Annotated in this window: 44 protein-coding genes; 35 read left to right on the top strand and 9 right to left on the bottom strand. The window is 71.9% G+C overall.

Going from position 1 to position 51,065, the window contains the following annotated elements; all coding sequences use genetic code 11:
• Positions 1-195 precede the first annotated feature (195 nt).
• The 7 genes from VLK66_RS23215 to secG all read left to right on the top strand — a co-directional run bounded on the left by VLK66_RS23215 (position 196) and on the right by secG (position 7,860).
• A complete protein-coding gene (locus tag VLK66_RS23215; protein ID WP_325311877.1) occupies positions 196-2,037 on the top strand; it encodes a DUF2207 domain-containing protein in 1,842 nt (613 codons plus the stop codon).
• Between the two features lie 413 nt (positions 2,038-2,450).
• A complete protein-coding gene (locus tag VLK66_RS23210) occupies positions 2,451-3,284 on the top strand; it encodes a ComF family protein (protein ID WP_325311876.1) in 834 nt (277 codons plus the stop codon).
• A 45-nt stretch (positions 3,285-3,329) separates the two neighbouring features.
• Positions 3,330-4,346, top strand: coding sequence for a type I glyceraldehyde-3-phosphate dehydrogenase (gene gap, locus VLK66_RS23205; RefSeq protein ID WP_325311875.1), 1,017 nt, complete (start codon positions 3,330-3,332; stop codon positions 4,344-4,346).
• 456 nt (positions 4,347-4,802) lie between these two features.
• On the top strand, positions 4,803-6,020 hold the full coding sequence (locus tag VLK66_RS23200; RefSeq protein ID WP_325311874.1) for a phosphoglycerate kinase: 1,218 nt from the start codon (positions 4,803-4,805) through the stop codon (positions 6,018-6,020).
• On the top strand, positions 6,017-6,787 hold the full coding sequence (gene tpiA, locus VLK66_RS23195) for a triose-phosphate isomerase (protein WP_325311873.1): 771 nt from the start codon (positions 6,017-6,019) through the stop codon (positions 6,785-6,787). The genes VLK66_RS23200 and tpiA overlap by 4 nt, the downstream gene beginning before the upstream one ends.
• A gap of 175 nt (positions 6,788-6,962) precedes the next feature.
• Positions 6,963-7,238, top strand: a complete 276-nt coding sequence (locus VLK66_RS23190) for a hypothetical protein (protein WP_325311872.1) — start codon at positions 6,963-6,965, stop codon at positions 7,236-7,238.
• Between the two features lie 130 nt (positions 7,239-7,368).
• Positions 7,369-7,860, top strand: a complete 492-nt coding sequence (secG, locus tag VLK66_RS23185) for a preprotein translocase subunit SecG (RefSeq protein WP_325311871.1) — start codon at positions 7,369-7,371, stop codon at positions 7,858-7,860.
• A 227-nt stretch (positions 7,861-8,087) separates the two neighbouring features.
• On the opposite strand, the gene aroB is transcribed toward secG, so the two are convergent.
• The 4 genes from aroB to VLK66_RS23165 form a co-directional block, all read right to left on the bottom strand.
• A complete protein-coding gene (aroB, locus tag VLK66_RS23180; RefSeq protein ID WP_325311870.1) occupies positions 8,088-9,215 on the bottom strand; it encodes a 3-dehydroquinate synthase in 1,128 nt (375 codons plus the stop codon).
• Positions 9,212-10,369 carry a carboxylate-amine ligase gene (locus VLK66_RS23175; protein ID WP_325311869.1) on the bottom strand — a complete coding sequence of 386 codons (1,158 nt, stop codon included), beginning with the start codon at positions 10,367-10,369 and terminating at the stop codon, positions 9,212-9,214. Before VLK66_RS23175 ends, aroB begins: the two co-directional genes overlap by 4 nt.
• Before the next feature lie 217 nt (positions 10,370-10,586).
• On the bottom strand, positions 10,587-11,081 hold the full coding sequence (gene folK / locus VLK66_RS23170) for a 2-amino-4-hydroxy-6-hydroxymethyldihydropteridine diphosphokinase (protein WP_325311868.1): 495 nt from the start codon (positions 11,079-11,081) through the stop codon (positions 10,587-10,589).
• A 148-nt stretch (positions 11,082-11,229) separates the two neighbouring features.
• Positions 11,230-11,439 (bottom strand): hypothetical protein, encoded by a 210-nt coding sequence (locus VLK66_RS23165; protein WP_325311867.1) that lies wholly within the window; start codon positions 11,437-11,439, stop codon positions 11,230-11,232.
• Positions 11,440-11,848: 409 nt separating this feature from the next.
• On the opposite strand from VLK66_RS23165, the gene VLK66_RS23160 reads away from it, so the two are divergent.
• From VLK66_RS23160 to VLK66_RS23140, 5 genes are all read left to right on the top strand, one after another.
• The gene (locus VLK66_RS23160) at positions 11,849-12,907 is read left to right on the top strand and encodes a cation diffusion facilitator family transporter (RefSeq protein ID WP_325311866.1); all 1,059 of its coding nucleotides are present in this window, start codon (positions 11,849-11,851) and stop codon (positions 12,905-12,907) included.
• A gap of 498 nt (positions 12,908-13,405) precedes the next feature.
• Positions 13,406-14,530 (top strand): sensor histidine kinase, encoded by a 1,125-nt coding sequence (locus VLK66_RS23155; RefSeq protein ID WP_325311865.1) that lies wholly within the window; start codon positions 13,406-13,408, stop codon positions 14,528-14,530.
• A 47-nt stretch (positions 14,531-14,577) separates the two neighbouring features.
• A complete protein-coding gene (locus VLK66_RS23150; RefSeq protein WP_325311864.1) occupies positions 14,578-15,033 on the top strand; it encodes a hypothetical protein in 456 nt (151 codons plus the stop codon).
• A gap of 237 nt (positions 15,034-15,270) precedes the next feature.
• Positions 15,271-15,768, top strand: coding sequence for a DUF4149 domain-containing protein (locus VLK66_RS23145; RefSeq protein ID WP_325311863.1), 498 nt, complete (start codon positions 15,271-15,273; stop codon positions 15,766-15,768).
• 139 nt (positions 15,769-15,907) lie between these two features.
• The gene (locus VLK66_RS23140; RefSeq protein WP_325311862.1) at positions 15,908-18,169 is read left to right on the top strand and encodes a Tex family protein; all 2,262 of its coding nucleotides are present in this window, start codon (positions 15,908-15,910) and stop codon (positions 18,167-18,169) included.
• 452 nt (positions 18,170-18,621) lie between these two features.
• Here the strand turns inward: VLK66_RS23140 and VLK66_RS23135 are convergent, their stop codons facing one another.
• Positions 18,622-18,837, bottom strand: coding sequence for a hypothetical protein (locus tag VLK66_RS23135; protein ID WP_325311861.1), 216 nt, complete (start codon positions 18,835-18,837; stop codon positions 18,622-18,624).
• A gap of 250 nt (positions 18,838-19,087) precedes the next feature.
• Between VLK66_RS23135 and VLK66_RS23130 the strand changes: the two genes are divergently transcribed.
• Entirely contained in the window at positions 19,088-19,651 is a 564-nt protein-coding gene (locus VLK66_RS23130) for a YceI family protein (RefSeq protein ID WP_325311860.1), read from the top strand.
• An 88-nt stretch (positions 19,652-19,739) separates the two neighbouring features.
• On the opposite strand, the gene VLK66_RS23125 is transcribed toward VLK66_RS23130, so the two are convergent.
• Together VLK66_RS23125 and VLK66_RS23120 are read right to left on the bottom strand one after the other, a co-directional pair.
• Positions 19,740-20,780 (bottom strand): DUF4349 domain-containing protein, encoded by a 1,041-nt coding sequence (locus tag VLK66_RS23125; protein WP_325311859.1) that lies wholly within the window; start codon positions 20,778-20,780, stop codon positions 19,740-19,742.
• Positions 20,781-20,835: 55 nt separating this feature from the next.
• Complete coding sequence (locus tag VLK66_RS23120; protein WP_325311858.1) at positions 20,836-22,269, bottom strand: pyridoxal phosphate-dependent decarboxylase family protein; 1,434 nt, start codon at positions 22,267-22,269, stop codon at positions 20,836-20,838.
• A gap of 417 nt (positions 22,270-22,686) precedes the next feature.
• On the opposite strand from VLK66_RS23120, the gene VLK66_RS23115 reads away from it, so the two are divergent.
• From VLK66_RS23115 to VLK66_RS23095, 5 genes are all read left to right on the top strand, one after another.
• A complete protein-coding gene (locus VLK66_RS23115) occupies positions 22,687-24,498 on the top strand; it encodes a glycoside hydrolase family 3 protein (RefSeq protein ID WP_325311857.1) in 1,812 nt (603 codons plus the stop codon).
• 159 nt (positions 24,499-24,657) lie between these two features.
• Positions 24,658-25,215 carry a sugar O-acetyltransferase gene (locus VLK66_RS23110; RefSeq protein ID WP_325311856.1) on the top strand — a complete coding sequence of 186 codons (558 nt, stop codon included), beginning with the start codon at positions 24,658-24,660 and terminating at the stop codon, positions 25,213-25,215.
• A gap of 208 nt (positions 25,216-25,423) precedes the next feature.
• Positions 25,424-26,695: a serine hydrolase domain-containing protein gene (locus VLK66_RS23105; protein WP_325311855.1), complete on the top strand. Its 1,272-nt coding sequence runs from the start codon at positions 25,424-25,426 to the stop codon at positions 26,693-26,695.
• 158 nt (positions 26,696-26,853) lie between these two features.
• Positions 26,854-27,234, top strand: coding sequence for a response regulator (locus VLK66_RS23100; RefSeq protein WP_325311854.1), 381 nt, complete (start codon positions 26,854-26,856; stop codon positions 27,232-27,234).
• A 61-nt stretch (positions 27,235-27,295) separates the two neighbouring features.
• Complete coding sequence (locus VLK66_RS23095) at positions 27,296-27,688, top strand: hypothetical protein (RefSeq protein WP_325311853.1); 393 nt, start codon at positions 27,296-27,298, stop codon at positions 27,686-27,688.
• A gap of 96 nt (positions 27,689-27,784) precedes the next feature.
• Here VLK66_RS23095 and VLK66_RS23090 read toward each other — a convergent pair whose 3' ends face one another.
• The gene (locus tag VLK66_RS23090; protein WP_325311852.1) at positions 27,785-28,966 is read right to left on the bottom strand and encodes a hypothetical protein; all 1,182 of its coding nucleotides are present in this window, start codon (positions 28,964-28,966) and stop codon (positions 27,785-27,787) included.
• 389 nt (positions 28,967-29,355) lie between these two features.
• On the opposite strand from VLK66_RS23090, the gene nagB reads away from it, so the two are divergent.
• The 14 genes from nagB (at position 29,356) to VLK66_RS23020 (ending at position 46,764) form a co-directional block, all read left to right on the top strand.
• A complete protein-coding gene (nagB, locus tag VLK66_RS23085) occupies positions 29,356-31,329 on the top strand; it encodes a glucosamine-6-phosphate deaminase (protein WP_325311851.1) in 1,974 nt (657 codons plus the stop codon).
• Positions 31,326-32,258, top strand: a complete 933-nt coding sequence (locus VLK66_RS23080) for an N-acetylglucosamine kinase (RefSeq protein ID WP_325311850.1) — start codon at positions 31,326-31,328, stop codon at positions 32,256-32,258. The genes nagB and VLK66_RS23080 overlap by 4 nt, the downstream gene beginning before the upstream one ends.
• Positions 32,259-32,681: 423 nt before the next feature.
• Positions 32,682-32,864 (top strand): hypothetical protein, encoded by a 183-nt coding sequence (locus VLK66_RS23075; RefSeq protein WP_325311849.1) that lies wholly within the window; start codon positions 32,682-32,684, stop codon positions 32,862-32,864.
• A 341-nt stretch (positions 32,865-33,205) separates the two neighbouring features.
• Entirely contained in the window at positions 33,206-34,375 is a 1,170-nt protein-coding gene (locus tag VLK66_RS23070; RefSeq protein WP_325311848.1) for a TerC family protein, read from the top strand.
• A gap of 199 nt (positions 34,376-34,574) precedes the next feature.
• Positions 34,575-35,426 (top strand): zinc metalloprotease HtpX, encoded by an 852-nt coding sequence (locus VLK66_RS23065; protein WP_325311847.1) that lies wholly within the window; start codon positions 34,575-34,577, stop codon positions 35,424-35,426.
• 359 nt (positions 35,427-35,785) lie between these two features.
• Complete coding sequence (msrP, locus tag VLK66_RS23060) at positions 35,786-36,712, top strand: protein-methionine-sulfoxide reductase catalytic subunit MsrP (protein ID WP_325311846.1); 927 nt, start codon at positions 35,786-35,788, stop codon at positions 36,710-36,712.
• A 17-nt stretch (positions 36,713-36,729) separates the two neighbouring features.
• The gene (locus VLK66_RS23055) at positions 36,730-37,365 is read left to right on the top strand and encodes a protein-methionine-sulfoxide reductase heme-binding subunit MsrQ (RefSeq protein ID WP_325311845.1); all 636 of its coding nucleotides are present in this window, start codon (positions 36,730-36,732) and stop codon (positions 37,363-37,365) included.
• A gap of 158 nt (positions 37,366-37,523) precedes the next feature.
• Positions 37,524-37,832: a hypothetical protein gene (locus VLK66_RS23050; protein ID WP_325311844.1), complete on the top strand. Its 309-nt coding sequence runs from the start codon at positions 37,524-37,526 to the stop codon at positions 37,830-37,832.
• Positions 37,833-38,091: 259 nt separating this feature from the next.
• On the top strand, positions 38,092-39,582 hold the full coding sequence (locus tag VLK66_RS23045; RefSeq protein WP_325311843.1) for an MATE family efflux transporter: 1,491 nt from the start codon (positions 38,092-38,094) through the stop codon (positions 39,580-39,582).
• A gap of 822 nt (positions 39,583-40,404) precedes the next feature.
• On the top strand, positions 40,405-40,950 hold the full coding sequence (locus VLK66_RS23040) for an RNA polymerase sigma factor (RefSeq protein ID WP_325311842.1): 546 nt from the start codon (positions 40,405-40,407) through the stop codon (positions 40,948-40,950).
• Positions 40,947-41,747 (top strand): anti-sigma factor family protein, encoded by an 801-nt coding sequence (locus VLK66_RS23035; protein ID WP_325311841.1) that lies wholly within the window; start codon positions 40,947-40,949, stop codon positions 41,745-41,747. Before VLK66_RS23040 ends, VLK66_RS23035 begins: the two co-directional genes overlap by 4 nt.
• 44 nt (positions 41,748-41,791) lie before the next feature.
• Complete coding sequence (locus VLK66_RS23030) at positions 41,792-42,790, top strand: DUF4097 family beta strand repeat-containing protein (protein ID WP_325311840.1); 999 nt, start codon at positions 41,792-41,794, stop codon at positions 42,788-42,790.
• 66 nt (positions 42,791-42,856) lie between these two features.
• On the top strand, positions 42,857-45,433 hold the full coding sequence (locus VLK66_RS23025; protein ID WP_325311839.1) for a DUF5916 domain-containing protein: 2,577 nt from the start codon (positions 42,857-42,859) through the stop codon (positions 45,431-45,433).
• 272 nt (positions 45,434-45,705) lie between these two features.
• On the top strand, positions 45,706-46,764 hold the full coding sequence (locus VLK66_RS23020) for a DUF4097 family beta strand repeat-containing protein (RefSeq protein WP_325311838.1): 1,059 nt from the start codon (positions 45,706-45,708) through the stop codon (positions 46,762-46,764).
• Between the two features lie 51 nt (positions 46,765-46,815).
• On the opposite strand, the gene VLK66_RS23015 is transcribed toward VLK66_RS23020, so the two are convergent.
• Positions 46,816-47,394: a four helix bundle protein gene (locus VLK66_RS23015; RefSeq protein ID WP_325311837.1), complete on the bottom strand. Its 579-nt coding sequence runs from the start codon at positions 47,392-47,394 to the stop codon at positions 46,816-46,818.
• 52 nt (positions 47,395-47,446) lie between these two features.
• Here VLK66_RS23015 and VLK66_RS23010 point away from each other — a divergent pair, with 52 nt between their 5' ends.
• The 3 genes from VLK66_RS23010 (at position 47,447) to VLK66_RS23000 (ending at position 50,509) form a co-directional block, all read left to right on the top strand.
• Positions 47,447-48,988, top strand: coding sequence for an FAD-dependent oxidoreductase (locus VLK66_RS23010; protein ID WP_325311836.1), 1,542 nt, complete (start codon positions 47,447-47,449; stop codon positions 48,986-48,988).
• Positions 48,985-49,656 (top strand): HAD family hydrolase, encoded by a 672-nt coding sequence (locus VLK66_RS23005; protein ID WP_325311835.1) that lies wholly within the window; start codon positions 48,985-48,987, stop codon positions 49,654-49,656. Before VLK66_RS23010 ends, VLK66_RS23005 begins: the two co-directional genes overlap by 4 nt.
• Positions 49,657-49,903: 247 nt before the next feature.
• Entirely contained in the window at positions 49,904-50,509 is a 606-nt protein-coding gene (locus VLK66_RS23000; protein ID WP_325311834.1) for a hypothetical protein, read from the top strand.
• The last annotated feature ends 556 nt before the right edge of the window (positions 50,510-51,065 follow it).

Below are 51,065 nucleotides of genomic sequence, written 5' to 3'. Positions count from 1 at the left end.
GCTTCCGCGCACCGATTCCGGTGCGAAACAGGACGAAACGGCACGCCCGGAGCTCCCCTGGACGCTGGGCCTGCTGACGACCCCCGGTTTGAGGAGTCGGGCGAAGCCCAAGCACTGTTTTTTAGCATCCTGTTAGGACTTAGGACTTAGGACTCAGGACTTCGCCCTTTCCTCTCCCCTCCTCCGCCATTGCCCATGCGACGAGCCCTGCTCCTTCTGCTCGCGCTGTTTGCTTCTCTCGCCGCCCCGGCGCGGGCGTGGGCGCGCGACATCACCATCCGCGACTACCGCATCGACGCGGTGGTGAACCGCGACGGCACGACCGACGTCACCGAGACGCTGCGCGTCTACTTCACCGGCACGTGGAACGGCATCTTCCGCGACATCTCCCTGCAGCACATGACGGCGCAGGGGGTCAAGGCCAAGCTCGACATCGACGTCCTCGCCGTCACTGACGGAGCGGGGCAGGACCTGCGGTTCTGGCGCGAGAAGCCCGACGGGTGGACGCGCCGCGTGCGCATCGCCGTGCCCGGCGCGAGCGACGCCGAGCGCACGGTGGTCATCCGGTACCGGGTGAGCAACGCCGTGCGCTACGCCTTCGCGGCCGACAGCGGCGGCGCGCACGACGAGCTGTACTGGAACGCCACGGGGAACAGCTGGGCGTTCCCCATCGAGCACGTCCTGGCGCGCATCGTCCTTCCCGCCGGCGTGGACCCCACCGACGTGTCGGCGTACACCGGGTACTCGGGATCGAAGAGCAACGACGCCGCGGTGAGCGTCCGCGGCAACGTGGTCACCGCCGAGGTCACGCGCACGCTGGCGTCCAGCGAGGGGCTCACCGTCTCCGTCAGCTGGCCGCCGGGAATCCTGCCGCGCCCCAGCGAGGCCGAGCTGCGCACGCGGCGCTATCTCGCCCTCTGGCCGCTCTTCCTTCCCCTGCTCGCCTTCTTCGGCATGCTGCGGAGGTGGTCGAAGCACGGCCGCGACCCGCGCGAGCAGCCCGTGGCCGTGGGCTACGCGCCGCCGGACGGGATGACGCCCGCCGAGCTGGGCACGCTGGTGGACAACAAGGCCGACCTGCGCGACATCACCTCCACGCTGGTGGACCTGGCCGTGCGCGGGTTCGTGGGGATCGAGGAGGTGCAGGAGAAGCACCTCTTCGGCCTTCTCTCCAGCCAGGACTGGCGCTTCCACCAGCTGACGGACAGCACCACCGGGCTGCAGACGCACGAGCGCCGCTTCCTGGACGCGCTGTTCACCGGCGCCAGCGACGGCCCCGCGTGGGGCGTGGTGAAGGAGGGCGCCGCGCGCGCCGCGGCCGGCGGCGGCGGCGGCGTGAGCGCGAGCGAGTTCGTGGACGCGGCGCCCGCCACGCAGCCCTGCATCCGCCTGTCGGAGCTGAAGAACAAGTTCTACGCGTCGCTGCCGGGGATCCGGACCGCCATCTTCGAGCGCCTGATCGAGCGCGGCTACTACCTGAAGCGGCCGGACACGGTAAAGGGCGCGTGGGTGGCGGGCGGCATCGTGCTCTGCTTCCTCAGCGTGATCGGGGCGGTCACGCTGGCCGACTCGGGGTGGGCGTGGTTCAACCCCGTGGCCGTGGCCGTGGGCGGGCTCACCAGCGGGCTCGTCGTCCTCCTCTTCGGGCTGGCGATGGCGGCGCGCACGGAGAAGGGGGCGCGGGCACGCGAGGCGGCGCTGGGCTTCCGCGAGTTCCTGTCGAAGGTGGAGAGCGACCGCTACCGGCGGATGATCACCGGGCCGCAGATGTTCGAGCGGTACCTGCCGCACGCCATGGCCTTCGGCGTGGAGGGCCGCTGGGCGAGCGCCTTCGAGAACCTGTACCGCGAGCCGCCGGACTGGTACGCCGGGAGCGGCGGCTACAACAGCTTCAGCGCCAGCCACTTCAGCTCGCAGATGAGCGGCCTGGGGAGCAGCGCCGCCAGCACCATGTCCAGCAGCCCCAGCAGCAGCGGCAGCGGGGGCGGCGGCTCCAGCGGCGGCGGCTCCGGCGGGGGCGGGGGCGGCGGCTGGTGATGCTTCTGGAAGATCGAAAAGATCGAACCGCGGGTTTGGGCGTGTTTGGCGCTTAGGCGCCAAACCGGGCTGCGCGCGCCGTAGGCAACGATACAGCTGTTGCCAACGGCGCCGGGCCACCGCCGCGCCGGGCATGCGTGCGATTCCTCGGCATCGATGCGCGCGCGGCGGCGTCCCGGCCCTTCGGGCGCGCATCCCTCACGCAGGTGCGCGCCCCGCGCAATCCCCGCGGAGATGCATCGCACCTGCAGAGGTGCGGAGGACGGGAGTCCGCGAAGGCGGACTTTGGGCCGTTGTTGCCGCGAATTCATTCGCCGGGGGAGGCTCGGGGCGAGCACCGCACCCGATCTCCGCGCGAAACTATCGACCGCCATCGCCATCACAATCCAATCACCCTTCATCCCCCGATCCCCATGCCCCTGCGGAGCCCGCCGAAACCATCGACCCCGCCCCTCCCGCCGCTGCCGGCGCTCGCGCGCGACCTGCTGGCCGGCGCGCTGGACCTGGTGTTCGCGCCGGTGTGCGTGGCGTGCCGCCAGCCCATCGACACCGCCGACAGCGAGCGCGTGATCTGCCGCCTCTGCTGGCTGCGGTGCCGGCCCCTGCCGTCGCCGCGCTGCCCGCGCTGCTGGAGCCCGGTGCCGTGGGGGCGCGAGCCGGCGCCCACCTGCCGCACCTGCGCCGAATGGCCGGCCGCCATCCGCGCCATTCGCTCCGCCTTCGCCATCGGCCAGGCGCCGCGCCGCATGGTGCACGCGCTGAAGTACCGCGGCTGGGAGGCGGCCGCCGAGCCCATGGCCGCGCGGATGGCCGCGCTGGAGCTTCCCGCCGACGTGCAGGCCGAGGCCGAGATCGTCGTTCCCATCCCCACCAGCGCGGCGCGGCTGCGGGAGCGCGGCTACAACCAGGCCGGGCTGCTGGCGCGCGGGCTGGCCCGCCGCACGGGGCGCGTGCTGCGCACCGACCTGCTCCTTCGCACGCACTCCGCGGGGAGCCAAACGGCCTTGCATCCCGCCGAGCGGCGGGCTAACGTTGCGCGCGCTTTCGCCGTGCCGCCGGGCGCGGCCGGCGAGCTGCGCGGCGAGCACGTGATCGTGGTGGACGACGTATGGACCACCGGCGCCACCGCCCTCGCCTGCGTGGACGCGCTCCTGGCGGCCGGCGCCCGCGTGGCGAGCGTGGTCACCTTCGCCCGCGTGGTTCCGGAGCTGGAGCGGCAGGGCGCTCCGGCTCCGCGCTCGTCTTGACCGCTTTTCGCATTGGACTTTTTTCGCATCCAGTAAGGGGAGGCCATGGCTATTCGCGTCGCCATCAACGGCTTCGGCCGCATCGGGCGCAACGTGCTGCGCGCCGCCAAGCAGATGGGCGCCACCGATCTGGACTTCGTGGCGGTGAACGACCTGACCGACACGAAGACGCTGGGTCACCTGCTGAAGCACGACTCGGTGCACCGCGCCTATCCTGGCACCGTGGAGGTGAAGGAGAACGCGCTGATCGTCGATGGCGACGAGGTGCGCGTGCTGGCCGAGAAGGACCCGTCGGCGCTTCCCTGGCGCGACCTGGGCGTGGACGTGGTGATCGAGAGCACCGGCCGCTTCACCAGGCGCGAGGACGCCGCCAAGCACCTGGAGGCCGGCGCCCGCAAGGTCATCATCTCCGCCCCCGCCAAGAACGAGGACATCACCATCGTCCTGGGCGTGAACGAGGAGAAGTACGACGGCGCGAACCACCACGTCATCTCCAACGCCAGCTGCACCACCAACTGCCTGGCGCCGGTGGTGAAGGTGCTGCTCGACGAGTTCGGGTTCCGCCGCGGCGTGATGACCACGGTGCACGCGTACACCAACGACCAGCAGATCCTCGACCTGCCGCACAAGGACCTGCGCCGCGCCCGCGCCGCGGGGATGTCCATCATCCCCACCACCACGGGCGCCGCCAAGGCCACCGCGCTGGTGATTCCCGAGGTGAAGGGGAAGATCGACGGCATCGCCATGCGCGTGCCCACGCCCGACGTGTCCATCGTGGACCTCGTCGCCGAGCTGGAGCGGGAGGTCACGGCGCAGCAGGTGAACGACGCGCTGCGCGCCGCCAGCGAGGGGCGGCTGAAGGGGATCCTGGGGTACGAGGAAGAGGAGCTGGTGTCGGTCGACTACACCGGCAACCCGCACTCGTCCATCATCGACGCGCCCAGCACCAACGTCATCCAGGGGCTGGTGAAGGTGATGAGCTGGTACGACAACGAGTGGGGCTATTCCTGCCGCTGCGTGGACCTGGCCCGCTACGTCGGCGAGCGCCTGCAGAACAGCTGAGGCTGGACCACGACGAAGGGCATCGGCACGCGCGCGCCGGTGCCCTTCGTGTTTGCGGGAAGGAGGGAAGGCGGAGAGATGGTGCGGGATGGTGCGGGATGGATGTCGTCTCGATTCCGCCGCCTCGCGCCCTCTCCGGCCGGCTCAGGCCGTCCACCTCTCCCGTACCGGGAGAGGTAGCTGGACAGGATCGGCGCTGAACGGGGCGCATCCTGCCCGCCTGGCTGGCCCCAACTCAGCGCGAAGCCGGGCATCCGTCGCACTGCAATTGTCGGTGCGAGAAGAGGTTGCAGGTCGCGCGGATGCTGGATCGCCCCCCTCGCCCGGTACGGGAGAGGGCGAGCGCTCTCAGGCGCGGGGAGAGGGCGCGAGGCTGTCGGACGTGCACGGAAAGCCCGGGATCGACCGCGATCCCCATCACCTGAATCGCCGTTCCTCCACCCACGGCACCGAACGATGAACAAGCTCACGCTCAACGACCTGCCGAAGAGCGCCCTCACCGGCAGGCGCGTGCTCGTCCGCGTGGACTACAACGTCCCGCTCGACGCCGACGGCCGGATCACCGACGACACGCGCATCAGCGCCACCGTGCTCACGCTCCGGTACCTGATCGAAAACGGCGCGCGCATCGTCCTCCTCTCCCACTTCGGCCGCCCCAGGGGGAAGCCGGTGCCGGAGATGTCGCTTCGCCCCGCCGCCGCGCGGCTCGGCGAGCTGCTGGGCCGCGACGTCGCCTTCGTGGGCGAGACGGTCGGCCCGGAAGCCGTCGAAGCCACGCGGAAGCTGGGGGATGGAGACGTGCTGCTGCTGGAGAACACGCGCTTCATCGCGGGCGAGGAGAAGAACGATAGGGAGCTCGCCCGGCAGATGGCCGGGCTGGGCGACGTGTACGTGAACGACGCGTTCGGCGCCGCGCACCGGGCCCACTCGTCCACCGCCGGTGTCGCGGAGGTGATGAAGGGGGAAGGGAAGCCCGCCGTCGCCGGGTTCCTGATGGCGAAGGAGCTGGAATACCTCGGCGGCGCGCTGGAGCACCCGAAGCGCCCGTTCGTCGCCATCCTGGGCGGCGCCAAGATCAGCGGGAAGATCGACGTCATCACCGCGCTCCTTCCCAAGGTCGACCGCCTGCTGATCGGCGGGGCGATGGCGAACACCTTCTTCCGCGCGATGGGCCTGCAGACCGGCACCTCGCTGGTGGAGGACGACCGCGTGGAGATGGCGCGCGGCCTGGTGCAGGGCTCGGGCGACCGCCTGGTCCTCCCCGTCGACTGCATCGTCACCGACCGGCTGGAGGCCGGCGCGGAGAAGCAGGTGGTGTCGCGCGAGGCGATCCCCGCGGACCGGATGGTGGCGGACATCGGCCCGCGGTCCGTGGACCTCTACCGCCGCGAGCTGGAGGGCGCGGGAACGGTGCTCTGGAACGGGCCGATGGGCGTGTTCGAGGTCCCCGAGTTCGCGGACGGCACCCGCGGCGTGGCCGAGGCGGTGGCCGCGGCGACGGACGCCGGCGCGACCACCATCATCGGCGGCGGCGACTCGGCGGCGGCGGTGAGCGAGATGGGGCTGGAGGCGCGGATGTCGCACGTGTCCACCGGCGGCGGGGCGTCGCTGGAGTTCCTGGAAGGGAAGGAGCTTCCCGGCGTGGCCGCGCTCTCGGACCGGGACGCTTCGTGAGCGCGCCGCTGAAGCCGGTGCTGGCCGGCAACTGGAAGATGAACCTGGGCCCGTCCGACGCCGCGCGCTTCTTCGACGAGTTCCTGGCCGTCTGGCAGCCGCGCGACGACCGCAGCGTGGTCGTCTTCCCCCCCGCCATCTCGCTCTCCGCCGCGCGCGAGGCCGTGCAGGCGCACCGCCGCCCCGACGTGCTGCTGGGCGCGCAGAAGGTGCACTGGGAGCCGAACGGCGCCTACACCGGCGAGATCAGCGCGCGGATGGCGGCCGACGCCGGGGCGTCGCTGGTGCTGGTGGGCCACAGCGAGTGCCGCTGGGTGTTCGGCGAGACCACCGACGAAACGGTGAAGAAGGTGCGCGCCGTGGTCGACGCCGGGCTGGTGCCCGTCCTCTGCGTGGGCGAGAAGATCGAGGAGCGCCGCGCCGGCCGCGCCGAGGACGTGGTGGAGTCGCAGCTGGCGCCCGTCCTGGGCACCGTGTCGTCCGACGAGGCGCGCTCGCTGGTGGTGGCCTACGAGCCGGTGTGGGCCATCGGCACCGGCGTGAACGCCACCCCGGACGACGCGGCGGCGATGCACGGCTACATCCGCCGCGAGCTGGCGGCCGCCTACGGCCACGAGATCTCCGCCGCGGTGCCCATCCTCTACGGCGGGAGCGTGAAGCCCGACAACGCCGCCGAGCTGCTGGCGGTCGACGGCGTGGACGGCGTGCTGGTGGGCGGCGCCAGCCTGGACCCGCACGGCTTCGCCCGGATCTGCGGCGCGGTCTGATTCGCGAAGCGCGCCGGCGCCGTGAACCGGCCGGGACAAACTTCTTCCGCCAGCTGTTGATCGCCATCCGGCGCGAGGGTAACCTTCCTTCGCGCCGGATCGCACTCCCCCCACCCGGCGAAGCCCGCGCATTTCGCGCGGGCGCGTGTCCAACCCGCCCCCGGAAGGTGCTTCCATGAAGAAGATCAGCCTGGACGTCGAAACCCTGCAGGTGGAGTCGTTCGAGACGTCGGCGGAGAGGCGGGCGCGCGGCACGGTGCGGGCGCACTCGGAAGCCTGGTGCTTTCCCACCGACCGGATGGACTCGTGCGGCACGTACACGCAGGGCGGCGACGAGACGTGCATCAACTGCACGGGGCGCGCGGGCACCTGCACCCTGGGCGACTACTGCTACGAGCCGAACACCGAGTTCGCCTGCACGCCTCCCACCTGCGTCTGCTTCGGCGGGTGAGCGGGCACCCGGGCCGCGGCCCCGCGCCGCCGCCCGGGACGGGTGGGGACGGGTTGACGGAAGGGCGCATCCTGCTAAATTTCAAAGCTTTGCCATCCCTGACGTCACCCCGACTCGACCGGACGCTTCCGTGTTCACTCTTCTGCTGATCCTGCTGGTCATCGACGCGCTGGTGCTCATTCCCGTGGTGCTGCTGCAGTCCGGCAAGGGCGGCGGCCTGGCCGCCATGGGTGGCGGCGGCGGGGGCGGCTCCGACACGCTGTTCGGCAGCCGCCAGGCCACCACCATCCTGCACAAGGCCTCGTGGTGGGCCGGCGGGATCTTCGTGGCCATCGCCTTCACGCTGTCGCTGATGTCGGCGCGCGCCACGCGGCCCACCTCGGTGCTGCGCCAGGGGCTGCAGCAGGCCGCGCCGCCGGCGGCCGCGGGCCAGCCGATCCCGGGGACCACGCAGGGCGCGCCGAACCAGGCGCAGGGGACCGGCCCGGTGCCGGCCGCCGCGCCCGCCCCCGCCGCCGTGCAGGGCGGCAACGACCCGGCGACGGCCAACGCGGGCTCGCCCGCGCCGGCGCCCGGCCAGACGCCCGCCCCGGCCAACCAGCCGGCCGCGCCCAAGCAGTAGGCGCACGGCCTCGAAGGAACGCAGAACGGGCCGGCTCCCTCGCGGAGCCGGCCCGTTTTCTGTTGTACTGGATCGGAATATCGGTGGATACTGTGTTCGCGAAGATGCGAGTGAACTCGCGGCTACAACGGCACGCAGTCCGCCTTCGCGGACTTCATCGGTGCGACGTCGCCTTCATCGCGCCACCCGCGGTTTCGTACTTCCGTACTCTCGTACTTTCGTACTCTTCAGGCGCGATTGCCCACGCCGCCCAGGACCTCCATCACCGTCTCGTCCGCCACCGGGGAGCCGTATCGCCCGTCGCGGCCCACGGCGGGGGCGCCGATGGCCTCGATCAGCGCGTACTCCACGCGGCCCTCGCGGGCCTTCTTGTCGGCGCGGGTCCAGTCCACCACCTCTTCCACGTTCATCTCCAGCGGGAGCGAGGTGGGAAGGCCGAGCCGCGTGAGCGCCTTGCGCAGCCGCGCCGAGGTTCCCGCCGCGGTGATGCCGCAGCGCTCGCCGATGCGCGCCTCCTCCACCATCCCGATGGCCACCGCCTCGCCGTGCAGGAGCGCGTAGCCCGAGAGCGCCTCGATGGCGTGGCCGATGGTGTGGCCGAAGTTCAGCAGCTTGCGGGGGCCGGTCTCGGTTTCGTCGCGCTTCACGATCTCGGCCTTGATCTCCACCGAGCGCACGATCAGGCGGGTGAGCGCGTCGGTGTCGCCCGCCAGCAGGTCGGCGGCGGCGGACTCGATCCACTCCAGGTACTCGGGGTCGGCGATGGCGCCGTGCTTCACCGCCTCGGCCAGCCCGGCGCGGATGTGCGCATCGGGGAGCGTGTGCAGCAGGTCCGGATCGGCGACCACCACGTGCGGCTGGTGGAAGGCGCCGACCAGGTTCTTCCCCGCCGGCGTGTCGACCCCCGTCTTTCCGCCGACCGAGGAGTCGATCATCGCCAGCAGCGTGGTGGGCACCTGGACCAGGGGAAGGCCGCGCATGTAGGTGGCGGCCACGAAGCCGCCCAGGTCGCCCGGCACGCCGCCGCCGAAGGCGATGAGCGCCGCGTCGCGCCCGATGCCGGCCTCGAGCATGGCGTCGCCGACCAGCCCCCAGGTGTCGCGCGTCTTCCGCTCCTCGCCATTCTGGAAGGCGAAGACGTCGGCGCGGTAGCCGGCGGAGTGCAGCATGCGCGAGAGCTTCACCGCGTACAACTCGGCCACGCGGTCGTCGGTGACCACGGCGTAGCGGTGCGCGGGGCAGAAGCGCGAGAGGATGGTGGCCAGGGTGGAAAAGAGGCCGCTCCCCACCAGGATCTCGTATCCGCGGCCGGGGCGCTCGGGAAGCTGAATGGCGATGCGCTGCTTGCTGCTCATACGGTGGTCTCTTCCAGCCGCTGCTCGTTTCGCCGGTCCATGCCCAGCCCCAGCACGGTCTCGTCGGCCGCCCACAGCGCCAGCCGCCGCAGGTCGCCCCCCAGGTCGTCCATCGCCCGCCGCATCCGCACCGCCGCGCACCCGCGGTCGAACACGTCTTCCAGCGCCGCCAGCGAATCTCCATCCCCCAGCTCTTGGGCCAGCGGCCGCAGCCGCTCGGCCAGCCCGAGCACCGCGTCGCGCGCGGAGATGGTGCGCGGGCGATCGGCGAAGAGGTCCACCAGCTCGGCCCCGGTCCCGTCGCGCGCGGCCCGCCACGAGTTCTCGCCCAGGAGCGGCTGGGCGACGGAGGCGGGGAGCCGCGGCTCGGTCAGGATTCCCGCGGCGATCCCGGCGACCACCGCCCGGGCCAGCGCCGCGCCGGCCACGGCGTCTTCCAGCCGCGGGGTGACGTCGGCGGCGCGGAACTCCACCGTGGGGTACTTGTGGTGCGGGCGCAGGTCCCAGTAGATGCGGCCGGGCGCGTCCACGCACTTCGTTTCGACCAGCCACTTCAGCAGCAGCTCGTACTCGGCGGCGTCCTGGAAGCGCGGCGGCGCGCCGGTGCGGGGCCAGCGCCGCCAGAGGAGCGTGCGGAACGAGCAGTACCCGGTGTCGCGCCCCTGCCAGTACGGCGAGCTGCCCGAAAGCGCCAGCAGGTAGGGGAGATAGAACCGCGCGGCGTTGGACACGCGCGTGCGGTCCAGGTGCGCCGGGACGCCCACATGCACGTGCATCCCGAAGATGGTCTGCGTCTCGGCCAGCTCGCGGTACTCGTCGCGGATGGCCTGGTAGACCTCGGCGTCGGTGAACGGGTGCCCGCCCGCCGCGCCGAACGGGTGCGTTCCCGCGGCCACGATGCGCAGCCCCTCGGCGCCGGCCACGGTGGCGGCCTGGAAGCGGAGGCGGGCCAGGTCCTCGCGCACGCAGTGGGTGCCCTCGCACACCCGGGTCTCGACCTCGATGGTGTGCTGCTGCATCTCGGGCTTCACCTGCCCGGTCCAGTCGCCGGCGATGACCCAGCGGGCGCGGCTGCGCAGGTCGCCCGACTGCGCGTCGACGAGCTGGTACTCTTCCTCGACCCCTACGGTGAAGTCCCGCGGCGAAATCGTCATCCGTCCGTTTCGGGCCTGCCGCAGCCCGGTTGAGAGTTAAGCGAGCGGGTGTGAACCTGCAAGGAACAGCGGGTGCGAAAGTGCGAAGGTGCGAGGGTGTGGGCCCGACGCGTTGCCGGTTCTGGTGCGTTCCCTTCATCCATCTATGCCGAAGCCGGGCCGGAAGACTCATCTCGCGGTGACGCCGCCCACTTTCGCACTCTCGCACTCTCGCACTTCAGATCTTTTCCACCCGCTCCAGCGCCGCCGCCGAAAGCATTTCCCGGGCCGTCTGCATACGCTCGGGATGACGCCACCCGGGGGCCACTTCGGCCAGCGGATGGAGGACGAAGCCGCGCTCCGCGATCCCCGGGTGCGGCACCGTCAGCCGCTCCGTGCGGATCACCTCGTCCCCATACGCCAGGATGTCGATGTCGATGACGCGCGGGGCGTTGCGGAAGGTGCGCCGGCGTCCCATCTCCTCCTCGACCGCCAGCACGCGGTCCAGCAGCGCGCCGGGGGAGAGCGTCGTCGTTCCCCGCACGACCTGGTTGTAGAAGTCCGGCTGGTCGCGGTGGCCGACGGGCTCGGTCCGGTAGATGGAGGACGCCTGCAGGCCGGTGACGAACTCGTGCAGGGCGTCCACGGCGCGCGCCAGCTGGGCGCGCGGGTCGCCGAGGTTCGCGCCGAGGCCGAGGAGGACTTCCACGGGCGGATGGGCGTCGCCTGCCATCGTCGGTCGGATTCGCGGAGAGTGAAAGAGGACACGGAGATGCGTCGTCTCCCCGTGTCCCCTGCATCGGCCTGGAGGTCTACGTCGTTTCCGGTCCCGGCGGAATCTCGCGCTCGAGGGCGATGGACGAAAGCACCCGCGGGCGCGTTCAGCGGTTCAGGGGGCCCTGCGTCGCGGCGGCCGGCGCGCGGTCGGTCAGCCTGGGCGCCTGCCAGTCGCGGGAGCCGCCGGAGCAGTAGACGCACGCCGGGCCCCGGGAGCCGGCGAACCGGCCGGTGGTGGCGAAGGTCGGGGGCGAGCAGGCGGCGGCGCCCGCGACCAGCGCGGCGCACAGGGCGGAGCGGGAGATGAGGCTCATGACGACCTCCGGTCGCGTTCGGGTTCGTGCGTCCGGCCCGGCTCCCGCTCATCCACCGGCGCCCGGTCCGCGCGTTGGCCAGCGCGCGGGGTCCCGTCCGCGACGGAACCAGGAGCGCCCCTCGAGGTCTGGATGGACCACGGACGGGGCCTTCCTCAACGAAAAACGGCCCCCGTGCGGTGCACGGGAGCCGTCTTCGGCGGGAGAGGGGAAGTGCAACGCGCGTGCCAATTCCGGGTGCAGCTATCTCGTTGAGTCGCATCCCGATGTGCAGAAACACGCCATCGCGTCGGACTGCTCCGTCATCCTCATCCCCCGCCCTGAAACTGCTTCCGGATGGACGAGGGGCGGGCCCGTGCATTGCGGATACCCGTCCGGTTCGCCAGCTTCGCGCGCTTCCCACACGCCCATGACCCACGCGCCGCACCATCCGGTGACCGACCAGCCCCGCCTGACGCGTTTCGCCTGGCTTTCCATTGCCGCCGCGGTGGTGACCATCGCGCTGAAGTTCGGCGCGTTCCTGGTCACCGGCTCGGTGGGGCTGCTGTCGGACGCGCTGGAGAGCCTGGTGAACCTGGCGGCCGCGATCATGGCGCTGGCGATGCTGACGGTGGCCGCGCGGCCGCCGGACGAGGAGCACGCGTACGGCCACAGCAAGGCCGAGTACTTCGCCAGCTCCTTCGAAGGCGCGCTGATCATCATCGCCGCGGCGAGCATCGCCTACTCGTCGGCGGTGCGGCTGATGCACCCGCAGCCGGTGCGCGACCCCGTGCTCGGCATCGCCATCTCCGCGGCGGCGCTGGTGGTGAACCTGGTCGTGGCCGTGCGGCTGCTGCGCGCGGGGCGCCGCTACCGCTCGATCGCGCTGGAGGCCGACGCGCACCACCTGCTGACCGACGTATGGACCACGGTGGGGGTGATGGCGGGGGTGGCGGCGGTGGCGCTCACCGGGTGGCACTGGCTGGACCCGGTGATCGCCATCGTGGTGGCGCTGAACGTGGTGCGCATCGGGATCGGGCTGATGCGGCGCTCGGCGCTGGGGCTGCTGGACACCGCCATCCCCGAGGACGACCGGGCGACGGTGGTGCGCATCCTGGACCGCTACGCGCCCGAGGGCGCCGAGTACCACGCGCTGCGCACGCGGCAGGCGGGGATGCGGCGCTTCGTCTCGGTGCACGTGCTGGTGCCGGGCGAGTGGAGCGTGCAGAAGGGGCACGAGCTGCTGGAGCGGATGGAGGAGGAGATCCGCGACGCCATCCCCAACTCCACCGTGTTCACGCACCTGGAGCCGCTGGAGGACCCCGTCTCGTTCGAGGACGTGCGCCTGGAGCGCCTCCGCGCCGGCCGCCCCGCCCCCGTGCCGGGCGACAGCGGGGCGGAGGGAGGCGGGCGGAGGGACGGGACGCAGGGGGATGGGGACCCGGCCGTGGAGCAGAAGCGCGCGAACCGGCCGACGGGGGAGCCGTAGGGAAAGCGCGACTATCCGCACTCTTCAACCCTGAATGAATTCGGGGGCAACAAAAGCACAAAGTCCCTGCGGGACTGCGGCCTTTGCATTCTCCACCCCCCGAGGCATTCGCGCGGCGGAATGCCAGCCGGCATCTGCTCTCGTTCGAAGCATCCTGCCCGCCCGGTGGCCCCCTTCCCCGACCCCTCCGCCCGCTCCGCGGGGGAGGGGAGAACTCATCGCGCGGAGAGGCTTTCGGAGCGCGTCCGATGCTGGACGACAGTCCCGCAGGGACTTTGTGCGGTTGTTGCCCCCGAATTTCATTCGGGGGAATGCGGCGCGACCATCCCCATTTCCCCATCTCCCCGCTCGCTGCCGGTAGGGAGGCACCCTACAGCGGTTTCAGGTACGCGCGGACTGACCGGCGGCGCGGGGGCGGGTAGCTTTCTTCCCGGCGAAGGGCCCGGGAAGATCGTTCGTGTGCCCCGGGCATCCGCGTATCAGGGTGAAGGAGGGGCGATGCCCACGACGTGGTACGGACCGAATCGGAAGCGCCGCGCGCGGCCCGGGGTGGGGCGGGTGCTGCTGCGGATGCCGCTGTTCTACAAGGTGCTGCTGGCCAACGCCGCCATCGTGGTGCTGGTCGCCGCGGCGAGCGCCGCCGCGGCCGGCCGCCTGCTGCGCGGGGCGCCGGAGCTGGCGTCGGTCGCGCTCTTCCTGCTCATCGGCTCCGTCTGCGCGTCGGTGACGCTGCCGCTGTACGCGGCGGTGCTGCGGCTGGCGCTGGGCCCGCTCGACGCGCTGGAGCACGCCGCCGAGAAGGTGGCCGGCGGGCAGATGGACGCCCGCGCGCCGCTGCCGCGCATCGCCGACCCGCGGCTGGAGCGCGTGATCCGGGTCTTCAACCGCCTGCTCGACGGGCTGGCGGCGGACCGGCAGCGGCTGCGCGAGGTGGCGGCCCGCGCCTTCCGCGCGCAGGAGAGCGAGCGGGTGCGGATGGCGCACGAGCTGGAGGGCGAGACGGCGCAGTCGCTGTCGGCCATCCTCCTGCGGCTGCGCATCGCGCGGCGCAGCACCGGCGCGGCGGCGCGCGAGAAGCTGCTGGACGCGCTGCGCGACGACATCGTGGGGCTCACCGACCGCATCCGCGACTTCGCGGGGATGCTGCACTCGCCCACGCTGGCCGAGGTGGGGCTGGTGCCGGCCATCGAGGGCTACTGCCGCCGCGTCGCCGCCCACTCGGGGGTGGAGATCACCGTGCGCGGCGACGCCGGGGCCGGGGGGATGCTGGCGGCCGACGGCGAGCTGGCGCTGTACCGCGTGGTGCAGGAGGCGCTGTCGAACGTGCTGCGCCACGCCGGCGCGTCGAAGGCCCGCGTGGAGGTGGCGCGCGAGGGCGGGTGCGTGGTGGCCACCATCCGCGACGACGGCCGCGGCTTCGAGGTGGGCGACACGGAGGCGCGCGAGCCCTGCCTGGGCTTTTTCGGGATGCGCGAGCGCGCGCTGTACGCGGGCGGCGCGGTGGAGGTGGAGAGCGCGCCGGGCGCCGGCACCCGCGTGAAGGTGCGCATTCCCGTCGCCGGCGCGGCGGACCGGCTCCCCGCGCGCGCCGCACGGCCCGCGCTGGAGGCGACCGCGGCGTGAGAGCCGAGCGCACGGCGGGCGGACACCGCCACGGAGCGGGGTGACGCGTGTACTCCCTCGTCCGCAGGTTCATCAAGACGGGGCTGGGCTTCGGCCTGGCCGGGCTGGTGCTGGGGGTGTGGATGCTGGCCATGCGCGAGGTCGGCGGGCGCTGGCCCAGCCCGTACCTGGTTTCCGCCCACGCGCACGCGGTGCTCGTGGGCTTCGTCATGTTCCTGATCCTGGGCGTGGCGCTCTGGCTCTTTCTCCGCCCGGAAAAGGACGATACCCGCTACCGCCCGGCGCGCATCGAGGCGGCGTACTGGATCCTGGCGCTGTCGACGGGCGCGCGGTTCGTGGCGGAGATGTCGCGGGCGTGGGTCCGGGTGCCGTGGCTGGGATGGATCGTGCTGGCCGGCGGCGTGGGGCAGGCGGCGGGGCTCGTCCTCTACTTCTGGACCATGTGGGGCCGCATCCGCCCCGTCGGCAGCCACCTGCGCGAGGCCAAGGGGGAGAAGTTCTGAGCGGGCGTGACAAGTCACCACCGGTCTGCCGGGCGAATGAATTCGCGGCAACAACTGCACAAAGTCCCTGCGGGACTGCTCCCCGGCATCCGCCGATGCGCCGGCTTGCGCGGTGGGCAGGGCTCCTGGCCGGGTGGGCAGGGGCTTCTCGACCGGGCAGGTCTCGGATGGCAGTCCCGGAGGGACTTCGTGCTTTTGTTGCCGCGAATTCATTCGCCTTTCCCGGATGATGCATCGATGCGGAACCTGTATCTCCTGAACGTCACCATCCACGTCATGGCGGCGATGCTGTGGCTGGGCGGGATGTTCTTTCTGGCCGCGGTGGGTGCGCCGGCGCTGCGCGCCGTGGAGCCGGCGGAGCTGCGCGCGCGGCTCTTCGCGCAGATCGGGCGGCGGTTTCGCGGCGTCGGGTGGGGCGCCATCGCGGTGCTGGTGGCCACGGGCGTCGGGAACCTGGCGTTCACCGGCGCCTTCCGCGGCGGCGCCATCCTCCGCGCGGAGTTCTGGGCGACCGCGTACGGCCACGCGCTCGCCTGGAAGCTCGTCTCCGTCGCGGCGATGATCTCCGTCTCCGCCCTGCACGACTTCTGGCTGGGCCCGCTCGCCGGCCGCCTGGCCGCGGGGACGCCGGAGGCGCTGCGGGCGCGCCGCCGGGCCGCGTGGCTGGCGCGTACCAACGCGGCCGTCGGCATCGTCATCGTGGCCGCGGCGGTCCGCCTGGCGCGCGGGGGATGAGGACGGCGGAGAGGCGATCCATCCCCCGCTGTCAACCCTGCAATCCGCGTCCGCCCCGCAGTAGATTCCCGCCCTGACGAGCGGCCGCCCGCGCCGGCTCGGCATCCCCACTTTCGCACCTTCGCACTCTCGCACTTCCGTGACCCAGTACGCCGACCGCATCGCCGCCGAGCTTTCCCTGCGCACGCCCCAGGTCCGCGCCGCGCTGGAGATGCTGCTGGAGGGGAACACCATCCCCTTCGTGGCCCGCTACCGGAAGGAGGCCACCGGCGAGCTGGACGAGGTGCAGCTGCGCGACATCCGCGACCGGCACGAGTACCTGGCCGAGCTGGACGCCCGCCGCGCCGCCATCCTCAAGTCCATCGACGAGCAGGGGAAGCTGACCCCCGAGCTGAAGTCGGCCATCGATCGCGCCGACACCAAGCAGCTGCTCGAAGACCTGTATCTCCCCTACAAGCCGAAGCGCCGCACCCGCGCCACCATCGCCACCGAGAAGGGCCTTCTCCCCCTCGCCGAGCTGCTTTGGGCGGGAGAGATGGGCGATGCGGAGCTGCGCGCGGCCGCGGCCGGCTTCGTGGACGCGGAGAAGGGCGTCGCGTCGGATGACGAGGCGCTTGCCGGGGCGCGCGACATCATCGCCGAGCGCGTCAGCGACGACGCGGCGGCGCGGGCGTACGTGCGCGAGCAGGTGTGGGCAAAGGGGGTGATGGAGAGCCGCGCCGCGCGCGGGAAGGAGAACGAGGTCAGCAAGTTCCAGGACTACTACGACTTCTCCGGGCCGGTGAAGGCGCTCCCCTCGCACCGCATCCTCGCCATCCGCCGCGGCGAGAGCGAAGAGTTCCTGACCGCGCGCATCACCGCCCCCGACGACGAGCTGGTCGCCGTCCTCCGCCGCAAGTACGCCGAGGGCCGCCGCGCGGTGGAGCAGATGGGGATGGCGGTGGAGGACGCGCATCACCGCCTCATCTCCCCCTCGGTGGAGGTCGAGGTGCGGATGGAGCTGAAGCAGCGGGCCGACGAGGAGGCCATCTCCATCTTCGGCAAGAACCTGGAGGCGCTCCTCCTGGCGCCGCCGGCGGGGGAGCGGACCGTGCTCGGGGTCGACCCGGGGTACCGGACCGGGTGCAAGCTGGCCGTCGTCTCCAACACCGGCCAGCTGCTGGAGACGGGGCACGTCTACCTGCACCAGGAGGACCGGGCGAAGCGCGACCTGGCGCGGATCGTGGAGCAGCACCGCATCGAGCTGATCGCCGTCGGCAACGGCACCGCGAGCCGGGAGACGGAGAAGCTGGCGAAGGAGGCCATCCGCGACCTGCCCGCGGAGCGGCGGCCGGTCGTGGTGATGGTGAACGAGGCGGGGGCGTCGGTCTACTCGGCCAGCGACGTGGCGCGCGAGGAGTTTCCCGAGCTGGACCTGACCCTGCGCTCGGCGGTGTCGATCGCGCGGCGGCTGCAGGACCCGCTGGCGGAGCTGGTGAAGATCGACCCCAAGTCCATCGGCGTGGGGCAGTACCAGCACGACGTCAGCCAGACGCGGCTGAAGCGGCGGCTGGACGAGACGGTGGAGAGCTGCGTAAACCGCGTGGGCGTGGAGCTGAACACCGCCTCGGCCGCGCTGCTGGGGTACGTGGCCGGGATCGGGCCCACCGTCGCGCAGCGCATCGTGCAGCACCGCGACGCGTCGGGCGCCTTCCGCTCGCGCGCGGAGGTGACGAAGGTTTCCGGGCTGGGGCCGAAGACCTTCGAGCAGGCCGCCGGCTTCCTGCGCGTGCGCGGGGGGAAGCATCCGCTGGACGCCTCGGCCGTGCACCCGGAGCGGTACGCGCTGGTGGAGCGCATTGCCGCCGACGTGGGGGTGAAGGTGGATTCACTGGTGGGCGACGAGGCCGCCATCTCCCGCATCGAACCACGGAGGTACGTGGGCGACGGGGTGGGGCTGCCGACGCTGGAGGACATCCTGGCCGAGCTGCGCAAGCCCGGCCGCGACCCGCGCCAGGCGTTCGAGGCGCCGCAGTTCCGCGACGACGTGCAGAAGGTGGAGGACCTGAAGGAGGGAATGGTGCTGCAGGGCACCGTCACCAACGTGGTGGCATTCGGCGCGTTCGTGGACGTGGGCGTGCACCAGGACGGGCTCGTGCACGTCTCCCACCTCTCCAACCGCTTCGTGAAGGACCCCAACGAGGTGGTGAAGCCGGGCGACCGCGTGACCGTCCGCGTCCTCTCGGTCGACGTCCCCCGCCAGCGCATCGCCCTGTCGATGAAGGACCCGGCGCAGGGCGGGCAGGGGAGGCCCGCGGAGCCGCGGAAGCCGGACGCGCGCAAGCCCGAGCCCAAGCGCGCACCCGAGCCGCCGCGCCCCGGCGTCGCCCCCAACGGGATGCGCATCGTCACGAAGAAGTAGCGTCCGCGGCTCCCGGCGTCGCTGGATCTCACGCGGAGACGCGGAGACGCAGAGAACTCACCGCACGCCCGGCGTTCTCCGCGTCTCCACGGAATCGTCATCCAGAATGAGCGCGCGCCCACGCCGTCAGCGCTGCCGAGACATCGCCAACTGCGTCATCGGAAGATGGTGTCGTGCTGGATTCGCCTTCGTGCGAGCCCGCCGCGCCGTTGAACGGCCGGCGACGATCATCCCCCTGATTCCATGCCGGTTCGATATGTCGGAAATTTCCGACATGTCGATCCGCCTACCCGCATCCATCCCCCGTCCTCGTCCCCCTCGCCGATGCCACTCATCGCGCCCGAGACCGGCGGTCACACGCCATTGGCGGCACGGCGACGAACCATCATCCCGATGACGCAGTTGACGGCGTAGGCATGCGCCGGAATCCGAGCTTGTGCGCGAGCGGGGCTTCAGCCAGCCGCGACCGGCGCGCGGCGGCGGAAGGTGTGGGCGATGAACGCCAGCCCTGCGGCGATGAAGGCGAGGGCGATGAGGCCGGAGCGCCAGTCGGCCACGCCGTCGTCGAACACGTCGAAGAGGTACAGGCCGCCCTGCACGCCCGCGGCGATTCCCGCGAGGTAGATCGCGAGCACGCGGCCGGCGGTCAGCTCGCTGCGTCTCTGCATCACCCCTCCCTCCCGATGTTTGCTGGACTTCCGGCTGCGGACGAAGCACGTTGGGTGGAATCGATCTGCATCGCGTACGCAGTCCGGGAGGGCCGTGTTTCGGCTTGGCGTACGTTGGTCGAAATCCGTCGATTGTCTCAGCACAGAGGCAGTTGACAGCGAGCGTAGAGTGTTTTACCTTAGCAGTAAGCAATTGTTGTACGGCAGATGTTTAGCTGCCGGGGATGAACCTTCAGGGGAGGATGTGACGATGACGCAGACCGCCAACGAGACCTCGACCGCGACCATCTGGGCGATCGACCCGGCGCACACGATCGTGGAGTTCTCGGCCAAGCACATGATGATCACCACGGTGAAGGGCCGCTTCACGGACGTGTCGGGCGAGATCCACATGGACGAGACGCACCCGGACCGCTCGGTGGCGACCGCCGAGCTGGGCGTGGCGAGCATCAACACCGGCGTGGGCCAGCGCGACGACCACCTTCGCTCGGCCGACTTCCTGGACGCGGAGAACTTCGGCAAGATCACCTTCCGCAGCACGAAGGTGGAGGGCGCGGTGGACCGCGTCGGCGACACCTTCCAGCTCACGGGCGACCTGACCATCCGCGGCACCACGCGGCCGGTGACGCTCGAGGTGACCTTCGACGGGCGCGGCAAGGACCCGTGGGGCGGCGAGCGCGCGGCCTTCAGCGGCACCGGCAAGATCGACCGGCGCGACTTCGGGCTCACCTGGAACCAGGCGCTCGAGACCGGCGGCATCCTGGTCGGCAACGAGATCAAGATCTCGGTCGAGGTGCAGGCGGTGCGCGCCTGATCCAGGCGCATCACCGGGAAACGGGAGGGCGAGACGACGCTTCGTCTCGCCCTCCCGTTTTTGATCCCCCTCCGGCTCCTTGCCCGGCTTACGCCGCCGGCGGATTCGGCGGCGTCGGATTCGGCGGCGGTCCGGCGGGTGGGCCGGGCGGCGGCGGGGCGGGCGGACCGTGCTGGAAGCTTCCGGCGCGCGGGTCGCGCGGCGGACGGTTGCGGCGGAGGCGGCGCAGCAGCTTGGCCAGGAGCCAGCCGATCGCTGCGAAGACCAGCGCCAGCGGGAGCAGCCATCCCAGCATGGCGATGAACCCGGCCAGGAAGCCCACGAAGTTCCGCCACGCCTCGGCGAACGCGCTCAGGATCGGGTTCCGTCCCGGCGACAGCACGGGATAGCGCTCGTGCAGCACGACGGAGAGAGTGCTCATCGACACGCGGGCGCGGAGGAAGCGCAGCCGGCCCTCGTAGCGCTCGATCTCCTCGCGCACGCGCGCCAGCTCGCGCTCGACTGCGAGGACGTCTTCCAGCTTGCCGGTGCGCGTGGCGAGCAGGCTCACCAGCCGCTCCTCCAGCCGCCGCGCGTTCTGCATCCGCGCGGTGACGTCGACGTACTCCTCGCCCACGTCCTGCGTGGACGTCTGCTGCGATTCCAGCCTGCCCACCGGCTTCAGCCCGTTCAGCGCCGCGTCCCACCTGGCGCTGGGGATCTTCAGCTCCAGCGTGGCCTCGCGCGCGTTCTCCGAGCCGGACTGCACGGACGTGTTCGCCACATAGCCGCCCAGCTGCGCCGCCAGCCGCTGCACCCGCGCGATCGCCGGCTCCAGCGAGTCCACCCGCACCGTGGCCTGGCCGGTGCGGATGATCATGGGCGTGGCGGCGGCGGCGCTGGCGGTGTCGGAGCCGGACTGGCCGGGAGGCGCCGTCGGGGCGACGGGCGTGCTGTCGGCGGAGACGGCGCCCTGCTCCAGCCCGTTGGTGATGGCGTCGGGCTTGGGCGCCGTGGCCGGCGCCGCCGTCGTGGGCGCGGCGCTGGCCCCGCCTTCGTAGACCCCGCGGTCGCCCGAGTCCCTGCCGCAGGCGGCGGCCGCGAGCGGGGCGAGGAGGGTGAGGGAGATGGCGAATCTGCGCATCGTCATGGGCGTGTGGGGGGTGGGCGGGGTGGAACGGGAGAGGGCGGGGGGATTCTGACCGTCAGCCCTCCGCGAGCTCGCGGGCGATGCGGCCCAGGCGGCGGACGGTCTCGCGCACGTCGTCCTCCGTGGTGCGCGGGTTGATGGTGCACAGGCGCAGCGCCGCGCGGCCACGCAGCTCGGTGGTGCTCAGCATCGCCCAGCCGCTGCGCGTCATGGCGGCGGTGGCGCGGCGCTGCAGGTCGTCGCCGGCCGCGGGCTCCATCTCCACCCCGCGCCAGCGGAAGGTGACGATGCCGAGCCGCGCCGGCGTCAGGATCTCCCAATCGTCCGACGACCGCAGCTCCTCCTCGGCGATCTCGGCCTGGCGGATCCCCCAGTCGATGGCGGCGCGGAAGGCGTCCATCCCGAACGTCTGGATGGAGAGCCAGAGCTTGAACGCGCGGAAGCCGCGGGTGAGCTGCACGCCCCAGTCGCGGAAGTTCACCTCCTCGGCCGAGACGTCGCTGTCCCTGAGGTACTCGGGGACCTCGCGGAAGGTGTCGCGCAGCGCCCGCGCGTCGCGGACCAGCACGGCGCCGCACTCGAAGGGCTGGAAGAGCCACTTGTGCGGGTCCATGGAGATGGAGTCCGCCTCGCCCAGCCCGGCCAGGAGCGCGCGCCCGGCTCCGGTGAGCGCCGCGGCCGCCCCGTACGCGCCATCGACGTGCATCCACACCCCCGCCTCGCGGCAGATGCGGGCGATCTCGGGGAGCGGATCGACGGCGCCGGTGTTGGTGGTCCCCGCGTTGGCGACCACGGCGAAGGGCGTCCGCCCGGCGCGCGCATCCGCGCCGATGGCGACGGCCAGCGCACGGACGTCGAGGCGGAAGTCGGCGGTGGACGGGAGGAGGCGAAGCTGGCCGGGCTCGAACCCCAGCACCCGCGCGCCGCGGGCGATGGAGGAATGCGTCTGGTCCGACGCGTAGATCACCGCGCCGGCGAAGCCGCCCGTGCCGAACCGCCGGTGCCGGGCGACCGCGAGCGCGGTCAGGTTCGCCATCGACCCGCCGCTGACGAACGCGCCGCCCGCGCCCTGGGGCAGCCCGCACGCCTCCCGCAGCCAGTCCACCGTCACCAGCTCGCACTCGGCGGCGCCGGCGGCCGTCGCCCACGCCCCGGCGAACGGGTTGAAGCCGCTCGCCAGCGCGTCCGCCATCGCCCCCACGAAGTTGCCGGGCGAGGGGACGTACGCGAAGAAGCGGGGGTGCGCGGGCGGCGACATGGGCCCCAGCACGTCGCGCCGCGCCCGCTCCAGCGCCGCCTCCCAGCCCACGCCCGCGGCGGGCGCCGGCTCGCGCAGCCGGGCCTCCATCTCCGCGCGCGGCGCCCCGCCCGCCACCGGCCGCTCGTGCAGATGCGCGACCTCGTCCACGATCATGTCCACGACGCGGTAGCCGAGCGCGCGCATCTCCTCGGGGGAGAGCTGGAGGGTGGGGATTGGATCGGATGGCATCAGGGTGATTCGATCTGCGGTGATGGTGATTCGGAATGTCGGGGCCGGGGAGGGGGCCACCCAGGCGGGCAAGATGCCTCCACCCCAAGCCGAAGCCTCTCCTCGGGATTAGGTCTCCCCCACACCCAGGCAGTTTTGGGGGAGGGGGCGGGGGGAGAGGGCCGCGGCGCCAGGCGTGCACCGTCGTCCGTCGTTCCGCGCCGGCATCACCTCGCATCCCGCGCCGCCGCTCGTCCTCAGTCGTCGCCCCGCATCTCCTACACGTCCCGTTCCGCGGGCGAATCTCCGCCCCTGATCTTCCGTCCCCATGTGCCGTAACGACTTGCGCGCACGGGCGTCGCGGAGGGCGGTGGCACCGCGTTTGACGGGATGTTCGATGGACGTTCAGTTTCTCCGCTCAACCCGTTCAGTGAACACGTGCCCATTCCGCCGCGCATCCTGATCCTGGCCGCCGTGCTCGCCGCGTGCTCCGGCGCGCGCGAGCCCGTGCCGGCGCCCATGCTCGCGCGCGCGGAAACCGCCGCCATCGCCGTGAAGCCGGCCGACGCCCCGCCGCCGGGCTACTCCACTCTCGCGCCCGTCGACCAGGCATGGGTCGACCGCACGCTGCGGTCGCTCACGCTGCGCGAGAAGGCGGGGCAGATGGTGCTGGCGTGGATCAGCGGGCGTTACGCCGGCGAGGCGCAGGGCGACATGCCCGCGGCGGTGCGCTGGGTGGAGCGCGACCGCGTGGGCGGCTTCATCATCTCCACCGGCACCCCGGCGGAGCTGGCGGGAAAGATGAACGCGCTGCAGCGCCGCGCCCGCGTGCCGCTGCTGATGGTCACCGACCTGGAGAGCGGGCCGGGGATGCGCCTCACCGGCTCGGGCACCGACTTCCCGCCGGTGATGGGGCTCGCGGCGACCGGCTCGGACTCGCTCGCCTTTGCCGTCGGGCGCGTGATCGGGCTGGAGGGGCGGGCGGTGGGCATCGGGCTCACGCTGTCGCCCGTGCTGGACGTGAACTCCAATCCGCAGAACCCCATCATCAACACCCGCTCCTTCGGCGAGGACCCGGCCAGCGTGGGCCGCTTCGCCGCCGACTACGTGCGCGGGGTGCACGCCGGCGGGATGCTGGCGATGGGAAAGCACTTTCCCGGGCACGGCGACACGCACACCGACTCGCACATGGCGCTGCCGCAGGTGGACGCCACCCGCGCGCGGCTGGACGCGGTCGACCTCCCCCCCTTCCGCACCGCCATCGCCGCCGGGATGGACGGGATGCTGGTGGGCCACATCGCCCTTCCCAACGTGGCGGGCGACGCGGTGCCGGCCTCCATCTCGCCGAAGGTGACGGGGGCCATCCTGCGGGGGGAGATGGGGTTCCGCGGCCTCGTCTCCACCGATGCGTTCAACATGCGCGGGCTCACCAGCCGCTACGGGCAGGGCGATGCGGCCGTGCGCGCCATCCAGTCCGGCGCCGACATCCTGCTGCAGCCCGAGGACATCCCCGGCGTGCTGGACGCGGTGGAGCGCGCGGTGCGCGAGGGCCGCATCACCGAGGCGCGGATCGACGAGTCCGCGCGGCGCGTTCTGGAGGCCAAGTCGCGGCTGCGCCTGCAGGCCGGGCGCCTGGCCGACCCCGCGGCGATGGGGCGCACCGTCGGCAGCATCGAGCACCGGCGCCTGGCGGCCGAGGTGGCGCGCCGCTCGATCACGCTGGTGCGCGACGCGCGTGGGCTGGTGCCGTTCGCGGCGGGCGCGCGGCGCATCCTCTCCATCACCTACGCGGGCGGCGGGTCCACGACGGGCGCGGTCTTCAACGCCACGCTCGCCGGCGGCGGGCGGACGGTGACGGCGGCGCGAATCGGCGGCGCGCCGGGGGCGGCGGAGCTGGCGTCGCTGCGCGCGCAGGCGGAAGGCGCGGACGTGGTCGTCGTCTCCGCGTACGTGAACCCCGTGCAGTACCGCGGCTCGGTGCAGGCGGGCGGGGGGTTCAGCGACTTCGTGGAGTCGCTGGCGCGCGCGGGGCGGCCGGTGGTGGTGGTGTCGTTCGGCAGCCCGTATCTGCTGAGCGCCTTTCCGTCGATCCCCGCGTACCTGCTGGCGTGGGGCCCCGAGGCCGTGTGCCAGGAGGCCGCCGCCCGCGCGCTGCTGGGCCAGGCGCCCATTGGCGGCCGCCTGCCGGTGAGCCTCACCGCGGAGGTGCGGCGGGGGACGGGGATCATGCGGCCGGCTGCATCGCGGTAGACCCCGGGTGGGGAGATGGGGAGGCGGAGAAGGGCGGGAAGGGCGAATGAATTCGCGGCAACAACGGCCCGAAGTCCGCCTTCGCGGACTCGCGCGGCGCCATCGTGGCGGCTCCGAGGCGATGGTGCCTCCTGATCGTGTTGGGAAAGCAGGGCGGAGATGACGGAGAAGGAGAAGATGCTGGCCGGCGAGCTGTACCGCGCCTCCGATCCGGAGCTGGTGGCGGAGCGGGCGCACGCGCAGCGGCTGATCGCCCGCTTCAACACGCTGGCGGACGAGCATCCGTCGTCCGGCGCGGCGGTGCTGCGCGGGCTGCTGGGGGAGGTGGGCGAGGGGTGCGTGGTGATGCCGTCGTTCCGCTGCGACTACGGCTACAACATCCGGATGGGCCGCAACACCTTCGTCAACTACGACTGCGTGTTCCTGGACCCCGGCCGCATCACCATCGGCGCGGACGTGCAGATCGCCCCCGCGGTGCAGATCTACACCGCCGGCCACCCGCTGGACGCGGAGGAGCGCCGCTCCGGCGCCGAGTTCGCGCGGCCGGTCACCATCGGCGACGGCGTGTGGATCGGCGGCGGCGCCATCATCTGCCCCGGCGTGGCCATCGGCGCGAACGCGGTGATCGGCGCAGGCAGCGTCGTCACCCGCGACCTCCCCCCGAACGTCGTCGCCGCGGGGAACCCGTGCCGCGTGCTGCGGGAGCTGGAGACCTGATCGAGAGGGAGAGGTGGCGTGCGGGAAAGCATGCATCCTGCCCGCCTGGCTGGCCCCCTCCCCCGGCCCCCTCATCGAGGCGGCACCCTCGTCTCGGAGCCGCAGAGGTGGTGCGGCGCGAGTCCGCGAAGCCGGACTTTGTGCAGTTGTTGCCGCGAATTCATTCGCCCTTCCAAGCCGGCCTGAACACACCCCAGCCCATCCCGCCGTGAACCGCATCGCCATCCCCATCCCCCTCCTCCTCGCCGCGCTCGCCGCCTGCACGCCGCGGCCCGTCGTCGCACCCGCGCCGGCGCCAATGCCCGCGCCCGCGCCGGCCGAGCCCGCGCAGCCGCCACGCGTCGCGCCCGTGGGCACGCTCACCGGCGCGGCGCCGGGGGAGGTGGGGATGGAGGCGGGGCTCCCCGCGCGGCTGGATTCGCTGGCGAACGCGGCCATCGCGAACCACGCGGCCAGCGGCATCGCCATCGCCGTGGGAAGATGGGGGCGACTGGTGCACCTGCGCGGCTACGGCGCCATCGACTGGGCGCCGGGGTCGCCGCCGGTGACGGACAGCACGCTGTTCGACATGGCGTCGGTCACCAAGGTGGTCGCCACCACCACGCTGGCGGCGATGCTGGAGGAGCAGGGGCGGCTGGACCTGGACCAGCGCGTGAGCTGGTACCTGCCGGGGCTGAGCGATACCACCAAGCAGCGCATCACCCTGCGGCAGATCCTGACGCACCGCGGCGGGTTCGAGGCGTTCGCGCCGCTGTACCGCGAGTTCCGCGGCCGCGAGCAGTACCTGGCGCAGATCGGCGCGCGCCCGCTGAAGTACGCGCCCGGCACCGCCACCGTCTACAGCGACTGGGACCTGGTGCTGGCCGGGCTGGTGGTGGAGCGCGTGGCCGGCCAGCCGCTGGACCGGCTGGCGGCGGAGCGCATCTTCGCGCCGCTGGGGATGCGCGACACGCGCTTCCGGCCGGACCCGGCGCTCCGCCCGCGCATCGCCATGACCGAGGTGGATTCGGCGCGTGGCCACATCTGGGGCGAGGTGCACGATCCCAACGCCTGGGCGCTGGGCGGGGTGGCGGGGCACGCGGGATTGTTCAGCAGCGCGCGCGACATGGCCATCTTCGCGCAGATGCTGCTGAACGGCGGCGAGTACGGCGGCGCGCGCATCCTCCGCGCTTCGACGGTGGCGCGCTGGACGGCGGCGGAGTTCGCGCGCAGCAGCCGCGCGCTGGGGTGGGACACGCCGTCGCCCAACTCGTCCGCGGGGCGGTTCTTCTCCCCGCGCAGCTTCGGGCACACGGGCTACACGGGCACCTCCATCTGGGTCGATCCCGAGCGCGGCCTCTTCGTCGTCATCCTCACCAACCGCGTCGATCCGACCAGCGAGAACAACCGGCACGTCGCGCTCCGCCGCGCCGTCGCCGACGCCGTGCAGGGCGCGATCGTGGACGCGCCGCTGGTCGACTGGGAGGCGCGGGCGCGGTAACCACGCTTGCCACGGCGCGTTACAGGCGCGACATTGCATCATCGCTGGCGATTCGCCGGCTCGTCGTCTCCTCCCTAGTCCAGGGGCCCCCCTTCCGCCCCTCCGCTTCGGTCCAGGCCTCGGACCGCCGTGTCGCCCCCGGATCTCCCGGAGGGCGCATGCCGAAAAAGCTCATCCTGATCGTGGAGGACAACGAGGACACGCGCTTCGTGTTCTCGGCCATCCTCAACTACGACGGATACCGCATCGTGGAGGCGTGCAACGGCGCGCTGGGATTCGAGCGCGCGCTGGAGCACCACCCCGACCTGGTCATCACCGACATCGATATGCCGGTGATGGACGGCTTCGCCGCGGCGCGCCGGATGCGCGGCGACGAGCGGACCTGCGCAATCCCCATCCTCGTCATCACCGGGAACGACTTCACCCTCGCCGAGCAGGCGGAGGCCGATTCCCTCTTCGACGGCTGCTTCTCCAAGCCCATGCAGCCCAGCCGCGTGCTCGCGGAGGTCCAGCGGATGATCGGCCCGCCCGGCGGCTGAGGAGCGCGGCCCGCGTCTCCCATCGCCCGGCATCACCACGGCCTTACCGAAACGGGGTTCCATGACCACCCACGGGGCGCGCCTGCGCCTCCAGGAGCTGCGCGGGGCGTTCGACACGCTCACCCGCACCCACGACGGGCTCTCGGTCCTCCCCGCGCCCCTGCAGCCCGACGGCGATGCGCGACAGTCGATCGACCTGCGCCTGATCGGAGCGGGGAGCCCCGAGGTGCTCCTGCGCGTTTGGACCAACTCCGCCGACCTGACCGCGCGCTCCGGCGCCGACCACCTGAGCGCCGGGCGCGGCGAGATCAGCGACAGCCTGGGCGTGGCGCTGGACAGCGGCTTCGCGTGGGACGCCTCGGTGTGCGACTCGGCCGACGAGCTGGCGCGCCTTCTCCTGAAGCACATGCGCCGCCGCCTGAAGGCGGTGGGCGAGCTGCTGCCGGACGGGTGATCCCGGGTCCGCCGGAAGAATGAAGCAGAGGAGCGGGGATCGAATCCCTGCTCCTCTGCTTTTCCGTGCGGATCCGTTCTGCCGGACGATCCGCGATCAGCTCGCGAACACCTCGTGGAGATGCTGGAGGAGGTGCTCGACGGCGGCGGCCGGGGGCGCGGGGCCACCCCGGCGGTAGCGCACGTATTCGGTCGTCTCCTCCGCCGCGGCGAGGGCATCGTCCCACGCGCCCCGTTCGGCGTCCGATGACAGCGCCGCGAGCAGGCGCAGGCTCTCGATGCGGATCACCTCGTCGCCCGCCGTTTCCGCGCCCTGGCGCACCAGCAGGCCCAGGGCGCGGGCTTCGCCGTGCTCGCCGGCCTCGGCGCAGGCGCCGGCCACGCGGTTCATCACGTGCAGCGTCTGCAGATCGGCCCGCTGTTCGGGGGTGGAGTCGCGAAGGAGGCGGGCGAGCGGAACCAGCAGGCGGGCGGCCTCGCCGCGGCGGCCCTCGCAGGCGTGCACCTCGGCCAGGCGCAGGGGAAAGACGGTCTGCGAGCCGGGGAGCATGGCCTGGGCGGTGGCCCGCGCGCGCTCCGCGTCGCCCAGGCGCATGCTGGCCACCACGTACGCCTCCGCGCCGAAGCGCGCCAGCGGGGGCGTGGTGGCGCCCGGGAGCGCGGCGGCGAAGTCGAGCGTCTCGTCCCAGCGGCGGTTCAGGAGGAGCGCCTTCAGCGAGTCGAGCACGAAGACGTTCTCCATGAAGCTGGCGAAGGCGTCGTGGCCGGGCGCCATGACCTCCCAGTCGTCGCGGCGCACCCGCGCGCACCCGATCACCAGCGCGTCCTGGCCGGCCTGGCGGCGGAGCGCGGCCAGGCGCTCCAGCGCGCCCGCGCAGTCGCGCTGCTGCGCCTGCAGCCGCGCCAGGTTCACCCACGGCTGCACCGCGTGCGCGGTGATGGCGCGGTCGCGCGAGCGCCGCGCCAGCCGCAGCTGCCACGCCATCTGCCGCTCGCACAGCCCGCGCGCCGCGGCGGAGGCACCCGCGTGCGCCGCGATCAGGGCGGCGTTGTTGCCGATCGCCCCCACCGCGTGCGCCAGCGCGCGGGGCGCGCGCATCTCCGCGCGGACGCGCGCCAGCCGCTGCGACAGCCGCTCCGCCCAGCGGCCCAGCGGCTCGCGGGCGATACGGTCCTGGGGGAGGAGGATGGCCGTCAGGATCCCGGGAGGGAAGGCGCCGCCGTCCGTCGCCACGCCGGGGCCGTCTTGCGCGTCCGCCGCGCCGGGGGTGCCGCGCATCTCGTCCTCCCGCCGGAGTTCACGCGAGATCCACACATCTCCCGCAACATAATGCAATCAACCACCCCGCTCAATCCGGTTATCGCGTTCACCTCCTCCTCCCTGGGATCTCACGCGGAGACGCGGAGACGCGGAGGAGATTCCCACGCACCTCCGCGCCTCCGCGTCTCCGCGTGAGATCGGCTGAGGCGGCCCTTCGCGCAGGCGGCGGAGATCCTGCCGTGCAGAATGCGCCCTCGGGAGCGATGGGACGAAATCGGACACGCATTGCGCCCCACTCGCGGCGACCCTCTCCATCTTCCCCGCCCGTGAACGCTCGCTGGCCCGATGCGTGCAGCCCGGGACCGCTCACAAACACGCACTGGACCCGCAGAACCGGCTGAGAACAGATGGCGCAGACCCGTGAGCGCGTTCCCGTCGTCATCGTCGAGTACGACCAGATCGCCCGGACCATCGCCGAGCGCATCGCGGCGCTGATCCGCGAGCGCAACACCGCCGGGCGCCCGGCCGTGCTCGGCCTGGCCACCGGCAGCACCCCCATCGGCATCTACCGCGAGCTGATCCGGCTGCACCGCGACGAGGGGCTGGACTTCTCCAACGTGGTCACGTTCAACCTGGACGAGTACTATCCCATGCCGCCGGACAGCATCCACAGCTACGTCCGGTACATGTGGGAGAACCTGTTCGACCACATCGACATCCCCAGGGAGAACGTCCACATCCCCGCCGGCGACGTGCCGCGCGAGAAGGTGGAGGAGTTCTGCCGCTGGTACGAGCAGGCGATCCGCGACGCGGGCGGCATCGACTTCCAGATCCTGGGGGTCGGGAAGACGGGGCACATCGGCTTCAACGAGCCCGGCTCGGGGGTGGAGAGCCGCACCCGCCTCATCGCCCTGGACACGGTGACCCGGCGCGACGCCGCGGCCGACTTCTTCGGCGAGGACAACGTGCCCATGGAGGCCATCACCATGGGCGTGGCCACGATCCTCGAGGCGCGCGAGATCGCCCTCGTGGCGACGGGCGAGCACAAGGCCGCCATCGTCCGCCGCTCGGTGGAGGGCGAGCCCGATCCCGACGTGGCGGCGACGTATCTCCAGAACCATCCGCACGCCACCTTCTACCTGGACCCCGCGGCCTCGGCCGAGCTCACGCGCATCAAGACGCCGTGGGTGGTGGGCGAGGTGAGGTGGGACCGGAAGATGGAGATGGAGGCGGTCATCTGGCTGAGCGAGAAGACCGGGAAGTCGATCCTGAAGCTGGACACCGACGACTACCGCGAGCACCACCTGTCGTCGCTCGTCGCCCGCTACGGGAGCGCGGGGCCGCTGAACGGCGAGATCTTCAACGAGCTGCTGAGCAAGGTGCGCGGCCGGAGCCGGCTGCCCACCGACTGCCGGATCATCGTCTTCTCCCCGCACCCGGACGACGACGTGATCTCGATGGGCGGGATCCTGAACAAGCTGCACCAGAACGGAAACCGCATCACCGTGGCGTACCAGACCTCCGGCAACATCGCGGTGTTCGACCACGAGGTGCGGCGCTACCTGGACTGGCTGCAGCGCTTCAACCGCGACTTCATGCTGGCCGACGGCAAGGTGGACGAGCTGACGGGGCGGATCGAGCGCTTCCTGGACGAGAAGGGGCCGGGGCAGGTGGACATCCCCGAGGTGCTGACCATCAAGCGCCGCATCCGCGAGGCCGAGGCGGTGAGCGGGATCGAGACCTTCGGGATGGGGCGCGACCAGGCGTGCTTCCTGGACCTTCCCTTCTACCAGACCGGGAAGGTGCGCAAGGACCCCATCGGCCCCGAGGACGTGCGCATCGTGCTGGAGCTGCTGGAGCGGGTGCGCCCGGAGCTGATCTTCGTCGCGGGCGACCTGTCGGACCCGCACGGCACCCACCGCATGTGCCTGGAGGCGGTGGAGAGCGCGCTGGCCGAGTACAGCGGCGACGCGCCCGAGATGTGGTACTACCGCGGCGCCTGGCAGGAGTGGGCGGTGAGCGAGGCCGACGTGCTGGTCCCGCTCTCGGAAGAGGAGCTGCGGCTGAAGATCATGGCCATCTACAAGCACCAGAGCCAGAAGGACAAGGCGCCGTTCCCGGGGCAGGACGACCGCGAGTTCTGGCAGCGCGTGGAGGAGCGCAACACGGCGACGGCCCGGATCGTCGACCGTCTCGGCCTCCCCGAATACTTCGCCATGGAGGCGTACGTGGTGCGCAAGGAGGGGCGGCCGCTGAACCGGCCCACGCTCTCCACCGCCGAGCTGGCCGAGGCCCCGCGCCGCCGCCGCGCCAGCGACCACGCGGCGCACCTGCCCGCGGGCGCGGGCGCGGGCGGCGGGACGGGGGGAGACCTCGCGTGAGCGACGCGCCGGTGTTCGCCGGGATCGACGGCGGGGGGACGAAGACCACGCTCGCGCTGGCCGACGACGAGGGGCGCGAGCTGGCCCGGCGCGTGGGCCCGGCCGGGCTGGTGGACCCGCGCCACCCCGCGGCCACCGCCGACATGCTGGCCACGCTGGTCCGCGAGGCGCTGGCCGAGGCCGGCATCGTGGAGAAGCCCGTCGCCCTCTGCGCGGGGCTGGCCGGCGTGGGGAACGAGCGCGAGCGGCGCGAGGTGGAGGCGGCGCTGGCGGCCTCGGGCGTGGCGGGGCGCGTCCGCATCGTCACCGACGGCGAGATCGCGCTGGACGGCGCGCTGGGCGGGCGGGCGGGGGTGATGATCATCGCCGGCACCGGCTCCGTCGCCTACGCGCGCGGCGAGGACGGGCGGGTGGAGCGGTGCGGGGGATGGGGGATGGTGGTGGGCGACGAAGGGAGCGCGTGGAGCATCGGCCGCAACGGCCTGGCCGCCGCCCTCCGCGCCGCCGACGGCCGCGGCGCGGGGACGAGCCTGCTCCCGCACTTCCTGCAGCTGCTGGGGCTGGACGGGCCCAGCGGCATCCCGCCCTGGGCCGGGCGCTCGGAGAAGGCCGCCGTGGCCGCGCTGGCCGTGCACGTCATCGAGGCCGCGGAGCGGGGGGATGCGGTCGCGCTCGGCGTGGTGGAGCGCGAGGCGCGGGAGCTGGCCCGCCACGCCGTGGCCCTCGCGCGGCGGATGGCGCCGTGGAGCGGCCCCGTTCCCGTGGTCTTCCACGGCGGCGTGCTGGGCGTGGACTTCTACGCGGACGTGGTGAAGCGCGCGCTGGACGACGACGAGCAGGATTTCGAGGTCCGCCCCGCCGTCTCCGACGCCGTCGCCGGCGCGCTCTCCTACGCCCGCCGGATGCTGGAGGGCGCCGGGCGCGCGTAGCCGAAAACGGCGGATCTCACGCGGTGCCGGGGCCGTGGAAGGGCGATTGAAATCGCGGCAACAACGGCCCGAAGTCCGCCTTCGCGGACTCCCAGCCTCGGCATCTTCGCTCGACCCAAGCCAACAGAACGCCTCCGGTTCGCCTATCCGCCTCCGATGCCGGCCGAACAGCCTCGCGCAGTTTGCGAGGCTTCCCGTAGTTGTTGCTGCGGCTTCAGCCGCCGGTGCGCGGTATGCAGATTCTTCCTCGGGGTTCGGAATACGGGATGCCGGGAGATGAACGGCGTGGCGGATTGAGCGGGGTGGCGGATGCCATTATCTTGCGGGAGATGTGAGTAGCGCGCCGGCATCGGCGCGGCTCCAGACCCGCATCCCACCAAATCCGGGCCGCGCGCCCGTCCCCCCTGACACGGAGACACACCCATGCCTTCCACCACCAAGCCCATCGGCGAAGAGGATGGCACCACCAGCATCATCGGCGAGGAAGAGGCCACCACGCTGGCCGTCGGCGAGGAAGACCCGACCACCACGATGATCGTCGGCGAGGAAGACCCCATCGAGGCTGCCTCGGTGAGCGGCGTGGAAAACCCGTTCGGTGCGTTCTGAACGGCGCTTTCGCGAAGGACCGACGAGAAGGCCGCGCTTCCCCGCGCGGCCTTTTCGCTTTCCCGCCGGAGATTAGCGGGGGATGAGGAGGAGCCCGCGGGCGTTGACCGCGGCCCGGAACGTGCCGATTGTTCGAGCACATCGAATTGTGGGGAGTAGCCCACCGGCGCCCGCGGGCGCCGGCATCGCGCGGATCGTCAAGACGGGGTGCCACCGGCGCCCCCGGACGCGCGGGAGGAGCGCAAGCTGCCTCGGCGAGACCACTACGAGCACGTTCATCGTGCCGTAGGGTCTCGCTTTTTTGTTGCCCTGCGGTGCCGACGACAAGGGAGGGACGCGGAATGGCGACGAGCATCTGGTTCTGGGTGGCCTTCAACGGCTTCGTGCTGGCGATGCTGGCCCTGGACCTGGGCGTGTTCCACCGCAAGGCGCACGAGGTCCGCCTGCGCGAGGCGGCGCTCTGGAGCGGCATCTGGGTGTGCGTGGCGCTGCTCTTCAACGCGGCCATCTGGGCGTTCGCGGGGCGGCAGCCGGCGCTCGAGTTCCTCACCGGCTACCTGGTGGAGAAGTCGCTCGCGGTCGACAACATCTTCGTCATCGCGCTGATCTTCTCGTACTTCGCCGTGCCCCGCCTCTACCAGCACCGCGTGCTGTTCTGGGGCATCCTGGGCGCGCTGGTGATGCGCGGCGGCTTCATCGCCGCCGGGGCGTACGCGCTGGAGCGCTGGCACTGGGTGATCTACCTGTTCGGCGGCATCCTGCTGCTGACCGGGATCAAGCTGGCCGTGCGCAAGGACGAGGGCTTCGACCCCGCGAGCAACCCCGTGCTGCGGATGGTGCGGCGGCTGATCCCGTTTTCCGCGGAGTACGACGGGCAGCGCTTCTTCACCCGCGAGAACGGCCGGCGGATGGCCACGCCGCTGCTGATGGCGCTGGTGATGGTGGAGGTCACCGACCTGGTGTTCGCGGTGGACAGCATCCCCGCGATCTTCGCGGTCACCAAGGACCCGTTCCTGGTCTACACCTCCAACGTCATGGCCATCCTTGGTTTGCGGTCGATGTACTTCCTCCTCGCGGGGGTGGTGCACCGGTTCGTGTACCTGAAGGTGGGGCTGGCGATGGTGCTGGTGTTCGTGGGCGGCAAGATGCTGCTGGCCGACGTGGTGAAGGTGCCCGTGCTCGTCTCGCTGGCGGTGATCGCGGCGCTGATCGGCGGCTCCATCGCCTTCTCCCTCCTCCGCCCCCCGCCGAGCGACGACGAGCGCGGTGGGGATTCGGGGGATGGAGATGCGGGTGCCTCCCCCGGCCCCGGCGCGGATCGCCGCGAGGTCGTGCACGCGCCCGTGTCGGCCGACGTGCGCGCGGCGATGACCCGCGGCGGCCTCACCCGCGGCGCGAAAATGCGCCGCCGCCTGTCGCACCCCGCCGGCACGAAGCCGGGCGCGAAGGCGGCGGACACCAACCCGAACCCGCTCTTCCGCCGCCCCGTGCTGCGGCTGAAGGGATATTAGCGCGAGGGACGCGGAGAGAGGGCCGGGCCGGGCCACGCATCCCACGTCAGGCGACGGAGTGCGCAATTGCCGGAGCGCCACGATCGAAGTTACCCCCTCCCGTGATCGGGAGGGGGTACGCGGCCCCAGCCGCGGGGGGAGGGCTCCGCGATGAAGTCGGATCGAACAGAAGGTCCGCAGATCCAGGAGGAAACGAGAGATGAACAACGTGAAGGTTTTCCTGATGATGGCCGGCCTCACCGCGCTGCTGGGCGCGGTGGGAAGCATGATCAGCGGCCAGAGCGGGCTGGTGATGGCGCTGGTGCTGGCCGTGGGGATGAACTTCTTCGCCTACTTCGCCAGCGCGCAGATGGTGCTGCGCATGTACGGCGCGCAGGTGGTGGACCAGGCGCAGGCGCCCGAGCTGTACGCCATGGTCGACCGCCTGCGCCAGCGCGCCGGGCTGCCGATGCCCACGGTCGCCCTCGCGCCGCACGTGCAGCCCAACGCCTTCGCCACCGGCCGCGACCCCGAGCACGCCGTGGTCTGCGTCACCGAGGGCATCCTGCGCGCGGTGAGCCCCGACGAGCTGGAGGGCGTCATCGCCCACGAGCTGGCGCACATCAAGAACCGCGACATGCTGCTGATGACGGTCACCGCCACGCTGGCGGGCGCCATCAGCAACCTGGCGCACTTCGGCTTCTTCTTCGGCGGCGGCCGCGACCGGCGCGACGTGCACCCGTTCGTGATGATCGCCATGCTGCTGCTGGCGCCGCTGGCCGCCATGGTCGTGCAGCTCGCCATCAGCCGCCAGCGCGAGTTCAAGGCCGACGCGGTGGGCGCGCAGATCAGCGGCCGCCCGCGCTCGCTGGCCAACGCGCTGCGCAAGCTGGAGATGGGCGCGCACCGCATCCCCATGGACGTGTCGCCCGCGGTGGCCCCGCTGGCGCAGGTGAACCCGCTCGCGGCGGTGAGCGGCGGCGGCTTCACCAAGTGGTTCTCCACCCACCCGCCGATGGAGGAGCGCATCGCCCGCCTCGAGGCGCTGGCCCGAGATCCGGCAGCGCGGTGAGGTAATCAGGGGCGCGGGCGACCGCGCCCCGCATCTCCCGTGACCGTCCGCCATCGCCGCATCCCGCGACGGAGTATCACGTTGGCCGCGCTCCTGCATCCGATCGGAGGAGGCCAGCGAGGCGGGCAGGATGCCGCCTCGGAGCCGCGGATGCCTCTCCTCACCCTGAGATCTTCCCCTCCCCCAGGCAGTTTTGGGGAGGGGGCGGGGGGAGAGGGCCGCGGCGCCGGCGAGACGCACCCAGGTCCATCTCCCACCATCGCTTTGGCTGTCTTGCACGAAGATGGATCGAGCCGCACCGAAAGATCCGTCGTGCCGCCGATACCGCTGTCAGATCGAACGAAGAACGAGAGGTTCCCATGCTGATCCGCAGGCCCGACGACATCCCGTCGTCCGAGATCACGCCGGAGCGCGACTACCTGGACCGGCGCCGCTTCCTGGGCACCGCCGCGGCCGCCGCGCTCTCCGCCGCCGGCGCGTCCACGCTGCTGGGGGCGTGCACGGTGGCCGAGGGCGCGCAGGACGACGAGCCCAACAGCTGGGAGCAGATCACCAGCTACAACAACTTCTACGAGTACGGCACGGGGAAGGAGGACCCGGCCGCCAACGCCCCGGGCAAGCTCCGCGTCCGCCCGTGGACGGTGCTGGTGGACGGGCTGTGCGCGCGCCCCGGCCGCTACGCGCTGGACGACCTGGTCCGCGCGAGCCAGACCGTGCACCGCACCTACCGCTTCCGCTGCGTGGAGGCGTGGTCGATGGTGATCCCGTGGGATGGCATCCCGCTGCGCGACGTCGTCACCCGCGCGCAGCCGCAGCCCTCCGCGAAGTTCGTGGAGTTCACCACGCTGCTGGACCCCGAGCAGATGCCCGGACAGCGCCGCAGCGTGCTCGACTGGCCGTACGTGGAGGGGCTGCGGATGGACGAGGCGATGCATCCCCTGACACTTCTCGCGACGGGGATCTACGGCCGCCCGCTCCCCGCGCAGAACGGCGCGCCGCTGCGGCTGGTGGTGCCGTGGAAATACGGATTCAAGTCCATCAAATCCATCGTGCGCATCCGCTTCACCGCGCAGCAGCCGCAGACGGCGTGGAACCGGGCCGCGGCCAACGAATACGGCTTCTACGCCAACGTGAACCCCGCCGTCGACCACCCGCGCTGGAGCCAGGCCCGCGAGCGCCGCATCGGCGACGGCTGGTTCAAGCGCCGCGCGACGCTCCCGTTCAACGGCTACGCCGGGCAGGTGGCCGGGCTGTACCGGGGGATGGACCTGCGGAGGTACTTCTGAGCTCCGGCGCCGAGCGCGTGCTCCGCAGGGTGCTGAAGCCCGCCGTCTGGACCGGCGGGCTTCTGCCGATGGTCCTCCTCGTCACGGCGGGCGTGACGGGGACGCTGGAGGCGGACCCGGTGAAGGACATCACCCACCGCACGGGAAAGGCGGTGCTGGTCCTCCTCCTGTGCACGCTGGCGGTTTCGCCGGTGCGGCGCATCAGCGGGTGGAACGGCGTGATCGCCGCGCGGCGGCCGCTGGGGCTGTTCGCCTTCTTCTACGCCGTGCTGCACTTCTTCATCTACCTGGGCGACCAGGCGTTCGCGCCGGCGTACATCGTGGCCGACGTGGTGAAGCATCCGTACGTGACCGCCGGCTTCACCGCGTTCTGCCTCCTCGTCCCCCTCGCCCTCACGTCCACGAAGGCGAGCATCCGGCGGCTGGGGCCGCGCTGGGTGAAGCTGCACCGGCTGGTCTACGCCGCGGCGGTGCTGGGGGTGATCCACTTCCTGTGGTCGGTGAAGAAGGACGTGCGCGAGCCGCTGGTCTACGCCGCGGTGCTGGCCGTCCTCCTCGCCATCCGCATCCCCGCCTGGCTGGAGCAGCGGCGGAAGACGAAATCGCCGCGGCGCGCGCCCGCCGGCGTCCGCTCCGGCGCCACCGCGGCCTGACGCCCGTCCCCCGCGCCCCCTTGCGCGAAGGCATTGCCCGTTCCGGGCTTTCCGCATACGTTTGCGAAAGGGGGTGATGTGCGGCGGTTCGTTCGCCCGGACCCCCCGGCCGCGGTCGCGGAAGGTGCCGCACCGGCCCCGAACCTGAAGGAGCTTCCATGAATTCGGGTGACATCGTCTCGCTGACCGTGCTGGTCACGCTGACCCTCACCACGGGGGCCGTGCTGATCCTGCGTCCGCTCTCCAAGCGCCTGGGCGCGCTGCTGGAGGTGATGACGCAGCAGAAGCTCCGCGCCTCCAACGCGGACCCGAATGATACGCACCGCATTCGCGAGCTGCTGGTATCCATCGACAGCCGCCTGAACGTCCTGGAAGAGCGCCAGGACTTCGCGGAGGCCCTGATCTCCGCGGGCGACACCAAGCTGCTGGCCATGACGGCCGCCCAGCAGGCGCAGGAGCGCAACTGAGGCGACGCCGACTGGACGGCAGCAAGGGGGCCCCGCGGATCACCGGACCGCGGGGCCCTCTGCTATTGGGGCCCGACGCATCACCTTGCATCCCGGCGTCTCCAGGCCCGGCTGGATCTCACGCGGAGCCGCGGAGACGCGGAGGTGTTGGGGCTGCTCCTCCGCGTCTCCGCGGCTCCGCGTGAGATCCGGCGATGCTGGAGGAATTGAGAGTAATCGGAAGCGATCGATCGAGAACGGGGAATGGACGGAGGGGATGATGGGGACGGCGACACTGGAGCGGGGGAGGCCGCGGGGCGGGCTTTCGCCCGGAGGACGGCGGCGGCGGGGGCGGTTGTTCGCGCACGAGGTGCGGCAGCTGCTGCGCCTGGCCGGGCCCATCATCGTGGGCCAGCTGGGCGGCGTGGCGATGACGACGACCGACACCATCATGGTCGGCCCGCTGGGCGCCGCGTCGCTGGCGGCGGCCGGGCTGGGGAGCGGCATCCACTTCTCCCTGCTGGTGACGATGAGCGGGATGCTGATGGGGATGACGCCTCTGGTCAGCCAGAGCTTCGGCGCGGGCGACCGCGCCGAGTGCCGGCGCGTGGCGGTGCAGGGGATCTGGCTGGCCGTGCTGGTATCGATCCCCATCACCGTGGCGTCGATCCTCGGCCGGCCGATTGCCCTGTCGCTGGGGCAGGACCCCGAGGTGGCCGCGCTGGCGGGCAGGTTCATGATGGCGCTGGCCCCCGGCGTGCTCCCGCTGATGCTGTTCATGGCGCTGCGCGTGTACCTGGACGCCATGGGCCGCACGCGCGTGGCCATGACCATGATGTTCGTGGGCGTGGCGGTGAACGTGCTCGGCAACCGCCTGCTGATCTACGGCGTGCCCGGCGTGGTGCGGCCGATGGGCGTGGTGGGGTCGGGGCTGTCGACCAGCATCGTGCGCTGGGCCGTGCTGGCGGTGATGGGCGTGTACGTGGCGCGGCACCCCGAGCTGTCGCCGTTCCGCGGCGTGCGGCTGCGGCCGGTGCCGGCGCGGATGCGGCGCATCGCGGCCATCGGTGCGCCGATCGGGGCGCAGGTGGGCGCCGAGGTGGGCACCTTCTCGTTCGCCGCGGTGATGATGGGGTGGCTGGGCCCGGTGCAGCTGGCCGCGCACCAGGTGACCATCAACATCGCCTCGGTCACCTTCATGGTGGCGGTGGGTGCCAGCGCCGCCGGCGGCATCCGCGTGGGACACCACCTGGGCGCGGGAAGCCGGCGCGGCGTGCACCGCGCGGGGCTGGCCACCTACGTGGTGGCCATCGGCTTCATGTCGCTGTGCGCGCTGGCGTTCCTGCTCTTCCCGCGGCAGCTGATCGGGCTGTACACCAGCGACCGCGAGATCATGGCGTACGGCACGGCGCTGCTCTTCACCGCCGCGCTCTTCCAGGTGTTCGACGGCGCGCAGGTGACGGGGCTCTCGCTGCTCCGCGGCGCGGCCGACACGCGCGTGCCGATGTGGATCACCCTGATCGGCTACTGGGGGATCGGAATCCCGGTGGCGTACGTGCTGGGCTTCCACACCGGGATGCGGCACGTGGGGATCTGGAGCGGGCTGGTGCTGTCGCTTGCCGTGGTGGCGGTGGCGCTGCTCTGGCGGGTGCGGCGCGTGCTCTGGTCGCCCGCGCTCGCGGCGGTCGTCCCCGCGCCGCGCCAGCAGGCGGTGGAGATCGCCCGCGCGGAGATGACGGCCGACGCGGGGGCACCGGTCGCGGGGGATTAGCCGGCCCGGCGGGGGCCCCGAACACGGTTGGCTTCACAGAACTCGGCGAGGGGAGGGCTTCGGGTGCGTCTCCGCGGCGCCCCCGGGGCCCTCCCCCCGCGGCTGGGGCCGCGTACCCCCTCCCGATAACGGGGCCCGATAACGGGAGGGGGTAACTTCGATGGCGGCGCGCAAGCACTTGTGCACTCATCGGCTGCGGTGGGTCGCGAGGCCCAGCCCAGCATCGCGGCGCGCTCGGAGGTCTGGTCGCGCAGCGTGGTCCAGCCAGGCGGGCGGGAGGGTGGCGATGGAGCAGCGATGCCGTCCAGCTACCTCTCCCGGTACGGGAGAGGTGGACGGCCTGAGCCGGCCGGAGAGGGCGCGGCGCGGCGGGATCGCTCCACCATCCATCCCGCGATGAGTTCTCCCCTCCCCCGCGGAGCGGGCGGAGGAGCCGGGGGAGGGGGCCAGCAAGGCGGGCAGGATATCTCCGCTTTACGACGAAGCTTCTCCTCGCGCTGAGTCTCCTCCCGACGCTTGGTTCTCTCCCCCGATCCGATCAATTCGTCTCCCCGCGACTGACGAACCGCGTGCGACGTATTATCTTATCTCCTTCCTCCGCATCACCTTCCCGCGGGACCTCCCGCTCACGTTCCTCCGAATCCCCCATGCGGTACTCTTCATCCCCCTTCCCGCAGCGCGGGTCGTCCACGGCCGGGGCACGCCGCCGCGCCGGGGCTGGATCGCCCGCCGGATCTCCGTTTAAACCAACCGGGTGCGCCGTGCATCAGATTGGCAGCGGGAAAACGGCGAACCCTCCGACGGCCGGACTCGATGGCGACCATGCTGGTTGAAGACGCGGCCCCCGCGGCGACGGACGCCATTGTCCGCCGCGCCCAGCAGGGCGACGTCGCCGCCTTCGAGCAGCTCTACCGCCAGCACCTGGACCGCGTGTACGCGCTCTGCCTGCGCATCTGCGGCGACGGGACCAAGGCCGAGGAGCTCGCGCAGGACGTGTTCGTCCGCGCCTGGCAGAAGCTGGCCAGCTTCGAGGGGAAGAGCGCCTTCTCCACCTGGCTGCACCGGCTGGCGGTGAACGTGTGCCTGGGCGACCGGCGCGCCGAGGGGATCCGCATCGGCAGGGTGTTCGGCACCGACGACCTGGAGGCGTACGAATCTCCCGGCCGCCCGCCGGACCCGGGGCAGGCGATGGACCTGGAGCGCGCCATCGCCACGCTCCCGCCGGGGGCGCGCACGGTGTTCGTGCTGCACGACGTGGAAGGCTACAAGCACGAGGAGATCGCGGAGATGCACGGCCTGGCCGTGGGCACCTGCAAGGCGCAGCTCCACCGGGCGCGCCGGCTCCTCAGGGAGGCACTGGACCGATGACGCACGAACAGGCAACGGAACGGCTCGACGACTTCGCCTCGGGCGAGCTGCCGGACATCGAGCGGGTGCGGGTGCAGCGCCACGTGGAGGCGTGCGACGAGTGCCGCGCCGAGGTGGAGGCCATCCGCTCGCTCCTGGCCATGGCACAGGCGCTTCCCGCCGGCATCGCCCCGCGGCGCGACCTGTGGGCGGGGATCGCGGAGCGGCTGGAACCCCGCGCGGCCATGGCGGAGCTCGCGGTGGTGGAGGAGACGAAGGTCATCCCCCTCGTTCCCCGGCGCCGCCCCTGGCAGCCTCCGCGCTGGGCGCTGCAGGCGGCCGCGGCGCTGGTCCTGGTCGCCTCGTCGTCCGCCGTCACGGCGGTGCTGATGCGGCGGCAGGGGCCGGCGGGCCCGGTGGCGATCGGAACGCCGGTGCACGTCACCGGCCCGGCTGCGGGGACGCAGACGGCGGGGACGCAGGAGACGGTCGCGCCGGATCCCGCGACGCCGGCGGTGAACGGCGGCGGGAGGCCGGCGGCGGCGGGGCAGGGGACGGCGTTCGCGGCCTTCCACCCCGCCGAGCAGGACTACGAGAAGGCGATCGGCGACCTGGCTGGCGTGCTGGAGGCGCGGCGCGCGCAGATGGCGCCCGAGACGGTGCGGACGCTGGAGACCAACCTTCGCATCATCGACCAGGCGATCGCCGAGTCGCGCGCGGCGCTGGCGAAGGACCCCAACAGCCGCGAGCTGGTGCAGATGCTCGGGGCCACCTACGACGCGAAGGTGAAGATGCTCCGCCAGGCGGTGGAGCTCTGACCCGGAGCTGAAGGCTACACGGACACGACGGGGAGATTCCCACCATGCGGGTCAAGACCATGATCGCCGCCGCCGCCCTCGTGGCGGCGGGCGCCGGACCGGCGCGGGCGCAGCAGCAGGTGAACGTGACGCGGAACACCGGCCCCACGGGCGCGGTGGAGATCCAGAACCCCACCGGCGAGGTGCGGGTGGTGGCGTGGGACCGCAACCAGGTGCAGGTGACCGGCACCCTGGGCTCGGACCGCGACCGGGTGGACGTGGAGGACGAGGGCGACGGCGTGGTGGTGCGCGTGGTTCCCCGCGGCGGCAACGGCTACGGCGGCCACGGCGGGCGCGGCTCCAGCATCGAGGTGCGCGTCCCCGCCCGGAAGGACCTGGAGGTGAACGTGGTCGCGGCCGGCGTTACCGTCACCGGGATGGCGGGCAACGTGGAGGCCCACTCGGTGAGCGGCCCGGTGCGCGTGACCGGCGGGCGCTCGCGGCACATCACCGCCGTCTCGCGCAGCGGCCCGGTGGACGTGGACGCCACCGCCGAGCGCGTGGAGGCCAACTCCATGAGCGGCCCGGTGACCGTCGGCGGCACCGTGCGCGACCGGGTGGAGGCCAACAGCGTGAGCGGCACCGTGCGCATCACCGCCGCCACCGGCGAGGTGGAGGCGGGCTCGGTGAGCGGCGACGTGGAGATCGCGTCGATGCGCGGCCGCGCCGAGGTGCACAGCGTGAGCGGCGGGATCCGGGTGACGGGGCGCGGGCTCAGCGGCACCTTCCAGACCGTGGCCGGGGGGATCGTGCTGTCCGGCGACCTGGCCCGCGACGCCGACCTGGAGCTCACCACCCACAGCGGCGACGTGACGCTGCAGCTGGCCGCGAACGCCTCGGCCAGCGTGGAGATGACCACCTTCAGCGGCGGCATCTCGGTGGACTATCCCGGCGCGCGGGTGCAGCGCGAGAACCGCCGCAACGCCACCGCGCGGGTCGGCGCGGGCGACGCCAGCGTGACGGTGAGCACCTTCTCGGGAGACGTGAAACTCACCCGCCGGTAGCCGCGTACGGGGGAGGTGAGCCGGGCTCACCTCCCCCTTCCTACGTTTCGCGGACCGGATTTCCCGATGCTCGCCGCGCTCATTCTCTCCGCAAGCCTCGCGGCCGACACCTCCGTGGGCGCCGCGCAGGCCCTCACCGCCTACCGGCTCACGGCCGCCACGGGCGCGCCCACCATCGACGGGAAGCTCGACGACCCCGTCTGGGCCGCCGCCGACTCGGCGGCCGGCTTCGTCCAGAAAGATCCCGACGAGGGCAAGCCCTCGCGCTTTCCCACCGTGATGCGCGTGGCCTTCGACGACGGCGCGGTCTACGTGGCCATGCGCGGCTACGACGCCGAGCCGGCGCTCATCCGCTCGCAGCTGACGCGGCGCGACGAGGGGTCGCCGTCGGACTGGCTGCTGGTGGCCTTCGACTCGCGCCACGACCGGCGCAGCGCCTACGCCTTCGGCGTGAACCCCGCGGGGGTGAAGCGCGACTTCATCCTCACCGACGGCGCCGACGACGACGTGGGCTGGGACGCGGTGTGGGACGTGGCCGTGAGCCGCGACGAGCACGGATGGAGCGCCGAGTTCCGCATCCCCCTCTCCGCGCTGCGCTTCGCCGCGGACGGGGACGGCACGTGGGGGTTCGAGGGCGCGCGCGCCGTGGCCCGGGTGAACGAGGAAAGCTACTGGGCGCCGCTGCGCAAGGACGACTCGCGCACGGTGGCCCGCTTCGGCGAGCTGCGGGGGATGCGCAACCTTCCGTCTCCCCGCCGGCTGGAGCTCCTCCCCTACACCGTCAGCTCCGTCCGCCGCGCGCCGGGAACGCGGCTCGATCCCTTCTACTCGCCCACCGACCTGCACGGCTCCGCGGGGCTGGACCTGAAGTACGGCCTGACCTCCGACCTCACCCTCGACGCCACGGTGAACCCCGACTTCGGGCAGGTGGAGGCCGATCCCAGCCAGGTGAACCTCACGCAGTACGAGTCGTTCTTCTCCGAGCGCCGCCCCTTCTTCACCGAGGGCGCCGACATCTTCCGCTTCGCCATCGGCCTGGGCGACGGGTCCAACGAGTCGCTCTTCTACTCGCGCCGCGTGGGCCGCACCCCGCACCTCGCGCTGGACGGCGACTACGTGGACCAGCCGCGGCAGAGCACCATCCTGGGCGCCGCCAAGCTCTCCGGCCGCGTCGGCTCCGGCTGGTCGGTCGGCACCCTCGCCGCGCTGACGGGGGAGGAGCGGGGGGCGGTGATGGACGGCGGGGTGGCGAGGAGCCAGGTGGTGGAGCCGATGACCGGCTTCGGCGTCTTCCGCGCGCGCCGCGACATGGGCGGCGGGAAGACGCAGCTGGGTTTCGTGGGCACCGCCGTCCACCGCTCGCTGGGGGGCACGGGGATCGGCGACCTGCCGTCGGACGCCTTCGCCGGCGGGGCGGACTTCACCCACCGCTGGGGGAACGACGCGTGGCTGGCCAGCGCGTACGTCCTCGGCTCGAACGTCCGCGGATCGACGGACGCCATCGTCGCGCTGCAGGAATCCCCCGCGCGCTACTACCAGCGCCCGGACGCGTCGTACCTGCGCGTGGACTCGGCGGCGACGTCGCTGGCGGGGTGGGCGGGGAGCTGGGCGCTGCAGCGGGTGAAAGGGCGCTGGCAGGGAGGATTGCTGGGGATCGTGCGCACCCCCGGCTTCGAGGTGAACGACCTGGGCTACCAGCGCGATGCCGACGAGGTGGTGAACGCGGCCTACTTCCAGTTCCGCCAGTTCAACCCGGTCGGGCCGTTCCGCAATTTCAACGTGAACTTCAACGCCTTCGACGGCCGCGACTTCGGCGGCGACCTGACGCAGCGCGGCGCCAACGTGAACGGCTCGTGGAGCCTGAAGAGCTACTGGGGCTTCTACGGCGGCATCGAGCGCGACCTTGCGTCCATCAGCACCAGCGCGCTGCGCGGCGGCCCGGCCATCCTCCGCCCCGCGTCCACGAACGGCTGGGGCGGGGCGTGGACGGACGACCGCAAGGCGCTGAACGGCTCGTTCGACTACAACTGGTCGCTCGAGGACCAGACCGGCGGGTGGAGCTGGAACGTCTCCCTCTACGCCAACTGGCGCCCCTCGCCGGGGACCTCCGTCTCCCTCTCGCCCTTCTACACGCGGAACCGGGGGGGATGGCAGTACGTGGACGCGCCGGCGGACGGGGCGGGCTCGACGCACTACGTGTTCGCGGACCTGCGGCAGGAGACGGTGGGGATGTCGGCGCGGGTGAACCAGACCTTCTCGCCCACGCTGTCGCTGCAACTGTACGCGCAGCCCTTCGTCAGCGCGGGGACGTACGGCGGCTTCATGGAGGTGGCCGACCCGCGCGCCCGGGCGTTCGGCGACCGCTTCGAGCCGCTGGCGACGACGCGCGACGAGGACGGGACCTTTCGCGCCAGCGGCCTGAGCTGGGACAACCCGGACTTCGACTACCGCGCCTTCAACCTGAACGCGGTGCTGCGCTGGGAATACCGCCTGGGCTCCACCATGTACTTCGCCTGGTCGCACTCCCGCGACGGCGCGGTGGACGACGGCCGCTTCCGTCTCTGGCACGACCTGGACGCGCTCTCGCACTACCGCGCCACGAACGTCTTCCTGGTGAAGGTGAACTGGTGGGTGAGCCTGTGAAGAAGTGCGGAAGTGCGGAAGTGCGTGAGTGCGTTCGTTCTCCTCGCGCGGATGATTTCGACGTGCGGAGATGGCGGGGAAGGGAAGTCCGCGAAGGCGGACTGCGTGCCGTTGTAGCCGCGAGTTCACTCGCGTTTTCGACACCGTTTCACATCGTTTCACCCGAATCACCGAATCACCGAATCACCCGAATCACCCGAATCACCCGAATCACCCGAATCATCCGAATCATCCGAATCATCCGAAGTTCTCATCCCACCCCCGGAGGACGAATGCAGATGCGCGGGGCAGTGATCGGCGCGTGCGCCGTGGCCGCGGCGGTGCTGGCGGCGCGGCCGGCGCGCGCGCAGGAGCGCTACACGCTGGAGGGCGAGCGCGTGGCCGTGTACAACCTGGCCGGGCAGGTGCGCGTCGAGGCGGGGAGCGGCTCGTCGGTGGTCGTCGAGCTCACCCGCGGCGGCGAGGACGCGCGCCAGCTCGCCGTCCGCCGCGGCGAGGCGGGCGGCTTCCGCAACCTGGCCGTGGCCTATCCCGGCGACCGCGTCATCTACCCGGCGATGGGGCGCACCTCCAGCACCACCGTGGAGGTGCGCTCCAACGGCACCTTCGGCGGCGACCGCCGGCTCCTGGGCGGCGGCAGCCGGGTGACGGTGCGCGGCTCCGGCAGCGGCACCCGCGCCTGGGCCGACGTGCGCGTGCTCGTCCCCGCCGGTCGCACCGTCGCGGTGCACAACGCGGTCGGCCGCGTCGACGTGAGCAACGTGCGCGGCGACCTGCGCGTGAACGGCTACGCCTCGTCCATCCACGCCACGGGCACCCGCGGCCCGCTGAACCTGGACACCGGCTCCGGCGGCATCGAGGTCACCGACGCCGAGGGCGACATCCGGCTGGACACCGGCTCGGGCGGCGTGCGCGCCACCAACGTGCGCGGCGCGGGACTGGACATCGACACCGGGAGCGGTGGCGTGCAGGGGACGGACCTGGCGGTGGCGCGGCTGCACGTGGACGTGGGCTCCGGCGGCGTGCGGCTGGACGCGGTCGACGCGCGCATCGTGGACATCGACACCGGGAGCGGCGCCGTGAACCTGCGCCTGCGCCGCGACGCCGACCACGTGAAGATCGACACCGGCTCCGGCGGCGTCACGCTGGCCGTCCCCGCGGACTTCGGGGCGGAGGCGGACATCGACACCGGGAGCGGCGGCATCCACGTGAACGTTCCCGCCGCGGTGCGCCGCTCCGCCCGCGACCACTTCACCGGCACCCTCGGCGATGGCCGCGGCCGCCTCATCATCGACACCGGCTCCGGCGGCGTGCAGATCGTCCGCAGCTGACCAAAAGTGCGGAAGTGCGGAAGTGCGGAAGTGCGGAAGTGCGTGAGAGCTTTATTGTGAGCCGGTGTTGGCGCGAAGGGATGCGAGCAGCCGGCTCACTTCAAAGCACAATCCGTAGAGGTCCTGGAACTCGGATTCGTTCAGGTATTCCAACCCGCGGGCGAGGTGCAGCTGGCTGCGGACTTCTGAAGCCGACCCGCGTGCGATTCCCAGGAACTGCCGGAACTCGCTCCGGCTGTAGCGCTCGAACCCTTCCGCTATGTTCGACATGACGGAAACCGCCGCACGACGGATCTGGTCCTTCAGACCGAAGTCGCTCCTGAAGCGTCCTTCATCCGTGATGCGGTAGACTGCCAGCGAAAGATCCCGCGCCCTTTGCCAGACAACCAGGTCTTCGAACCGCCGATCTGCATCTCCCCTCCGTTGTGTAAGTGATTCTCTCGGGGGCAGAATCGTAGCTGACGTGATCTTTTTACCGCACACTCTGTACGACCACAAACGTATACTTCCCGCCGAACGCACTTCCGCACTTCCGCACTTCCGCACTTCCGCACTTCCGCACTTCCGCACTTCCGCACTTCTCTTCCGCCGCGTACGGGGTTTGCAACGCCCCCTCTGCCTCACGCGCATCCCCTGTCCGGATGCGTGGTGATCGTGCACGCGTGAACGGGGGAGGTGGGGGATGCAGTCGTCGGAGCGTTCGCTGTCCGTCTGGGAGCAGACCAACCCGCAGCGCGAGTTCCCGCGCCTGACCGGCGACGTCACCGCCGACGTGGTGGTGGTCGGCGCGGGGATCGCGGGGATGAGCGTGGCCTACCACCTGGCGAAGGCCGGGCAGAACGTCGTGGTGCTGGACGACAACGCCGTCGGCGGCGGCGAGAGCGGGCAGACCACCGCCCACCTCACCAGCGCCATGGACGACTACTACCAGGTGCTGGAGAAGGTGCACGGAAAGGATGGCGCCCGCATCGCCCACGACAGCCACCAGGGCGCCATCGACACCATCGAGCGCATCGTCCGCGAGAACGCCATCGAGTGCGACTTCGAGCGCGTGGACGGCTACTGGTTCCTGGGCCCGGACCGCGACGTCTCGTTCCTGGAGAAGGAGCGCGACGCCGCCACCCGCGCCGGCGCGCAGGGGCTGGAGATCGTCCCCCGCATCCCCATCGACAGCTGGGACAGCGGCCCGGCGCTGCGCTATCCCAACCAGGGGCAGTTCCATCTCCTGAAGTACCTGGAGGGGCTGACCACCGCGGTGCAGGCCGCCGGCGGGCGCGTCCACACCGGCAACCACGTGAACGGCGTGGAGAGCGGCGCGCGCCCGAAGGTGAGCGGCGACGGCTTCAGCGTGAGCGCCGCGGCCGTCGTCATGTGCACCAACTCGCCGGTGCACGACCGGGTGACCATGCACACCAAGCAGGCGCCCTATCGCACCTTCGTCGTCGCCGGGCGCATCCCGGCGGGGGCGGTGCCGCGCATCCTCTTCTGGGACACGCTGGACCCGTATCACTACGTCCGCACGCAGCCCGTGGACGGCGATCCGTCGTCCGTGTGGCTCATCGTGGGCGGCGAGGACCACAAGACCGGCCACCACGACGACGCGGCCGAGCGCTACGCCCGGCTGGAGGCGTGGACGCGCGAGCGCTTTCCGGTGCGGTCGTTCGAGCTGCGCTGGTCCGGGCAGGTGCTGGAGCCGGTGGACTACATGGGCTTCATCGGGCGCGACCCCACGCACGAGAACGTCTTTCTGGCCACGGGAGATTCGGGGCAGGGGATGACGCACGGGACCATCGCGGGGATGCTGATCTCCGACCTGATCCTGGGGCGGCCCAACCCGTGGGAGAAGCTGTACGACCCCAGCCGGAAGACGCTCTCGCTGGACTCGGCCAAGATGTTCCTGGAAGAGAACCTGGACGTCGCGGCGAAGCTCGCCGAGCTGCTGCCGCTGGGCGGCGAGGTGGCCAGCGGCGCGGAGATCCGCCCCGGCGAGGGCGCCATCCTGCAGCGCGGAGCGAAGAAGATCGCGGCGTACCGCGACGACAGCGGCGCGCTGCACCAGTGCTCGGCGTACTGCACGCACCTGGGGTGCGTGGTGCACTGGAACAGCGAGGAGAAGAGCTGGGACTGCCCCTGCCACGGCTCGCGCTTCTCGCCCACGGGCGAGCTGGTGCTGAACGGCCCCGCGGTCACGGGGCTGACGCGGCTGGACGCGGAGGAGGGATGAGCCGTCCGCGCGCGGTGCTGCTGGACGTGGATGGAACGCTCATCGACACCAACGACGCCCACGCGCACGCCTGGGTGGACGTCTGCCACGAGTTCGGCCACGAGGTGGCGTTCGGCGAGGTGCGGCGGATGATCGGGATGGGCGGCGACCGCGTCCTCCCACGCCTCACCGGGCTGGCGGAGGAGTCGGAGCAGGGCGAGCTGATGAAGGAGCGGCGGGGAAAGATCTTCCGCGAGCGCTATCTCCCGGGGTGCCGCCCCTTTCCCGGCGCCCGCGAGCTGCTGGAGCGGATGCGGGGCGACGGGATGACGCTGGTGGTGGCCACCTCGGCCAGCAAGGACGACATGGCCGCGCTGCTGAAGGCGGCGAACGTGGCCGACGTCGTCGAGGCGAAGACCTCGTCGTCCGACGCCGACGCCTCCAAGCCCGCCCCCGACATCGTCGAGGCGGCGCTGGAGAACGGCGGCTGCGCGCCCGGCGAGGCGGTGATGCTGGGCGACACCCCGTACGACGTCACCGCCGCCAACCGCGCGGGCGTCCGCTGCGTCGCGCTGCGCTGCGGCGGCTGGGACGATGAGGCGCTCAAGGACGCCGCCGCCATCTACGACGACCCGGCCGACCTCCTCGCCCACTACGACGCGTCCCCTTTCGGCGCCCCGAGCTCGTAGCCACACGCGAGAGCAGGGCAGGGCACCCGGCGCGAGAAAACGTCCCTGCGAATCGAATCCGCAGGCCGCGCCGCCGCCGGGGCCGCCCCCTCGCCCGGAACGGGAGAGGGCGAGCGCTCTCAGGCGCGGGGAGAGGGCGGCGCGGATGCGTCGGACGCGCATCGATCGTCCATCTTCCGTGACGCCCCTGCCGCGCCGGTCCCCCGCTCCTTACCTTTCGGGGGACACGCCGAACCCACGTCGCCCAATGCCCGACGTCGAAACCCCGCAGGTGCACCTGGTGCTGCGCGCGCACCCGCCCATGCCGGCGCGGCTGGGCGTCGTCTACCAGCCGTACCCCTGGCGCGTGCTGAAGACGGCGCTGTCCATCGGCGTGTTCTGGGGAATCTGCCCGTACGTGGTGTGGCTTCCGCCGCATTATCCGTGGCCGGTGCTGTCGTTCTGCATCGGCGCGTTCCTGGCCCACCGCTTCTACACCGGCGCCTACGTGGTGAAGTGGTTCGCCGGCGAGTGCCCGCGCTGCGCCCGCCCGCTGCGGCTGCGCGCGGGCGCGCGCATCGGCCTGCCGCACGTGCTCACCTGCTACGCCTGCCACTTCGAGCCGTCGCTGGAGCCGTACGACCTGGTGTCGGAGGAGGAGATCGCGAGCGACGCGCATGGCATCCGCCACGTGCTGGCGGAGTGCGCCGGCACCTGGCGCGAGGAGCGGCTGTGGGACCAGCAGTGGGTCACCTGCAGCGCCTGCGGCGCCCGCCACCACGCCACCCCCGCGCTGCAGGCCGCCGCCCGCGACGAAAACGAGCGCGGCCGCCTCCTCGAGGCCCTCGCCGCCGAAGGCCGCTTCATCGACTGACCCGGTAGCCGAACGGGGGAAGATGCGGGTTCGGAGGTGCGCGTCGGGGAGGAAGACGGGGATTCGGGGAGGGAAGATGCGGATTTCGGCGGGGAAGATGCGGATTTCGGTCGAGAAGATGCGACTCAAGTCGCGGCTACAACGGCACACTCTCCGCCTTCGCGGAGATCGGTGGCGTCCCCGGCCGCGGTGCTGATCCGCCCACTCACCGTGATCGATCAGGAACAGAGGCCCGGCCGCACTCCGCAGCCGGGCCTCCTCTCCATCCTCATCATCCCTGCGATCTGTCCGGATCGCGCCACCGCCGCTCCCCGCGCCGATGGAGTCCGCGAAGGCGCCGCGCAGGCGGACTGTGTGCCGTTGTAGCCGCGAGTTCACTCGCATTTTTCGCCCCCACCAGCCCCTGCCACCTGCCACTTAGGACTTAGCAGGATGCTAAAAAACAGTGCTTGGGCTTCGCCCGACTCCTCAAACCGGGGGTCGTCAGCAGGCCCAGCGTCCAGGGGAGCTCCGGGCGTGCCGTTTCGTCCTGTTTCGCACCGGAATCGGTGCGCGG

The organism is Longimicrobium sp., assembly GCF_035474595.1.
Classification (GTDB): domain Bacteria; phylum Gemmatimonadota; class Gemmatimonadetes; order Longimicrobiales; family Longimicrobiaceae; genus Longimicrobium.
The sequence above is the reverse complement of the archived record's forward strand: the minus strand, read 5'-3'. Positions and strand labels throughout refer to the sequence as shown.

Bases quoted from the DNA above. Each gene is read 5' to 3' on its own strand.
- VLK66_RS23215 (WP_325311877.1), top strand. From the start codon at position 196: ATGCGACGAGCCCTGCTCCTTCTGCTCGCGCTGTTTGCTTCTCTCGCC.
- VLK66_RS23210 (WP_325311876.1), top strand. From the start codon at position 2,451: ATGCCCCTGCGGAGCCCGCCGAAACCATCGACCCCGCCCCTCCCGCCG.
- gap (WP_325311875.1), top strand. From the start codon at position 3,330: ATGGCTATTCGCGTCGCCATCAACGGCTTCGGCCGCATCGGGCGCAAC.
- VLK66_RS23200 (WP_325311874.1), top strand. From the start codon at position 4,803: ATGAACAAGCTCACGCTCAACGACCTGCCGAAGAGCGCCCTCACCGGC.
- VLK66_RS23190 (WP_325311872.1), top strand. From the start codon at position 6,963: ATGAAGAAGATCAGCCTGGACGTCGAAACCCTGCAGGTGGAGTCGTTC.
- aroB (WP_325311870.1), bottom strand. From the start codon at position 9,215: ATGAGCAGCAAGCAGCGCATCGCCATTCAGCTTCCCGAGCGCCCCGGC.
- VLK66_RS23175 (WP_325311869.1), bottom strand. From the start codon at position 10,369: ATGACGATTTCGCCGCGGGACTTCACCGTAGGGGTCGAGGAAGAGTAC.
- folK (WP_325311868.1), bottom strand. From the start codon at position 11,081: ATGGCAGGCGACGCCCATCCGCCCGTGGAAGTCCTCCTCGGCCTCGGC.
- VLK66_RS23165 (WP_325311867.1), bottom strand. From the start codon at position 11,439: ATGAGCCTCATCTCCCGCTCCGCCCTGTGCGCCGCGCTGGTCGCGGGC.
- VLK66_RS23160 (WP_325311866.1), top strand. From the start codon at position 11,849: ATGACCCACGCGCCGCACCATCCGGTGACCGACCAGCCCCGCCTGACG.
- VLK66_RS23155 (WP_325311865.1), top strand. From the start codon at position 13,406: ATGCCCACGACGTGGTACGGACCGAATCGGAAGCGCCGCGCGCGGCCC.
- VLK66_RS23145 (WP_325311863.1), top strand. From the start codon at position 15,271: ATGCGGAACCTGTATCTCCTGAACGTCACCATCCACGTCATGGCGGCG.
- VLK66_RS23135 (WP_325311861.1), bottom strand. From the start codon at position 18,837: ATGCAGAGACGCAGCGAGCTGACCGCCGGCCGCGTGCTCGCGATCTAC.
- VLK66_RS23130 (WP_325311860.1), top strand. From the start codon at position 19,088: ATGACGCAGACCGCCAACGAGACCTCGACCGCGACCATCTGGGCGATC.
- VLK66_RS23125 (WP_325311859.1), bottom strand. From the start codon at position 20,780: ATGACGATGCGCAGATTCGCCATCTCCCTCACCCTCCTCGCCCCGCTC.
- VLK66_RS23120 (WP_325311858.1), bottom strand. From the start codon at position 22,269: ATGCCATCCGATCCAATCCCCACCCTCCAGCTCTCCCCCGAGGAGATG.
- VLK66_RS23110 (WP_325311856.1), top strand. From the start codon at position 24,658: ATGACGGAGAAGGAGAAGATGCTGGCCGGCGAGCTGTACCGCGCCTCC.
- VLK66_RS23100 (WP_325311854.1), top strand. From the start codon at position 26,854: ATGCCGAAAAAGCTCATCCTGATCGTGGAGGACAACGAGGACACGCGC.
- VLK66_RS23095 (WP_325311853.1), top strand. From the start codon at position 27,296: ATGACCACCCACGGGGCGCGCCTGCGCCTCCAGGAGCTGCGCGGGGCG.
- VLK66_RS23090 (WP_325311852.1), bottom strand. From the start codon at position 28,966: ATGCGCGGCACCCCCGGCGCGGCGGACGCGCAAGACGGCCCCGGCGTG.
- nagB (WP_325311851.1), top strand. From the start codon at position 29,356: ATGGCGCAGACCCGTGAGCGCGTTCCCGTCGTCATCGTCGAGTACGAC.
- VLK66_RS23075 (WP_325311849.1), top strand. From the start codon at position 32,682: ATGCCTTCCACCACCAAGCCCATCGGCGAAGAGGATGGCACCACCAGC.
- VLK66_RS23070 (WP_325311848.1), top strand. From the start codon at position 33,206: ATGGCGACGAGCATCTGGTTCTGGGTGGCCTTCAACGGCTTCGTGCTG.
- VLK66_RS23065 (WP_325311847.1), top strand. From the start codon at position 34,575: ATGAACAACGTGAAGGTTTTCCTGATGATGGCCGGCCTCACCGCGCTG.
- msrP (WP_325311846.1), top strand. From the start codon at position 35,786: ATGCTGATCCGCAGGCCCGACGACATCCCGTCGTCCGAGATCACGCCG.
- VLK66_RS23050 (WP_325311844.1), top strand. From the start codon at position 37,524: ATGAATTCGGGTGACATCGTCTCGCTGACCGTGCTGGTCACGCTGACC.
- VLK66_RS23045 (WP_325311843.1), top strand. From the start codon at position 38,092: ATGGGGACGGCGACACTGGAGCGGGGGAGGCCGCGGGGCGGGCTTTCG.
- VLK66_RS23040 (WP_325311842.1), top strand. From the start codon at position 40,405: ATGCTGGTTGAAGACGCGGCCCCCGCGGCGACGGACGCCATTGTCCGC.
- VLK66_RS23035 (WP_325311841.1), top strand. From the start codon at position 40,947: ATGACGCACGAACAGGCAACGGAACGGCTCGACGACTTCGCCTCGGGC.
- VLK66_RS23030 (WP_325311840.1), top strand. From the start codon at position 41,792: ATGCGGGTCAAGACCATGATCGCCGCCGCCGCCCTCGTGGCGGCGGGC.
- VLK66_RS23025 (WP_325311839.1), top strand. From the start codon at position 42,857: ATGCTCGCCGCGCTCATTCTCTCCGCAAGCCTCGCGGCCGACACCTCC.
- VLK66_RS23020 (WP_325311838.1), top strand. From the start codon at position 45,706: ATGCAGATGCGCGGGGCAGTGATCGGCGCGTGCGCCGTGGCCGCGGCG.
- VLK66_RS23015 (WP_325311837.1), bottom strand. From the start codon at position 47,394: ATGCGCGTGAGGCAGAGGGGGCGTTGCAAACCCCGTACGCGGCGGAAG.
- VLK66_RS23010 (WP_325311836.1), top strand. From the start codon at position 47,447: ATGCAGTCGTCGGAGCGTTCGCTGTCCGTCTGGGAGCAGACCAACCCG.
- VLK66_RS23005 (WP_325311835.1), top strand. From the start codon at position 48,985: ATGAGCCGTCCGCGCGCGGTGCTGCTGGACGTGGATGGAACGCTCATC.
- VLK66_RS23000 (WP_325311834.1), top strand. From the start codon at position 49,904: ATGCCCGACGTCGAAACCCCGCAGGTGCACCTGGTGCTGCGCGCGCAC.